Raw genomic sequence first — 57671 nt, forward strand, 5'->3', positions numbered from 1 at the left:
TAAGTTTAGTAGCACCAGTAGGCGCAACAAGTATCGTAACGGATGCTAATGGCGACATTACAAGTTTCGCAGTACCAAACGAAGGAACATGGAGTGTAGATGAAACCACAGGAGTAATCACTTTCACGCCATTATCAACATTTACAGAAGACCCAACAGTTATCAGTTATAATGTAGAAGATAATGATGGCAATCAATCTAATGATGCGACGGTTACAATTACTTATATTGTGGTAACAACAGATGCTATCAATGATGTAAATAATACATTTAAAGATGTTGCAGTAAATGGAAATGTGATTACAAATGATATCGATGCTGAAGGTGATATACAAACAGTGTCTGATTATAGTCCATTAAGTACAGAAGGCGGAACCATAGTTATGAGTCCAAATGGTGATTATGTTTACACACCAGCTGAAGGTTTCACCGGAACAGATACTTTTACATACACAATATGTGATGATGGTTTCCCGCAAGCTTGTGATACAGCTACGGTAACTATCAAAGTTTTAGCCGATCCAAATACAGGAGTGAATGAAGTTATAGCGAATAGTGATACAGCAACAACGGAAGCAGGAAGTTCAGTAGATGTTGTTGTTTTAGCAAATGACATCGATCCGGAAGGTGATGCGCTAAGTATTACTCCAGGATCAGTTACAGATCCGGTAAACGGAACGATAGTAGAAAATGCAGATGGAACTATTACTTATACACCAGATGCTGGTTTTGTAGGTGAAGATACATTCACATATGAGATTTGCGATACAGGTAGCCCACAAGCTTGTGATACAGCTACGGTAACTGTAACTGTAGATCCATCAAACGGAATGGATAATGATACCTATGCTAATGATGATGCTTATAACGGTAACCCAAATATGGATATCGCAGGTAGCGTATTAGATAATGATACCGATCCAGAAGGCGATACACCAACTGTAAATACAATACCAGTTACTGGTGTTGAGAACGGAACATTAGTGTTAAACCTTGATGGTACGTTTGTTTACACACCAAACCCAGACTTTAGCGGAACAGATAGTTTTGTATATGAAGTTTGTGATAATGGAGTACCACAAGCCTGTGATCAAGCAACGGTTTATATCACAGTAAACCCTAATGTTTACCCAATGATTGAGTTGTTAAAAACTGCAGTTGTAGATAGAGGAGTAGATGGCCGTGTGAATGAAGGTGATATTGTTACATATACATTTACTGTTGAAAACACAGGAGATGTTACAGTAAGTAATATTACAGTTTCAGATGTTATGCTAGGTGTATCTAATTTAGCGATAATATCAGGAACATTAGACCCTACGGAAACAGGAACAATTGAGTTCGATTATGCTATTACTGCTGCAGATATTTTAGCAGGAAGAATTGAAAATACAGCAACTGCAAATGGAACAGATCCTTATGGAGATTCAGTAAGCGATATATCAGATGATCCTAATGATACGAACACAACAGATATAGAAGGTGATGGTGAAGCAGATGGTCCAACAGTAACATTGTTAAGAAGTCCTTATTTAGAATTAACTAAAGATGGAGTTTATGCCGATGCCGATGGAGATAATGTTGTAGAAGTAGGAGAAATTATTACTTATACATTTACTGTTAGAAACACAGGAAATATTGATGTAACAGGATTAACTGTTGATGATGCAAAACTAGGGGTTACAGGTTTACCGGTTTCGCCAGCAGATTTAACACCTGGATCTACAGGAACGGTAACTTATGATTATTCACTTACTCAAGCAGATTTAGATGCAGGAGTTGTGTACAACGTAGCAACAGCTAATGGAACAACAAGTGAAGGTCCAGTTAGCGATGAGTCGGAAGATCCAACACCAGTTGGTCCGTCGCATCCAGCATACGATCCAACGTGTCCAGATTGTACAGTAACACCATTAACAAGTCCACAAATGGAATTGAGAAAAACTGCAACTATTGATATAGGGCGTGACGGTGTTGTTGAAGAAGGTGATACAATTACTTATACATTCACTGTAGTAAATACAGGAAATGCAGTTATCGAAGGCATTACAGTTACGGATACTATGTTAGGGGTTATAGATGCACCAATAGTGTCGCCATTATTATTCCCTGGTCAAGTAGGTGTATATACATTCGATTACAAAATTACAGATGCAGATATTGCTGCAGGTCGTATTGAAAATACAGCAACAGCAAACGGAATCGATCCTTATGGAAATCCAGTAACTGATATATCAGATGATCCTAATGATACGGATACAATAGATGTTGAAGGTGATGGAGAACCAGATGGTCCAACAGTAACAGTATTACCAATTCCAATGGCAGATATTGTAACTGTAAAAGATGATGGAGAAGCAACTTATATAGCAGGTACAGATGTAGTTTATACAATTACTGTAACCAACAACGGTCCAAGTGATGCGGCTAATGTAATAGTTAGCGATCCATTACCAGTAGGTATTATTGATGCCACATGGGTTGGAGATAACGGAACAAGTGGAACGGGAGCATTGACTGATACAATCGATTTATTCTTAGATGGAGATTCAATAACTTACACAGTTACGTTAAGTGTGCCATTTGAGTTTACAGGAGATTTAATCAATGCAGTAACTGTAACAAGTGATACTATGGATCCAGATCCAACTTGTGTAGATTGTATAGATTTAAATACACTAGAGCCAGCATCGGATATTGGAGTAACAAAAGAAGCAAGCGTAGAGTCTGCTCTTGTTAATGATGAAGTGACTTTTACAATCACTGCTCAAAACTTTGGACCTCAAAATGGAACTAACATTGTAATAGAAGATGTATTGCCAAGTGGATACGAATATATTTCTCACTTAACAACATCTGGAGTTTATGATGAAGCTTCTGGCTTATGGTCAATAGATGCCTTAGAGTACAACGGTGTAGAGTTATTAGAAATTACAGTTAAAGTATTAAACTCTACAGATTATACAAACGTAGCTACTGTATTAAGTGTAGATCAAGTAGATTTATATGATGCTAACGATTCTGATGAAGTTACTTTAGGAGTTGTACTTTCAACAACATGTATAGAGGTGTATAGTACATTCACGCCTCATAATGTAGATGGAATTAACGATTACTTTACTATTGATTGTATTGAGAATTATCCAAAAAATACCTTGAAAATTTATAACAGATGGGGGTATGAAGTTTATACTGCTAGCGGATATAATAATACTTGGGATGGTGTGTCAAACGGACCTAGAACAGTAAATGAAGAAGATAAAGTGCCAGTAGGAACTTACTACTACGTTTTAGATTTAGGACAAGGAGACGAGCCAAGAATAGGATGGTTATACATAAACTAATAAGAGTTGAATACGTAAATTATTAAAAAATTAAAAATGGAAATACAACATAATATATTAAAACTCTTAGTGCTGTTTTGCTTTTTCTCCTTTATTGTAGAAGAAGTAGAAGCACAACAAGACCCTCAGTATACGCAATACATGTACAATACCATGAGTGTAAATGCAGGTTATGCTGGTACGGGTGGAGATTTTACTGCCACAGGGTTGTATCGTACACAATGGGTAGGTGTCGATGGAGCTCCAAAAACAATAACATTTGGTTTGGAAACTCAGGCAGGAGAACGTGTTGGTTTAGGTCTAAATATTATTCAAGATGAATTAGGCCCATCTAACGAAGTTTATTTGGATGGGAATTTCTCATACACCATTCCTGTTGGCTTAGAAACTAATTTATCATTCGGTATTAAAGCCGGTGTTAGATTTTTAGATGTTGATTTTGCTAAAGGAACGGCTGAGCAAATGAATGATCCTAATTTAGAAAATATAGATTCTAAGTTTTTACCTTCTATAGGTGGTGGTATTTTTTATCATCATGATACCAAATGGTATTTAGGTCTTTCGGTTCCTAATATTATTAGTTCGCAGCATTATGATGAGTTTATCCAAAGTGTGGCAGAAGAGCGCTTGCATGTCTTTTTAATAGGTGGGTATGTGTTCGATTTAAGTGAAAATTTAAAGTTTAAACCAGCCTTTTTAGGAAAAGGTGTTTCTGGTGCCCCAATATCTGTAGATCTTTCTGCCAACTTTTTGTTTAATGAAAAGTTGACTTTAGGTTTAGCCTATAGATGGAATGGTTCTGTTAGTGGTTTGGCAGGTTTTCAAATATCTCCCGAATTATTTGTTGGGTATGCTTATGATTATGCAACAACACCAATAAATGAGTACACAAGCGGGTCGCACGAAATTATGTTAAGATTCAACATCTTAAGACAAGGAAAAATTAAATCTCCAAGATTCTTCTAAAAATTATATTATGAACAAAATTAAGATACTATTAATTATAGGTTTTTGCTTTACTTTTTCCGGTATGTCTGGTCAAAGTAAAATTGTAGCAGAGCGCTATTTTAATGAATTCGCCTATGTTAAATCTGCCCAATTATATGGTGATATAGTTAAAAAAGGTGACTCTTCGCAAGTTACCCTGCAACGCTTAGCAGATTCTTATTATAACAACGCAGATGTTACGGAAGCGCAATTTTGGTATGCGTTACTTTTCGATAAATATAAAGTACAGCTAGATAGCGAATATTATTATAAATACGGATTAACGCTAAATGCTTTGGGCGAAAAGGAGTTAGCGAAAGAGATGTTTTCTCAGTATGCACTTTTAGAGAAAGATGATGTTAGAGCAAAACAGGTGCTATTAGGTTTAGTAGAAGATGAAAATAATATAACCTATAATAACATCACAAACTTAGATATAAATACAAGCTATTCAGATTTTAATGGCTTTGTAAAAGATAGTTCGCTTTTTGTTTTTTCAACACAACCATTTTCTGGGAAAAGTAAAAAAATATATAAATGGAACCGTCAGCCTTTTTTAAATGTTTACAAAGGTAATATTGGAGAAGATACACAGCTAAGTGAATTAGATTATCTAAAAGGAGATGTAAATACAAAGTATCACGAGGCGACTTTAGTAATTAGTAAAGATGGAAAAACTATGTTTTTTACTAGAGATAATTATCATGGTAAAAAATTAAGAAAAGCCAAAGACAAGACTACAAATTTAAAATTATACAGAGCCGATTTAGAAGATGGAGAGTGGGTTAACGAAAGAGAATTGCCTTTTAATAGTGATGAGTATTCAGTTGGGCATCCTACTTTAAGTTTAGATGAAAAAGAACTTTACTTTGTGTCTGATATGCCAGGAGCGATAGGAGAGACCGATCTTTTTAAAGTAATCTTAGATATCGATAAAAATCAGTATGGAATTCCAAAAAACTTAGGCTCTGGAATTAATACAGAGGGTATGGAAATGTTCCCTTTTATAAGTGAAGATAATACCTTGTATTTTTCTTCTAACGGGCGTTTTGGTTTTGGTCTTTTAGATATTTATAAAACAGATTTAAATAATAAAGAAGAAAACAAAGTTTATAATTTAGGAGAGTCTATTAATAGTAATATGGACGATTTTGCCTTTACATTGAAAGATGAAAATTCTGGTTATTTCTCATCAAATAGAACAACCGGTAAGGGAGATGATGATGTTTATAGCTTTGGTTCTACATCTCCTTGCTTACAAAGTATAGTTGGTGTTGTAACCGACAGCTTAAGTAAATCAATTTTGCCGGAAGCAACAGTTAAATTAATTGATGCAAGTGGTAAAGTTTTGAAAGAGGTACTTAGTGATGTTGGCGGAAATTATACGTTTACTAAAGTTGCTTGCGATAGTGAGTACACTATTATAGGTTCTAAATTAGATTATGTCTCAGATCAAGAAACTGTTGTAACCAACTCTGAAAGAGGGAAGGTAAATCAGGCAGATTTAGTATTGAAAGCCTTAATAGTTGGAAATGAAATTGTGATTAACCCAATTTTCTTCGACTTTGATAAATACATCGTTAGAGACGATGCAGAATATGAATTGGAGAAGATTGTTACAGTAATGAACAACCATTCTGATATGGTTATTAAAATTGAATCTCATACCGATAGTCGCGGGTCTAAAGCTTACAACAGAGAGTTGTCTGATAAAAGAGCGAAGTTCACGCAATACTATTTATACACTAGGGGTATTGCAAAAGCACGTATAGAGAGCGCTATAGGTTATGGAGAAGATCAATTATTAAATAACTGTGATGATGCAAATACAAATAACTGTAGTGAAGAAAAGCATCAACGTAATCGTAGATCGAAATTCATTATTGTAAGTGGCGGAACCAATGTTACTGCACTAGATCCAAGTGTGGCACCGTTGCATAAAGTAGATAAAAAACCTGGTAAAAATTAAGTGTAATACCATAGTTTAATATAAAAAACGAGCTATTTTCATTCTGAAGATGGCTCGTTTTTTTTGTGTTGCTCGTATATCAAATAAAACGTTAAGTAAGTATAATCTAGGCTAAAGCATATTGCGTAAGTAAATTACGATATTAATTGATTAAATCTTTCCGTAATTGAAAAAAAACATTTAACTTTTCTCCTTGTATAAGTTAACGCGCAATTTATGGCTATTAGTTTTTCAAGACATAAACTATTTGAGAACATTTTTAATTATGCCATGGGCGGTCTCGCCATTGTTGGTATGCGCGGTGAGTGGATAAAGGTTAATGATAGTATCGTAAAATATTTGGGTTATTCTAAGGAAGAACTCTACACAAAAACCTTTCAAGATATTACACATAAAGAGGATATTAATAAAGATTTAGGAGCTATGCGCGCTTTACTTCGTGGCGATATTTCTAATTATACTATCGAGAAGCGCTATTTTCATAAAAATGGATCTATTGTCTGGGTAAGACTTTCGGTATCATTAGTAAGAGATGATAAAGATGAACCTGAGTATTTTATTTCTGAAATACATGATATCTCTCAGCAAAAATTGGACCAAGAGGAGCTGAAAATTTTACTAGATTTAAGTAAAGAACAAAATAATAGATTATCAAATTTTGCAGATATTGTTACACATAATTTAAGAACGCATTCTTCTAATTTGGAAACATTAGTTGGTTTTATATCTGTGGAAAAAGGAACCGTTGATGCCTGTAAAAGTGAGAATTTTGATTATTTAAAGAAATCTATTAAGAATTTAAATGATACGGTATCTCACTTAAGTGAAGTTGCCAAAATAAAATCAATGAACAAAGAGGAGGTTAAATCTTTAAACCTTCATGAATATTGTAATAAGGCTATTTATAATGTTAGTGGTTTAGCAAAAAACATAAAATGTAAAATTGAGAATAATGTAGATCCTAAACATGCGGTTTTAGCCATACCAGCTTTTTTAGATAGTATCATTTTGAATTTTTTAACCAATGCTTTAAAGTATAGCGCTAAAGATAGAATAGCAGAGGTGTTGCTGTTTAGTGAAATAAATAAAGATTTTATTGTAATCACTTTTAAGGATAATGGTTTGGGAATCGATATGGAGACTCATGGAGACCAACTTTTTAAAATGTATAAAACATTCCATAAACATAAAGATGCGCGAGGTGTTGGTTTATTTATAACCAAAAACCATATTGAATCGCTTGGAGGTAAAATTGATGTGAAAAGTGAATTAGGGAAAGGGACAGAGTTCTCAGTATCCCTTAAGAAAGCCGTTTAAAGGGTTTGTTTTAACTTAAAGATAATATTAAGAGTATTTTTATAGTATATAAAAAAAGCGAGCCGTTTGGCTCGCTTTTTTTAGTTTATGATCTTAATGGTTGATTTGTAATTAAATCTACATATAGATTTACTCTGTCTTTTAAATCTTTTCTTAGAGTAATGAAATCTAAGAAACCATGTTCTAGTAAAAATTCTGAAGTTTGAAAACCTTCTGGTAATTCTTTTCCAGTAGTATCTCTAACAATTCTAGGTCCTGCAAAACCAATTAACGCACCAGGCTCGGCTATGTTGATATCACCTAGCATAGCAAAAGATGCTGTTGTACCTCCCGTAGTTGGGTCTGTACATAAAGATATGTATGGTAAACCGGCATCGGCTAATTGTGCAAGCTTAACAGATGTTTTAGCTAATTGCATTAATGACAATGCAGCTTCCATCATTCTAGCACCTCCAGATTTAGAAATAACCATTAAAGGTAATTTGTTTTTTAAGGCGTAATCTGCAGCACGTGCAATTTTCTCTCCTACAACACTACCCATAGAACCTCCAATAAAAGCAAAATCCATACAAGCTACTACTAAATCTTTTCCTTTAGATTTACCAACAGCGCAACGTACGGCATCTTTTAGTTTTGTTTTTTCTTGAGCGGCTTTTAAGCGGTCTGGATATTTTTTAGTATCCTCGAATTTTAATGGATCTTTAGAGTCTAGGTTTTTATCTAGTTCTTTAAATTTATTATCATCAAAAAGGATTTCAAAATATTCTTTACTTCCTATTCTAACGTGATATCCATCTTCTGGACTTACGTAAAAGTTTTTTTCTAATTCTTCGGCATCTACAATTTTACCTGTTGGAGATTTGTACCACAGTCCTTTTGGAGTGTCTTTTTTCTCTTCCGTAGTTGTAGTAATACCTTTTGTTTTTCTTTTAAACCAAGACATAGTGATGTGTGTTTTAAAGTTTAAAGCTTTAATATTAAGCCGTTAACTGCGTTAAGGATTGATGCGGCATCCTTTTTGTTTTTAGTTAAAATGCAAAGCAATTTTAACTAAAAATAAAAAGATACAGCGGAAAGCCTGGCGGCAAAATTAAACCTTTTTTTAATTTTGTGGTAACGCCAAAGTGATTTTATTGACTTTTATCCTTTAATTTTTTGATTTAGAGTATAATATACAAAAAAAGGCTCTGCTATATGCAGAGCCTTAATATGTGTTATAAAACAATCTATAATATTATAGAGTGTTTACGTTGTTTAAATCTTCAAAAGCTTTCTTTAAACGTGCAATAAAGGTTTTTTCACCTTCACGTAACCAAACTCTTGGGTCGTAAAATTTCTTGTTTGGAGAATCAGAACCATCAGGGTTTCCAATTTGTGCTTTTAAATATTCAGATTTTCCACCCATGTAATCACGGATACCTTCCATGAATGCATATTGTAAATCTGTATCAATATTCATTTTAATTACACCGTAGCTAATACCTTCTCTAATTTCTTCTACTGTAGATCCAGATCCACCGTGGAATACAAAATCGATATGGTTTTCTTCAACACCATATTTTTTTGTAATAAACTCTTGAGAATTTTTTAATATTTTCGGAGTCAACTTAACGTTACCTGGCTTGTAAACACCGTGTACGTTTCCAAAAGCTGCTGCAATTGTAAATTGAGGACTTACTTTACTTAATTCTTCGTAAGCGTAAGCTACTTCTTCTGGCTGTGTGTATAATTTAGAATCGTCTACATCAGAGTTGTCTACACCATCTTCTTCACCACCTGTAATACCTAATTCAATTTCTAAAGTCATGCCCATTTTAGACATTCTTTCTAGGTATGTTTTACAGATTTCGATGTTTTCTTCGATTGGCTCTTCAGAAAGATCAATCATGTGAGAACTGAATAAAGATTTTCCAGTTTCTTTGAAGTGTATTTCACTAGCATCTAATAAACCGTCGATCCAAGGTAATAATTTCTTAGCACAGTGATCGGTATGTAAAATTACTGGAACACCATAAGCTTCTGCTAAAGTGTGTACATGTTTTGCACCTGCAACAGCACCTGCAATAGCTGCTTTTTGACCATCGTTGCTTAAACCTTTACCTGCGTTAAATTGCGCACCACCATTAGAAAATTGAATAATTACTGGAGCATTTAATTCTGCTGCAGTTTCTAAAACACCATTAATAGTGTCCGATCCAATAACGTTTACTGCTGGTAAAGCATAACCGTTTGCTTTTGCATGGTTAAAAATTGCTTGTACTTCTAGGCCTGTAGCTACACCTGGTTTTATATTGTGTCCCATTTTAATTTATTTATTATTAATTACTAAGTTACCAAAAGTAATCAATTTTTAAATAAAAAACTGAGATTTATACCGCTGAAAGTGCTAAAATAATACTAAAACGTTATAGTAAAAACGTGAAGAAAAAGGTGTTTAGAACGGGTAGTTTATACCGATATTATATACGGCATTGGTGAAATTATATTCGTTAAACCAACGGTCTTGCGTTTCGTTGGCAGGGTTGTAGGTTTTAAAACCAACATCGAACCTGAAAACAAAAAAGCTAAAGTCGTAACGTAAACCTAGACCAGAACCAATGGCAATATCTTTTAGGGAACTAAAATTATCGAAAGTGGCTCCTTCGGTTTCTACATCGTCAAATATGTTCCAAATATTACCAGCATCAACAAAAAATGCACCGTTTAGATTTCCGAATAAATTAAAACGATGTTCAAGATTTAAACCAAGTTTAAGGTTGGCTTCGTTAAACTCGTTTGTGGTTTGCGAACTTCCTGGGCCTAAACTATAGGCTGTCCAAGCTCGGTTATCATTTGGTCCGCCGGCAAAGAAACTTTTAGAAAAAGGAATACTTGTAGAGTTTCCGTAAGGTATTGCAATGCCTAAAAAGCTATGCATAGCTAATACGTTTTTATCTCCAAGATCCCAGTGTTTGGTGTAGTTAAATTCTGTTTTTACATACTGAGAAAAGGCAACATCTAAAAGCTCGTATCTGTCTTGAGAATCTTTTTGAAGGCCTATTAAACCAGCTGTACTCGCTAATATATTCCCTGCTAATTCTATTTTAAATTTAAAGATTGAAAAGTTTTCGTCAAAAATATTAGTTCTACCATCTTTAGTGAAACTGAAACTAGACGATAGTATTAAGTTGTTTTCTGTTAAACGTGTTTTACGCTCGTCTATAGCTTGTATGGTTGATACTTGATCTGTAGATAATTCTGTAGGTGTGGTGTCTCCCAAAGCATAGGCTATAAACTCATCGGCTTGGTTGTTTGGATTATCGGAATTAGGAATGTTTAATTCTTCATCTGGACCAACATAACCAACTTCTTGCGCAATATTGTTTAGCGTGGTAAACGATGTGGTATAAACTCTAAAGTAATTTTTAATGTTTAGGTTATTAATATATTGAATATTAAAAATATCTAATCGGTTAGTAACTTTCTTATTTGGCTGCCAATTAAAATTAAAAGCACCACTAAAAGTTTCCTTATCTAAACCAATGTTAGTTTGGCTGGTTAGCGATAAGCTAATATTGGTACTAGGCGACATGTATTTTGGAATAATACGCTCGGTATAAAACGGAGAAAACAGCCTAGGGATAGTTAGTTTTAAATCGAGACCATATTCGTTAATATCAAAAAACGGATCGTCTATATTGTTTTTATCTTTGGAAGAACCAATAGACGCAATACCCGATATTTGGAAGGTTTCTGCACCTCTAAATATATTTCTTATCTGTAAACTCGGGTTTAAAGAAAATCCAAAATTCTGAATATTACTTTGAGACACATCTGCACTAAAACCAAAATTAAATTTCTTTAAAGGCGTTAAGCGTATAGTATCTGTTAAGGTATTATCTTCATGCTCGTAATACTCAATGTTAGGGTATTTAAAGGTGCGCAGCTCGTTAAGGTGTCTATACGTTCTGGTTCTATCTAAATCTTTAAAAATAGTACCTGCATTAGTGAACATAGCATCGGTAAGTGCACGTGGTCTATATTTTATTTTATCGTAAGCATAAATATTATAACCATTGTATTTTATAGAATCTAGAAATGGTTTTCCTCTGTTTTCAAAAGAATAATCGGTGATAATATTTACATCTCTAATGGTGTATATTTTAAAAGGAACACGTGTTATAGAATCTTGGTTTCGAATAGCACGGTTTAAAATATTAATACCAACATTCATTTTTTTATTCGTACCAATGGTGTCAATATCCATGGTAATATAATCTTGCGAGAAATGGTAAACTCCAGAGTTTCTAATTATGGTAGCCAAGCGTTCGCGCTCTTGCTCAAAATTAACGGTTTTATATTGTTCGTTACTTTTTATTAATGCATCCTTTTTTATCTTTTGATAAATGGTGTCAATAATTGGCGATTTTATATTCTCGGTAATGGTATCTATTAAAAAAGGTTTTCCTGTTTCAACTTTATACTCAACCTTAGCGCGTTTATCTTCAGTTTTAGTAATCTCGTAATCGGTTTTCGCATCCAACCAACCATTATTAATATAATAACTATTTAGGCGGGCTATGGATTTTTGTGTTTTTAACTCGTTAACAAGTACAGGTGCTTCTCCTGTTTTTTTAAGCCATGCATTAAAATCTCTTTTAGATTCAAGAAATTTATTTAATTGTTTTTTTGAAAGAAAATTTTCTAGATGCTCTTTTTTCTTTGGTCGCTTATTTAAATCGGCATTTATAATAGAATCGATATTAGGTCGTGCTAAATTATAAATGTGTAAACGCAGCGGTACACCTAAAAACGGAATTTTAGTATTCGGTTTTTGGTAAAGTAAATTGTTTAAGGTTTCGTTACTTTCTTTCTCGCCATTAACAAGAATAGTGTTTTCTGAAAGTACGTGCTCATCATCGGAAACACGCTTTAAGCTATTACATGCAGTAATACATATAAAGCCGCCTAGTAAAATTAATATGGTTTTGAATTGAAGTTTCAAATGTACTAGTCCTTAATTTTGGTTAAATCTGTTTTCAGTATGTTTCAACTGAAAAAATAATTAAAATATGCGTTACGCGTTCAAAAATACATTTTTTTCAACTGAAAAATTAATGTCTAGGCTATTGTTACTAATATTTTCTTTTTCTTTATCAAAAAATAACAAAAAGGCATGCTTAGTAAAAGCCAGATAAAATTAATAACGAGTTTAAAGCAAAAAAAATATAGACAAGACCTTGGTTTTTTTGTTGTTGAAGGTGTTAAAACAATAAAAGAATTATTGGCGTCTAATTTAAAGCTTCATGCATTATATACGACGGAATCGTTCAATATTGATGCCAAAGATGAAGTTTTAATTTCTGAAACCGATTTAAAGCGTATTAGTTTTTTAAAAACGCCTAATACAGCGTTAGCAGTTTTTAAAATTCCTGAACAAACACCTGTTGAAGCCAAAGGACTTATTGTGGCTTTAGATGATGTTCGCGACCCGGGAAACTTAGGAACCATAATTAGACTTTGCGACTGGTTTGGTATAAAACAATTGGTGTGTAGTAAAGCTACCGTAGATTGTTTTAACCCAAAAGTGATACAAGCTACTATGGGCTCAATTACAAGAGTAAATGTTAGTTATGTGGATTTAGAAACCTTTTTAAAAGATATTGATATGCCTGTTTTTGGTGCTTTTATGGATGGCGAAAATGTTTATAAAAAGCAATTGCCACAACATGGCGTTTTAGTGATGGGTAATGAGGCTAATGGTGTCTCGAAAGCCGTAGAGGCTTTAATTACTGAAAAGATTAGTATACCAAGATTTGGCGATTTACAAGCTACAGAGAGTTTGAATGTAGCTACAGCAACCTCAATTTTGATAAGTGAGTTTAGGAGAGGTTAATGGTTGTTATAAATTGATATGATTGTGTTTTTGTAGTCTAAAATGCTGTTTTTGGAATATTAGTGAGTTTCGTTAAAGAGTCAATTTCTTTTTTGTATTCGGCTTTCCATCCAATTCCATTTAGTTTATCCAAGTAATTGTTTATTTGAGAATTGTAAATTTCAATTCCGTTTTGTTCTGATTGACTTATTATACAGCCAAAATTCACAATCTTAAATCCGTATTTTTTGCTAACCTTGTTTAAATCTGAAGTTGCTAGTATAGCTTCACCAAAAAAAACAATTTGAGGATTATTGTCTGCAATATGAGATTTTGCAGTTAAATAATTATAGCGATTAAAGAATCCGAAATTCCAAAGTGAAACTCCAATTCCGATTAGCATAATTGTAATAAAAAGTAGAGTTTTCTTTTTTCTCATTTATATAATAAATGGTTAAGGTTTTGATTTCGAGGGTTTTTTTAAGGAAAGTCAGATGTAGCAAACACGCAACGACCTTTGATTAAGCACTAAGCCGTAATTATTTTTATAAGGTGTTAGTAAACGTATTTTTCTTTTTTCAGATACTCATTCCATTCAACCTCCGTAAATCCGTGTTTTCCAAAACTTGTTCCTTTTCCAAATTCAGAGTCTTCCAAGTCAATTAGTTCCACGTAAAATAAATCAGATATATAAAACTCAACTACTAATCAAAAAGTAGTAGCTAAAGCAACTGCGCTTTTATCCGAATTCAGTCCGATATTTTGAATAAAATGATTGTCTTTGAAATTCTCATTTTCTTTAAAATTGATTTTATTCCGTTGTATTTCGTTTTCGTTCCGAGTGAGTTTTTTTTAAGCGTTACATTGTCAAGAGTTCGTCTTTCAATTTGATATTCTACCGAATCATTTTTTAATTCCGATTTTAGATCAAAGCATTTAGAATATGAAGTTGATGAATATCAAAATTGTATGTCATTTTGGTCATATGATTGCCAACAAAAGAATATCCTTAACCCTTCCTACTGAAAAGTAAAATTGATAAAAACACCACGACTTTTCATGCTATTGATATTGCTAGTCCATGGGCTGTTTGGATCTTCATCTCTAACCAACTCATCGTTTAAGCCAAATACACCACGAATGGATGGTGTGAATTTAAAGTTGTACAAATAGAAATCGATACCAAAACCTAATTCGTAGAATAGAGAGTTTTTAATAGTACGGAATTGTCCGTTTTTATTATCATTAGGGTTGTCTTGGTTACTCGAAAGGTTTAATGCAGTAGAGAAGCCGCCAACAACAAAAGGTTTAAAGTTATTAATACGTTTGGTAGAAACTTTAAGTAATAACGGAATGTGAATATAAGTCGATTTTACTTCGCGAGTTAAATCGCTAGTTCGAGGTTCTGCATCAACAAAATAAGTTGGGCTGTAATTTAATTCTCTAGTAGTAATTAGTAAACCTGGCTCTATACGGATGTCTAAAAACTTATTAATTCTTAAGTTTCCTATTAAACCAACATTAAAACCGGTAGTGCTTTTTACATAAACATCTTGTAAATCTTGATTGTAATCAAAGTTGAAATCGTAATTATTAAAACCTAGAAAATAACCCCAACGCAATAGTTTATATTCCGTAGAACCACGTCCTTGGTTGGCATCGTAGGTTATCTTTTCTTTTTTGAAAAGCTGTGCACTCGATGTTTGGATTACAAATAAAAATGCTAATAATGCAAAAACCTGCTTCATATTATTACTTACTCGATTTATAAATTGTGGCCACACCTAAAGTTTGTGGCAAATCTTCAACATCTATAAACCCGATTTTACGTAAAATATTGTTCAAAGCTTCTCCGTAAGGAAAAACAGATGCCGATTCGCATAAATATTTATACGCACTTCTATCTTTAGAAAACATTTTTCCGATAAGTGGTAAAATGTTTTTAGTGTAAAAATTATAACCTTGTTTATAAGGTGTTTTGTCTGGCATAGAGGTTTCTAAAATAACAAAAGTACCGTTAGGTTTTAAAACTCTATAGATTTCTTTTAAACCGTTTTCGAGCGATTCAAAATTACGAACACCAAAGGCTACCGTTATGGCATCAAAGCTATTATCTTCAAAAGGCATGTTTTCACTATCACCCAAAATCATTTCAATTTTAGAGTCTAAAGCCTTTTTAGTCACTTTTGTTTTTCCAATTTCAAGCATGCCGCTACTAATATCAAAACCAACAATTCTGCTAGCATTTGTTTCTGCTAAATTAATGGCTAAATCTCCAGTACCTGTAGCAACATCTAAAATACTATCAGGATTGGCATCCTTAACTATTTTAACAACTTTTTTGCGCCATTTAATATCAATTCCAAAAGAAATTACACGGTTTAAGCCGTCGTAATCTCCAGAAATGGTATCAAACATTTGGGTAACTTGTTCTTTTTTACCTAAATCGCTGTCTTTGTATGGTTTAATTTTCGACAAATCTTTATTTTTTTGGCAAACCTACATAATTTATTTCTACTTTATAATGTGTACTTAAAAGTGAAAAGAAGGTTATACTGTTTTACAGTGTCAAATTTATTAAATTTATAGGTATTAATAAGCTACATTTAGTTTTATAATGCAGATTTTAAATAGGTTCGTATTCTGTTATAAAGTTTCATTTTAAATAACTAATATTAATTTTGCACTATCTTTGCAGCACTTTATCATGAAGAATTACAAATGAAAATAATTATAGCAGGAGCTGGCGAAGTTGGATTTCATCTAGCAAAACTCCTATCATACGAGTCTCAAGAAATTACTTTAATAGATACCCAAAAGGATAGTTTAGCTTACGCAGACACACATTTGGATATTAGAGTTATTAAGGGAGATGCCACTTCTATTGCTATTTTAAAAGAAGCTAGGGTAGAGGCGAGCGATTTACTAATTGCAGTAACAGCAAGCGAAACCACCAATATTACTATTTGTGTATTGGCGAAACAATTAGGCTCGAAACGTACCATTGCTCGAATTTCAAATACAGAATTTATACACCATAAAGATGAGGTTGGTTTCACCAAATTTGGTATCGATGAGTTAATTTCTCCAGAAGCTTTGGCTGCAGCAGAAATTGAATTATCACTTAAACAATCGTCATTTAATGATACTTACGAGTTTGAAAATGGGGCTTTAACCATGATTGGTTTAACCTTAAGAAGCTCGGCATCCTTTGTTGGTAAAACAGTAAAAGAAGCAGCGAAAATATTCCCTGAACTTCACTTTGTACCTATTGCTATACAGCGTTTTGGTACGCAATTTACTATTATTCCGCGTGGCGATACCAAATTTAAACGTGGCGATCATGTGGTTTTTATAACCTCTAAAGGAGGAAATGAAGAGTTATGTAGACTTACCGGTAAACCAAATAGAGTTATTAAAAATGTGATGATTTTAGGCGGAAGTCAAATCGGGTTTAAAACGGCGAGATCTCTTTCTGATAAAGGTTTTAATGTGAAACTTTTAGAGGAAGATAAGGAACGTGCTTTTGATATTGCCGACGAGTTACCAAAGGTGTTAGTACTGCATAGTGATGGCAGAAAAGTAGATTTGCTCGAGGAGGAAAATATTGGAGGCATGGATGCGTTTATTGCGGTTGGAAAAAATTCCGAAACTAATATCATGACTTGTTTAGTGGCTAAATCTAAAGGCGTTAAAAAAACGGTAGCGCTAGTAGAGAATATGGATTATTTTGAATTATCTCATTCCATAGGTATCGAAACCTTAATTAATAAAAAATTACTAGCGGCAAATAATATTTTTAGATACATTAGAAAAGGTGAAGTGGTTGCCATGACGAAGCTTAGTAACATGAATGCAGAGCTTCTAGAATTTGAGGTAAAACCTACATCGGCCATTTGTAATAAAGTGATTAAAAATGTAGACTTTCCACGTTCTGCCATTATTGGTGGTGTTATTCGTGACGGATTGGGAGTTATTGCTTTAGGCGATTTTAAAATACAAGCAGGAGACCGTGTGGTAGTTTGTAGTTTATTACAATCTATAAAAGGTGTCGAAAAATTATTTCGCTAAAACGTATAGAGCCTGCTAAGTTGGGTTTTATATAATCAACAATAAATTTCCAAATGAAATTAAATTACAAAATCATTTTTCATTTCTTAGGTCTGTTACTCTTGTTTAACGGTGGCTTTATGTTACTGTCGGCATTAGTGAGTCTGCTTTATAAAGATGGTGTTACTTTTGATCTTTTTTTAGCAGGTATGGCTACCGTAATTATTGGTGTGGTTTCTATGGTTTTAACCAGAAACCATAATAAGGAAATGAACAAGCGAGAAGGTTATATTGTGGTAACTTTTGGTTGGATCATGATGTCGCTTTGTGGTGCTTTACCTTATGTTTTTACTGGAGCGATACCAAGTTTTACTGATGCGTTTTTTGAAACCATGTCTGGTTATACAACCACGGGAGCATCTATTTTAAACGATATTGAAGCCGTACCAAAGGGCGTGTTGTTTTGGAGAAGTCTAACACACTGGATTGGTGGTATGGGTATTATTGTACTCGCCATTGCTATTCTTCCATTGCTTGGTATTGGTGGTATGCAACTTTTTGCAGCCGAAGCTCCAGGGCCAAGTGCCGATAAATTACACCCAAGAATTACAGATACAGCAAAGCGCTTGTGGCTTATTTACTTTGGGTATACGGCCGCTGAAACTTTACTACTAAACTTAGCAGGAATGTCGTTTTTTGATGCTATTAACCATGCCATGTGTACGCTTTCTACAGGTGGGTTTTCAACTAAAAATGCTAGTGTCGCTTATTGGAATGATCAACCTATAATACAATACATTATAATTGTGTTTATGTTTTTAGCAGGTGTGAATTTTGTACTGAGTTACTTTGCTTTTAAAGGAAAAGTTCAAAAAATTATAGCCGATGAAGAGTTTAAGCTTTATAGTAAATTCATAATCATATTCACAGCCATAGCAGCTCTAATTATTTATTTTCAAGCCGATGCTTCTGTTTCTACAATAAATCATCCAATGGTTTGGGGAAAGGCCGAAAGTTCTTTTAGACATGCGCTTTTTCAGGTACTTTCAGTAATAACAACTACGGGGTTTGTTTCGGCAGATTATACACTTTGGTCACCATTTTTAGTGGTGTTCTTTTTTGGGCTTATGTTTCTTGGTGGTTCGGCCGGAAGTACATCTGGTGGAGTAAAAGTTGTGCGTCATTTAATATTAATTAAAAACGGGTTTTTAGAGTTTAAACGCACCTTGCATCCTAATGCTATTTTACCGGTTCGTTATAATAAACGTGCGGTTTCTGGAGATATCGTATTTAATGTTTTAGGCTTCTTTATTCTCTATATGTTATCTTTTATTATTGGAGCTTTGGTGTTTTCTATGTTCGGAATTCAGTTTGATGCTGCAATTGGTTTGGCGGCATCTAGTCTCGGGAATGTAGGGCCTGCATTAGGCGATTTTGGACCTGTAAATAACTATTCAGCTTTACCGCCATTAGCAAAATGGTGGTCGGCATTTTTAATGCTTATTGGGCGTTTAGAACTTTTTACAGTACTAATTTTATTTACACCATTTTTCTGGAGAAATAGGTAGGTTTAATTTTCAGAGTTGTGTTTGTTATACTGTAAATCAACATTAATAATGGTTTTTTTATCTTCGGAAGAATGATTTTATAGCTTTCAGATGAAGGCTGAAAGCAAGTTATATTCTCAATAAACTGATTTAATTTGAAGCTCATTTTTATATGAAACGTTTCATATAAAAAATCAAACAATTTTCCGAAGCAACGTTTCAGCAATTCATCTCAAAAAAGTATCTTTGAAACATTCAAAATCAGCACATGAACGTACATTTTATAGCCATTGGCGGCTCGGCCATGCACAATTTAGCCTTAGCGCTTCATAATAAAGGATATCAAGTAACGGGTAGCGACGATACTATTTTCGAACCTTCAAAATCTAGATTAGATGCCAAAGGTTTACTTCCAGAAACATTTGGTTGGTTTCCTGAGAAAATATCCGAACAGTTAGATGCTATTGTATTAGGGATGCACGCTAAAGCTGATAACCCAGAGTTGCTAAAAGCACAAGCGTTAGGCTTAAAAATTTATAGTTATCCAGAGTTTTTGTATGAGCAATCTAAACATAAAACTCGTGTAGTTATTGGTGGTAGCCATGGTAAAACTACAATTACGTCTATGATTTTACACGTAATGCATTATCATGATCGTGATGTAGATTATATGGTTGGCGCACAACTGGAAGGTTTTGATGTGATGGTGAAACTTACGGAAGACAATGATTTTATAGTTTTAGAAGGCGATGAGTATTTAAGTTCTCCAATAGATAGACGACCAAAATTTCATTTATATAAACCAAATATCGCATTGTTAAGCGGTATTGCTTGGGACCATATTAATGTGTTTCCTACCTATGAGAACTATGTAGAGCAATTCAGCATATTTGTAGATTCTATTGTTAATGGAGGAAGTATTAATTATAATGAAGAAGATCCTGAAGTAAAACGTGTGGTGGAAGCAAGCAATAATACCATTAGAAAAATAGCTTACCAAACACCAGAATATAAAGTAGAAAATGGTGAGACTTTTTTAGAAACACCAGAAGGACCATTGCCAATTGAAGTTTTTGGTAAACACAACCTTAATAATTTGGCTGGAGCAAAATGGATATGCCAACACATGGGTATTGATGAAGATGATTTCTATGAGGCCATTGCTACTTTTAAAGGAGCGAGTAAACGTCTAGAAAAAATAGCAGAAAGCAAAAACAGTGTTGCTTTTAAAGATTTTGCACATTCGCCAAGTAAAGTAGAGGCTACTACAAATGCGGTAAAAGAGCAATATGCTAACCGTACTGTGGTTGCTTGTTTGGAGTTACATACTTATAGTAGTTTAAACGCTGAGTTTTTAAAGGAATATAAAGGCGCTCTAGATGCTGCCGATGTTGCTGTAGTGTTTTACTCACCGCATGCCGTAGAGATTAAAAAACTTGCAGCAGTAACGCACGAGCAAATAGCTACAGCTTTTGAACGCGACGATTTAATTATTTACACAAACCCAGACGATTTTAAAGACTTTTTATTCAAACAAAATTTAGAGAATAAAGCTTTGTTGCTAATGAGTTCTGGTAATTATGGAGGCTTAGATTTTGAAGATGTAAAAGCTTTAATAAAGTAAGTTGTAATTATAATATAGATTTCAATACAGAGAAAACACTGCCCATTTTACTTATAAATGGGCAGTGTTTTTTTATATACTAATACTTAGTAATCGGTTTTTGTAAAGAGTAATTGGATGGCATAAATCTCTAACGGATAGTTATGGTTTTTCTTTTTTTTAGAAAATCTCGATTAAATAATCATTTTTGTACTTTTTAAGTATTTCGGTAAATAATTGTATTGAAAAAGTTTCGTATTAAAAAAAATCGCTTTAATTTAATGCCTATCTTTTCTCAAAACAAGAAGGCTTTTGTTTTTTTTATACACGAGCTATAATATTTTATATGAAGGTTAATCAAATTTCTTTAAACGAAAAAAACTGGAATCAAGGCTTGGCTTCAATAGCTATTGAACCCACTTTAATTATGCTTTTTGTTTCGCCAAATTTCGAAATTATAGATGAGGTTTTATCGGCAATACATTTAAAATATCCTGATGCTTTAGTATTTGGTTGCTCTACAGCTGGAGAAATTTCAAATGTTACTGTTAGAGATAAATCTATTTCGTTAACAGTTATTCAGTTCGATAAAACAAGCTTAAAACTAGTTTCTGTAAAATTAGATTCAGAAGTTGATAGTGGTAAAGCAGGAGAGCGTATAGGTCGCATGTTACAAAAAGAAGATTTAAAACATGTTATGGTTTTAAGCGATGGCTTAAATATTAACGGAGCCGATTTAGTTTCGGGTTTAAAATCTACTTTACCACATATTAGTGTTACTGGCGGTTTAGCGGCAGATGGCGAAGATTTTGAAAAAACCTTTGTAATTAAAAATAACCAAGTGCTAGAAAAAACAGTTTTAGGCTTAGGTTTTTATGGCGATTACTTGAGTGTTAATTATAGTTCTAAAGGAGGTTGGGATGGTTTTGGTATTGAGCGATTGGTTACAAAGTCTAAAAAAAATATATTATACGAGCTCGATGGGAAACCGGTATTAAAACTATATAAAGAGTTATTAGGTAAAGATGCCGAAAAGCTACCAAGTTCAGGGCTTTTGTTTCCTGTAAGTATTAGAACGAGTAAAAAAGCGAAAGCTGTGGTTCGAGGACTTTCGGGTATAAATGAAGCCGACCAAAGCTTAATTTTTGGCGCTAATATTCCGGAGGGAAGTTATTTGCGCTTGATGAAAGGTAATGTGGATAAATTGATTACAGGTGCGGAAGAATCTGCAATTTCTGTAACTCAAGGATTAAAAGAAACAATAGAATTAGTGGTTTTAATTAGTTGTGTTGGGCGCCGTTTGGTTTTAAAACAGTTAGCAGAAGAAGAGATTGATGCCGTGCGTAACGTCATTGGAGATACTTCAAAAATAACAGGGTTTTATTCTTATGGAGAAATAGCACCTTTAAACGAGTCTTTATGTGAGTTACATCACCAAACAATGACCATTACAACACTTTCAGAATGTTGAAAAACGACTATCATAGATTATTAAAAAGACAGCTTTTAAAAGCCGGTTTAAGTGAAACAGATAGCCCTGAGCTAGCTAGTTTTATAAAAACGGTAAACGAAGCCTACAATAGTTTTGATAAAGATGTTTATCATTTAGAAAATGTTCTTGAGTTAAGTTCTAAGGAGCTTTTTGCTCTAAACGAAGAGTTAACAAAAGATCATAATAAAACAAAATCGAAATTAGAACATATAGTTAGCCATATTGGCGATATTATTTTTGAAACCGATCTCGAAGGGAATTTTACCTATCTAAATCGGGCTTGGGAAAAATATATGGGGTGTTCTGTAAAAAAGACTTTAGGACGGAATTATAAAGAGTTTATTCCGAAGAAAAATGTAGAAGAAAACAAAAAACGCTACAATTTTTTTAATAAGAAGAAAACCGTATTTGTATTTAAGTTAATAAAGAATGATAAGGTAATGTGGTTCGAGTTGAAAGCTCAACTTTTTAAAAATACAGATAATGAAGCCTATGGTTTTATTGGTACCATAACCGATATTACCAACTTTAAGGAAATAGAAATAGCATTACATAAGGCAAGCATTTCTAAAGATGAATTTCTATCTACGATGTCTCACGAAATTAGAACGCCATTAAACGCCGTTACTGGTTTGTCTAATATTCTACTCATGGAAGATTATTTGCCAGAACAGGTAGATACACTAAAGGCTTTAAAATATTCTAGCGAGCATTTGCTTGGGTTAATAAACGATTTGTTAGATTTTAATAAAATTAAATCGGGCAAGGTCGATGTTATTGAAAAGGAATTTAGTTTAGTTTCTTTTTTAGATCATATAAGAGATCAATTTTCTATGCAGGCCGTTAAAAAAGATGTTCGATTTAAATTAGTTGAAGAGAATGACTTGCCCGAGGATATCATTGGAGATAAATTGGTGCTGAGTCAAATAGTACAAAATCTACTAAGTAACTCGTTTAAGTTTACCGAAAAAGGGAGCATTACACTTAGCGTGAAAAATCGAGGAATACTTAACGATAAAGTAACGCTTGGGTTTAAAGTAATCGATACGGGTATAGGCATAACGGAAAGTAGACAAGAAACTATTTTTGAAAGTTTTGTACAAGCAAGCTCGGAAACAGCAATAAAATATGGAGGCACTGGTTTGGGACTTTCTATTTGTAGAAGGTTGCTAAGGTTTAAAAATAGTGATTTAGAAGTTAGTAGTAAATTAGGTGAAGGATCTACGTTTTTCTTCAATATAGATTTCAAAATAAACCCTATTAAACACGTATTAAATAGTAAAACATCAAATTTAAAATCAATTTATAAACCATTAGATATTAATGTTTTGGTTGCAGAAGATAATAAAATGAATGTTCTTATTTTAAAGAAGTTTTTTGCTAATTGGGATGTTACTTACACTGTTGTTGAAAATGGTGCTGAGGTTTTAAAAGAGTTTGAAAAAGAAACCTGTGAATTCGATTTGGTTTTAATGGATCTTCAAATGCCTATTGTTAATGGTTATGAGGCAACAAAAGGTATTAGAAAGTTAGCCGATCCAAAAAAAGCAAATATTCCTATTGTGGCTCTAACGGCATTGGCACAAACCGATGTAAAAGAAAAAACAGAATTACATAAAATGAATGGTTTTATGGGGAAGCCCTTTGAACCAAACAAATTATATGCGCTTTTAGAAGTCTATAGTCATTCGTAGTAAATCTTTAATCGTTTGATTATCATCGTTTTTTTGAAATTCCAAAAAGAAAATATTAAAAAAATATGTAGATTTATCGAATGGCGGATAAACAAGGAGCATTTTCTATTAAAAATTGGAGTCAGGACGATCAACCTCGTGAGAAATTATTATACAAAGGTAAAGCCGCTTTAAGCGATGCTGAACTTGTTGCTATTTTAATTGGTTCTGGTAATCGAGAAGAAAGTGCCGTTGCTTTATGTAAACGAATTTTATCGAGTACAGAGAATAATTTGAGTGCTTTAGGTAAAATGTCTATCAAACAACTTACGGAATTTAAAGGTATAGGTGAAGCTAAAGCCATAAGTATAATCGCTGCTTTAGAGTTAGGTCGGCGCCGTCGTGGAGAAGAGGCGCTTCAAAAAAAGAAAATAACTTCAAGTAAATCGGTATTCGAACTTATGCAACCTATAATTGGTGAGCTCGAACATGAAGAGTTTTGGATTATATATTTAAATAATTCTAATAAAGTAATCCATAAAAATCAATTAAGCAAAGGCGGCATTACAGGAACATTAGTAGATGTTAGGTTAGTTCTAAAAAACGCGTTAGAAGTTGGAGCTCTTGGGCTTATCTTGGCTCACAATCATCCATCCGGAACTTTGAAACCTAGTGAAGCCGATAAAAATATCACTCAAAAATTAAAAACGGCCGCACAAAGTTTAGATATAAAAGTGCTAGACCACCTAATTATTACTGAAAAAGCATACTTTAGTTTTGCAGACGAAAACGTGTTGTAAGGTTTCATATTTAAAACACTATGAAACACCAAAAATTAGAACCGATTTTAAATATATAGGACTCAAAAAAAGTTATGTTATTAGTATATACTCATAAAATATCACCACGATTAAATTATGTTTTTAAGCATATTTGCACGCGTGTATTAGGCATAGATGTTACATTTACTACAAAGGTTGAAAAATTTATTGCCCACGATAGTATAAAAATGTCGTATACCAAACAAGCGTTAGGAAATGAGTTTTTTGTAAAAAGTAACGAGTTACTATTCGAACAAGGTTTAAATGATATTGAAATTAATGTCATGGATTGGGGCCATAGCAAATGCTTTTTTTTTAACGGAGACAAAAGCTTTATTCCTTTTGATATTTTTGCTGCATCTTTTTATTTATTGTCGCGATACGAGGAGTATTTACCTCATGTAAAAGATGAGTTTGGTAGGTTCACTGCATCAGAAAGTATTGCTTATAAGCATAAATTTTTAAACCAACCCGTAGTAGATATTTGGGCTTATAAATTTAAGGAAGCTTTACAAAAACAATTTCCCGATTTTGAGTTTCCAACAAAGACATACAGTATAAAACCTATTATAGATGTGCCAAATCCGTATCGTTACAAATTAAGTGGTATTATTCGCACCATTGGTGGTACATTAAAAGATGTTTTTAAGTTTAAATTTAAAAGTCTCTATACACGATTTATGGTACTCATGCACTTTAGTCACGATCCTCACGATACTTTTAAGTATGTTATCAATAAGCAAAAACAATCTAAATTTAGATTCAGTTTTTTCTTTTTATTAGGTGAATATTCTACTTACGATAAAGGAGCGAATGTGAATAATAAATCGTTTATATCGCTTATAAAACATGTTGGCGATTATAGTAATGTGGGCTTAAAAATATCATATTTTGCTATTGATGATGCTGATATTTTAAAGAAAGAAAAAACAAAAATTGAAGACATTATTAATAAGCCCTTGAGAGCTTCTCGCCAATCGTTTTCAAAATTGAACTTACCAGAAACTTACAGAAATTTAATAGAGTTAAACATAAAGGAAGATTATACAATGGGTTATGTAAACGAAATTGGTTTTAGAGCCGGTTCGTGCACACCATTTTTGTTTTACGATTTAGATTACGAAATACAAACACCACTTAAAATTTGTCCGTATCATGTTATGGACTTCGCTTTACTAAAGCATAAATCGCTATTAGATAAAAAGCGTGTTTTAAACAATATTATAAATGAAGTAAAACAAGTTAACGGCCAGTTTGTCTCCGTTTTTCATAACTATACATTAAGTTATAGCGATAGGTGGTCAGGCTTTAAAGACTTGTTTAATATTATCTTAGAATCAGGAAATAATGAAAATTAAAAATATAACCGATGTCTTTTTCGATTTAGACCATACACTTTGGGATTTCGATAAAAACTCGGCATTAACGTTCGAAAAAATATTCGAAATAAATAAAATAGAAGTTGAAATAAATAAATTCTTAGACATATACCTTCCTATAAATTTAAATTATTGGAAGTTGTATCGAGAAGATAAAGTATCTAAAGAAACCTTGCGTTTTGGTAGATTAAATGATGCTTTTTTAGCCTTAGAAGTTGAGGTTGGCCGTGAGGTGATTGATAAGCTGTCCGATGATTATATTGAACATCTATCTAGCTTTAACCATTTGTTTGATAATACTTTCGAAATTCTTGATTACTTAAATGAAAACTATAGTTTACATATAATAACCAATGGTTTTGATGAAGTTCAGCATAAAAAAATGGCAAAATCGAATATTTTACATTATTTTAATACCGTTACAAATTCGGAAATGGTTGGTGTTAAAAAACCAAACCCTAAAATTTTTAACTACGCCTTAGATTTGGCCAACACAAAAGCTGAAACAAGTATCATGATTGGTGATAGCTTTGAAGCTGATATTCTTGGAGCAAAAAACATAGGTATGGATGTTATTTTCTTCGATGTAAATAATATAACTTTAAATGATGACACAAAGCAAATAGATAATCTGTTAAGCTTAAGGCATTATTTATAAGAACACTATATACTAACTAGTGTTTTAAATTCGTTTGTAAACTGATATGATAAAAAGTATAAAATTTAAAATAAGTTTACTATTCAGCATTGGGTTTATGGCAATATCTTGCACAGAAGCTATAGATTTTGATCAGGCAGACGATATTGTATTAACACCTGATTTGGAAGCCAGTCTTGTTTATTTTGATGAACCTGCAAGTCGTTTTGTTGATAATGGTAGTACAATTTTAAGTATTCAAGATTTTATTTCTGTTGCTTTTTTTAACGATGAATTTGTTGTCGATAATGTTGAAAAAGCTGAGTTTGTTTTCGAAACTCAAAACACAATCAATAGAACTTTTGAGCTGCAAGTAGATTTTTTAGATCAAGCTGGTAATTTACAACACAGCCTTACTGTAAGGGAAGATGCAGCTCCTGATAATACCGATACTACAACAACTTATACCGAAGTTTTTGAGGGGAATTCACTTTCCGCATTAAAACGCACAGTAACTATAGTTTTTACAATGCGTCTTTTACCTGGTGCTCCTCTAGATGAGGATACGGTAGGTAGAATTCAATACAAATCGTATGCTGCATTTTACATCAATTTAAATAAATAGAGGTATGCGGAAACTATTTTTAGTGTTTACATTACAATTGTGTTTGTTTTCGTTTTCTCAAAACAAGCAATTGCTTTACGGGTTTTCTGAGATTCCGCAATCATTAATGCAAAATCCGGGTGGCAAAGTAAAAAACGATTGGTATGTAGGTATTCCGTTGTTATCGCATTTTCATGTTAATGTTGGTGTTTCTGGAAGTACAGTTTACGATGTTTTTGCTGATAATGATGTCGATTTTAATATTAAGCTTAGAAATGCTGTAGATAGTATGGAACCTACCGATTTTTATGGTTTTAATCAGCAATTAGAAATTTTTTCTGGGGGTTTCGCTTTCGGTAGTAGTTTTAATAAAAATGAATACATCAGTTTTGGAATGTATCAAGAATTAGATTTTCTGCTGTACTTTCCAAAAGATTTCGCTGTTTTAGCATTAGAAGGAAATCAAAGTAATATTAATAGAGTGTTTGATGCTAGTGATTTAAGTGTGGCTGCAGATGTGGTTTCAGTACTTCATGTTGGATATAATAAAAAGGTTGATGATAAATTTACCTATGGTGTTAGAGGAAAAATTTATTCGAGTATAGCCAACGTAAGTTCAACTAAAAACAAAGGAAGCTTTGTTACAGTCCCTGGAGAAAATAATGTTTACGACCATATTTTTGATTTAGATTTAGCGCTTCAAACTTCTGGTATTGCTAGTTTAATTGATGATGAAAATTCAGATGTATCGAACGATGTAGATGTCTTAAAGAAACGCGTTCTATTTGGAGGTAATTTAGGTCTGGGAGTCGATTTTGGTTTTACTTATCAATTAACCGACCAATGGAGTTTCGATGCTAGTTTGCTAGATGTTGGTTTTATTAGCCATACAAAAGATGTGGAAAATTATGCTATTAATGGTCAGTATACATACAACGGCGTAAATCCGCTTTTTTCTCCTGCCGATGACGGGCAAACTGCTGATGATTATTGGAGTGAGATTGAAGAAGATTTTGAAGATATTTTTACCGTAGATACTACAGCTACAAAATATACCAAATGGAGACCTGCAAAGTTTAACGCGTCGCTTAATTATGCCTTTGGAAAAAAACAAAGTCAAGATTGTAATTGCGCCGTAGACGATAGCGACTACCTAAATGCAGTTGGGTTACAGTTATATGGTGTTAGTAGGCCAAAACGACCTCAAATGGCGTTAACGGCTTATTATTACAGGCGTGTGTTTAATGGTTTGCGTTTAAAAGCGGCATATACCATAGATTCATATTCTTTTAATAATTTAGGACTTGGTATGTCTGCTCATATTTGGGGTGCCAACTTTTATGTTATGGCCGATAATTTATTGCAATATAAAAATGTATATGATGCGCAAAGTGTATCTTTACAATTAGGATTTAATTATATATTTAATAAGAAATGAAAACTAGATTTTTAACTACAATTTTTGCTTGTTTATTTATGGCAAGTGCATTCTCTCAAACTGAATTAAACAATTACAAATACGTTATCGTTTCCAAAAAGTTCGATTTTTTAAAATCGGCTAATCAATATCAATTGAATGATTTATCAAAATTTTTACTGAATAAATATGGGTTTATCGCCTTAATTGAAGGTGAATCATACCCAGAAGATTTATCGAGAAATAGATGCTTAGCTCTAGATGCCGATGTTCTAAAAGAACCAGGCATGTTTAAAACCAAGCTAAAAGTAGAACTTACAGATTGTAATGATAGATTAATTTACACATCTGGAATTGGCGAGAGTCGTGAAAAAGAATATCAAAAATCTTACGTGGAAGCTACGCGTGCTGCTTTTGCTTCTTTTGAGAATTTAGGGTATAAGTACGAGCCTAAAGCTGGCAGTGTAGTAGCTTCGGCTCCAGAGGTTGCAGCAACATCAAATACATCTAGTGAAATAGAGAAATTAAAGGAAGAAATTAAATCGCTTAAAGAAGAAAAAGCTGTTGAGGTTGTAGAAGAGCGTATTGCTCCTGTAAATAATTCAGTAACTATAACAGAACAAGCGGTTATAACGGAACCGGTTAATACAGGTGTATTATATGCGCAAGCTATTAAAAATGGATTTCAGTTAGTAGATAGTTCTCCAAAAGTACTTTACCGTATGCATAATACACAATTAAGCGATGTTTTTTTAGTTGAAAACAAATCGGCTATCATATTCAAGAAAGATAATAAATGGTTTATTGAGCACCATGAAAATGGCACTTTAAAACTAGAAGTTTTAAATATTAAGTTTTAAAAATCTAGTGTATTTATTTTTAAGACCTGTTAAGTATTAACCGGTGAAATAAAAAAGAGCAATAATATTTTATAAAATATTATTGCTCTTTTTTTATTTAGTAATATCTTTTAATTTTAAAATTAGAATCAAATTTTGGTAACAAGGAAATTACTAAAACATCAAAAAAATATTCAAAAAATCCCCAACCATGATACCTTATAAAGTTAGAGGTAGACCAGTATCTACTAGGTTAATTCTTCCTATAATCTTTATGGGGTATCTTGAGGTTTCAGCAAAACTCCAAGATTAAAAGCCTTGTTTTTGTAATGTTAAATTTCATACAGAAACTTAAATTTTTCTTAAATATAAGTTCTTAAACGTCTAAACTTTTGTTTGTAGCGTAAATCCGATATTACTTCAATCTAATATCAAATTATTATATGGAATTTAAAACAGACACAAATACTTTAATTAATACACCAAATAAATCACTTACCAGTAAGTTAAATAACCTTTTCCATAGTAACGGAAAAACAGGAAGCCCTCAAAACCGAATTGTATTAGCAAGTACGTTTTTAACGTTACTTTTAGGCGTTTGGTTTTTTTCTGTTTTTCATAGCGATTTCGAAGAGTTTAACTTAGTAAATATGGGTTCTACGTTAGGTGTTACTTTTGTTTTTACGGCAACGGCATTATTTTTTTATAGAGCTTTATTTTTTATCTATACCGGTTATAATTATTTAAAATATAAACCAGTTGAATCTGTTGTAGATTATGAACTGCCTACGGTTACAGTAATTGTACCAGCTTATAATGAAGGTAAACAAGTTTGGGATACGTTAATGAGTTTGGCTAAAAGTGATTATCCAGAAGGGAAAATGCAGCTTTTAGCTATAGATGATGGCAGCTTAGACGATACTTGGAGTTGGATGCAGGAAGCTAAGAAGAAACTTGGCGATCGTTTAGAAATCTGTAAACAACCAAAAAATAAAGGGAAACGTCATGCATTATACCGTGGTTTCCATTTAGGAACAGGAGAAATATTTGTAACCGTTGATAGTGACTCTATTGTAACAGAAAATACACTTAGAAACTTAGTTAGTCCATTTTTAGAAGATGAAAACTGTGGTGCAGTTGCTGGTAATATTAGGGTTTTAAATAACAAAAAAGCCATATTACCAAAAATGCTAGATGTAAGCTTCGTGTTAAGTTTCGAATTTGTTCGTTCTGCGGAAAGTAATTTAAAATCTGTATTATGCACGCCAGGCGCATTAGCGGCTTACAGAGCTACAGCAGTTTTTAAATGTTTACCAGAATGGATTAACCAACAGTTTATGGGGCAACCATCGGATATTGGTGAAGATCGCGCCATGACTAACATGATTTTAAAACAAGGCAAACACGTATTGTTTCAAAAATATGCAGTGGCTTACACCAATGTACCAGAAGAGTATTTAGGATTATATAAAATGTTTATTCGTTGGGGACGTAGTAACGTGCGCGAAAATTTAGCGATGGCTAAATATGTGTTTACGGATTTTAGAGAAGGGCCAAAATTTGGTACAAGATTATTATTTATTAGTCAGTTCTCGAAACTGTTAATGAGTTACCCGTTATTAATCTTTATGCTGTTTTTTGTACTAGTACACCCTTTATTATTTTTAGGATCTACACTAGTTAGTATTTTAATTCTATCAACGTTTTCATTATTGTTTTTCACTAAACAATATAAAACCTCTCAAGGTTTTTGGGCTTACACATACAGTATTTTGTATACGTTTGGTTTGTTCTGGATTACACCATATGCAATAGCAACAGCTAATAGACGTGGTTGGTTAACACGCGGCTTAGCCGAAAAGAAATAAGTAAACTTTACTAATAATATACAATCCTGTTGGGCTTTTATAGTCTGGCAGGATTTTTTTGTTTAAAGCCGTTTTTTAATAACCGTATTTATCCTTCCAGCGCTGTTTCAAAAAGTCGCGATGTGCATTTTCTCGAGCATTATTTCCAGGCTCATAAAGCTTTGTGTTTTCAATTTCCTTAGGAAGAAACTCTTGCTCAGCAAAATTGTTTTTGTAGTTGTGTGCATATTTGTAGTTGTCACCATAACCCAGCTCTTTCATAAGTTTGGTCGGTGCATTTCTAAGCTCTATCGGTACGCCTAAATCACCAGTTTGCTTTACCAATTGCTGCGCATTTCCAATAGCCATATAAGCAGCATTACTTTTTGGAGAGCACGCTAAATAAGTAGCGCATTGGCTAAGTATAATTCTAGATTCCGGATGTCCAATAGTACTCACTGCCTGAAAGGTGTTGTTTGCAATAACTAATGCTGTAGGGTTTGCATTTCCAATATCTTCAGATGCCGAAATTAACAAACGTCTAGCAATAAATTTAACATCCTCACCGCCTTCAATCATGCGTGCTAACCAATATACCGCACCATTTGGGTCACTACCTCTAATAGATTTTATAAAAGCCGAAATAATATCGTAATGCTGTTCGCCTGTTTTATCATAACGAGCCGTATTGTTTTGTACACGTTCCAAAACGGTCTCGTCGGTTATTATAATTTTATCCTCACCAAAGCTATTTACCAGTAACTCAAAAACGTTTAATAATTTACGTCCATCACCACCCGAAATTCTTAATAAAGCATTCGTTTCCTTTAAAGTGATTTTTTTTTGAGATAGAAATTCGTCATTTTCAATAGCACGTTTCAGCAACGTTTCTAAATCTACTTTATCAAAAGCATTTAAAATATAAACTTGGCAACGGGATAAAAGTGCAGGTATTACCTCAAAACTTGGGTTTTCTGTAGTCGCACCAATTAGTGTAATCCAACCTTTTTCAACGGCTTGTAACAGCGAATCCTGTTGCGATTTGCTAAACCTATGTATTTCATCAATAAATAAAATAGGATTTTTGGTGGTAAATAATCCGCCGCTTTGTTTGGCTTTATCAATAACATCACGAATATCTTTAACTCCAGAATTTATAGCACTAAGCGTGTAAAAAGGTCGGCCAGATTCCGATGCAATAATATTTGCCAATGTGGTTTTTCCGGTGCCTGGAGGCCCCCAAAATAACATCGACGGGATTAATCCTTGTTTTATATGCTGTGTAAGTGCGCCATTTTTGCCCACTAAATGCGTCTGACTCACGTAATCTTCTAAAGTTCTTGGGCGTAATCGTTCTGCTAAAGGTGCGTTCATAAATGTAAAATTAAAGTAAATTCTTGTCAAATTAGAATACTTCAACATCCAATTTTTAGTTATTTTGGGCGTGCCCCAAAAAGGGTCGGGCTTTCACTACTCGCTCCTCCTAAGGTCGGGAGCTCAAACAAGCCGTTCAATCCCTCACGCAGGCCAATCTGCCAATTTAGCACATTTTATAAAGTTGGATAACTATTTGTTATATTCATCACAATGAAACAGCACGAACATTTTAAATTCTCACCAGGAGTCATTGCATATCCGGTGTTCTTCGTGCTTACCATTTGGCTCGTATTTTGGTTCGAAGTACGTTTTGGATACAATTTAAGTAAGTATGGTGTTTATCCACAAACCTTAAAAGGACTAAGAGGTGTTGTTTTTAGTCCGTTTTTGCACGGTAATATCGAGCATATCTATCACAACACCATTCCGTTATTTGTACTCTCCACGGCGCTGTTTTATTTTTATAGACCAATAGCTTGGCGCGTTATTTTATTTGGGATTTTAATTTCGGGATTTTTAACTTGGTGTATTGGTAGACCATCTTACCATATTGGGGCAAGCGGACTCATTTATGTTTTAGTAAGTTTTACTTTTTTTAAAGGTGTTTTCGCAAAACATTACAGACTTATTGCATTATCGCTTTTAGTTATTTTTCTATACGGAAGCATGATTTGGTATACATTTCCGATAGAAGAAGGTATATCTTGGGAAGGGCATCTGTCTGGTTTAATTACGGGCTTGGTCTTTGCGCTTTTCTTTAGAAAAGAAATAGCTAAGCCTAAAAAATATGCTTGGGAACAAGAAAATTACAACGAAGAAAACGATTTGTTTTTACAACATTTCGATGAAAATGGAAACTTTATAGAGACCAAAGAAGAACCCGAAATAGAGGAGGAGCTAGAGCCCCTCTCTATAAGGTATATATTTAAAGAAAATAAGGATTAGTAGTATAAAATAAACTAATAATTACTTTACCATTCTTTGTCTAACGGCTTCATATAAAAAAGCACCACAAGCTACGGAAACATTTAAAGATTCAATTTCACCTAATAAAGGTAATTTAGCTTTAGAATCTACAACCTTTAAAGTCGATGGATTAATTCCTCTACCTTCCGATCCCATAATAATGGCACAAGGCTCAACAAAAGAAACATCGTAAATAGTATCGTTTGTTTTTTCGGTAGCAGCAATTACTTTAATATCCGATGCTTGCATGTAAAATACAGCATCTTTAATATGGTCTACTTTACAAATAGGGATTTTAAAAACAGCGCCAGCACTGGTTTTTATGGTGTCGCCATTTACAGGTGCACCACCTTTTTTCTGAATAATAATACCATTAACACCTGTACATTCTGCAGTACGGATAATAGCTCCAAAATTACGAACATCACTAATTTGATCTAGCAATAAGAATAATGGCGTTTTGCCAGATTCTATAACCTCTGTAATTAAAGCTTCCATATCATGAAACTCTATTGGAGATATTTGCGCTACTGCTCCTTGGTGATTTCCTTTGGTTAATCTATTCAGTTTTTCTACAGGAACATAAGATTTGTTAACCGATTTTTTACTCAATAAAGATTCTAACTCATTGAATAATTCGCCATCCAATCCTTTTTGAAGGAATACTTTATCAATAGTTTCGCCAGCATTTATAGCTTCTATAATGGCTCTAATACCAAAAATTTGTGTTTGTTCTTGCATGCTGCAAAGGTATAAAAAAAGCCGTCTTAAATAGTAGGAGTTTTATAAATCATTCTTTTAAAATATAAAAAAGTGAATGTAAATGTTAAAGAAAATGAAAATAGTAATTTCAACTTTAGTTTTTTGTAGTTTTGCACCGTGATAAAAACAGTTTTACATAAAGGCTTTGCTGTACTAATGACTTGTTTAGTATTGTTTTCAACAGTATATTTTACTATTGAAAAGCATTTTTGTGGCGATGTTTTAATAGATGTTTCTGTGTTTTCTGAAGCTCAAAATTGCGGCATGAAAACAGGAACAGTAATGCATAAAGAAAGTTGTTGTAAAGATGAGGTTAACGTTGTAACAGGCCAACGCGAACTTAAATTTTCATCTTTTGACGATTTAGATTTTGTTCAACAACAATTTGTCACAGCATTTTCATATGCATTTATTAATCTTTTTGAAGGTTTAGAACAGCAAATTGTTCCTCATAAAGATTATTCTCCACCCAATTTGGTCGCCGATATTTTGGTGCTAGACCAAGTGTTTATTATTTGATAAAATAGATAATTGTTTTTTCCGCGAAAGCGTAAATCTCATCATGTTCTAATTTTACTCAAATATATTTCAAAAAATGATACATACTTATAAGGTTGCAGGCATGACGTGCAACGGCTGCCGCTCATCGGTAGAAAATAAGCTTAATGCTATGCCATTGGTTAAAACGGCTATGGTTTCTCTAGAAGATTCGGAAGCTGTAATCGAAATGACTAAGCATATTCCTTTAGAAGATTTTCAGGCAGTATTAGCTAATAAATACACGATAACCAAAAGCCAACCGAATAAACCTGATGTAATGGCTCCAGAAAAATCTGAGTTACAGCAGTTATTTCCATTGTTTTTAATTTTTGGTTACATTTCTATTGCTGCTGTATTATTAAACGTAGCACCATGGAGTGCAACGGGTTTTATGCTCGATTTTATGGGCTTGTTTTATGTGGTGTTTAGCTTTTTTAAATTGCTTGATTTAAAAGGGTTTCCGGAGAGTTTTAAAATGTACGATCCGTTAGCTAAAGCAATACCTCTTTACGGTTGGGTGTATCCATTTATTGAAGTTGTTTTGGGAATTATGTTTTTAATGCGAATAGAAATTTCTATAGCGTTAGTAGTAACCTTGGTAATTTTAGGCATTACTACAATTGGTGTTGTAAAAACACTGTTAGATAAAAAATCTATTCAATGTGCGTGTTTGGGGACGGCTTTAAAATTGCCCATGACCAAAGCCACTTTTATTGAAAACACTATCATGATTATTATGGCTATTACCATGTTAATTATGATGGCTTAAAGCTTTGTTGTTTTCGAAATTCTTATAAAAATAAATATGAAAAATATAATATATATCATGTTATGCTTTCCGGTATTGCTGTTTTCTCAAGAGAAATTAACGGGCACTATTTTGGAAGCTAACGATAATAATACACCAATAGGTTTAGCAGGTGCTAACGTCTATTGGCTTAATACTTCTATTGGTGCGGTTACCGATATTGATGGTGAATTTAGTTTGCCGTACGAAACGAGTTATAAAAAACTGGTGATAAGCTATGTTGGTTTTAAAACCGATACGCTTACTGTTAATTCTCTAAAGCCGATTAAACATTGGTTAAACCCGACTAGCGATTTAGATGAGGTAACATTAACCTCAAGAAAACAGGCGACATCAAAATCTTATATGCAGGCACAAAATGTATTTACTGTAAGTAGTGATGAACTTTTAAAGGCAGCTTGCTGTAATTTATCTGAAAGTTTTGAAACCAACCCATCTATAGATGTTAATTTCGCCGATGCTGTTTCTGGAACTCGACAAATAAAAATGCTGGGACTTACAAGTCCGTATATTTTAATAGCTACCGAAAATATACCTTCTATTCGTGGAGCATCTCAGGCTTTCGGGCTTAGTTTTATTCCTGGTACTTGGGTAGAGAGTATTCAAATTACTAAAGGCGCAGGTTCTGTAGTTAATGGTTACGAGAGTATTGCTGGGCAAATTAATGCAGAATTGGTTAAGCCCACAACCGATAATAAGTTGTTTGTAAATCTATTTGGTAACATTGCTGGACGTTTTGAACTCAATACACATATAAACACAAAAGTGAACGATAAATGGAGTACTGGGCTTTACTTACACGGTAATGTGCATAATCAAAAGCACGACGTGAATAACGATAACTTTTTGGATATGCCAATTTATAACCAGATTAATGTTATGAACCGTTGGCAGTATACCGATGCCGAAAATGGCTTTATGAGTTTTATAAATTTGAAGGTTTTAAATGATGAAAAGCAAATGGGGGAATTGGATTTTAATCCACAAACCGACAAATTAACAACTAATGCTTGGGGTAGTGAAATAAACACGAAACGTTATGAGGTTTCGAGTAAATTGGGATATGTAAATCCAGAAATTCCTTACCAAAGTATTGGTGTACAAACGGCTTTTAGTCATCACGTTCAGGAATCTTATTTTGGGTTAAATCAATATGATATTACACATAATAGCCTATATGCTAATGCCATTTATAATACTATAATTAGTGATTCTCGACATAAAGTAAAAACAGGTGTGAGTTACACTTACGATGATTATGATGAGATGGTAAACTTAACAGACTACGGGCGCGCAGAGCATTCTGTTGGTGCTTTTTTTGAATATAATTTCGATAATTTAGATAAGCTTAATGTAACTGCTGGCTTACGTGTAGATCACCATAACTTATTAGGCAATTTTGTAACGCCACGAGTGCATGCGCGTTATACACCATGGGAGAAATCTGCTATTCGAGCCTCTTTTGGTCGCGGAAAACGAAGTGCTAATATTTTTACTGAAAATCAGCAAATGTTTGCGACGTCTAGAAGTATAAATATTTTAAATTCCGGAGGAAATATTTATGGTTTAGATCCAGAAATTGCATGGAATTACGGACTATCATACCTTCAAGGGTTTAACTTGTTTGGTCGAAAAGCCGATGTAACTTTAGATTATTATAAAACAGATTTCAAAAACCAAGTAGTGGTAGATTATGAAAACCCTCAGGAAATTAATTTTTATAATTTAGAAGGAAAAAGTTTTGCTAATAGCTTTCAGGCAGAGTTAAATTATAATGTGTTTGAACATTTTGATTTACGTTTAGCATATAAGTATTATGATGTGAAGACCGATTATAAATCTGGAGAATTAGAGAAAGCTTTAGTTCCTAAAAATAGATTTTTTGCAAATGCATCATACGAAACAGCTAAACAAGGTGTGAATAATTCACATTGGAGATTCGATACTACGTTTAATTGGGTAAGTGAACAACGTTTTTCTTCTACAGTAGCAAACCCTTTACAATATCAATTACCAGAATACTCACCAACCGTTGGAACTTTAAATGCGCAAATTACACATGTGTTTTCTCCTAAATTTGAAGTATATTTAGGTGGGGAAAATATAACGAATGTTAGGCAAAACAATCCTATTTTGGGAGCAGATGATCCATTTGGACCTAATTTTGATTCTACTTTTGTTTATGGTCCAATTTTTGGTTCTAATTACTATATGGGATTACGATTTAAAATTATTTAATGCTAACAACTTAAAAATATATATTATGAAAAAACTATTAATTATTACCTTGTTACTTGCGGTAACAACATCATTTTCACAGAGTAAAAACGAAAGAGCATCTATAGAAGTAGATGGCGTTTGTATGATGTGTAAAGCTAGAATAGAAAAGGCGGCCATTAGAACAAAGGGTGTTAAATCGGCAGTATGGAGTGTGAAAACACATGAATTGAAATTAATTTATGATGGAAGAAAAACAAATTTAGATTCTATTAAATCTAGTGTTTTAAATGTTGGCCACGACACGATGGATCTTAAAGCAACAGAGGAAGCTTATAATACAGTACATCCATGTTGCCGATACAGAGATAATGAGGTTATAGATGATCACAAAGATGAAAAAGAAGAGAATGATCATGATGAACATGCTCATTAAATATTTAAAATTATAATAATTGTTTAAAAGTTCACCTTAAATTTAGGGTGGACTTTTTTAGTTTTTATAGTTGAGTGAAATTTAAGCGGATATTACTAACAAGTAAATCTTATTACGATGCCTTATAGAATTTATGTTATCGAATTATCAAAACGTGTTTATACAGAAAACGCGAAATTTAGAGCGGCTAATCCGCAATTTAACGGCGTGCTGCAATGTGTGTATGTGGGCATGACGAGTAAAACTCCAAAAGAGCGATTTATACAACATAAAACAGGTTACAGAAACAAGAAGGGGCATAAGCTATCTGCTAATATTGTAGAGAAATACGGTGCTTATTTACGTCCTAGTTTATACAATCACATCGATCCGATAGTGAGTAGGGCAGATGCCTTAAAGATGGAGCGTGTTTTATCTTTGGAATTACGACGCCAAGGTTATGCCGTTTGGTTTAATTAGAAAGTAGTCTTAGAAAATAACCTATAGTTTAAAACAAAAAAAAACCTGTGAATTAAATTTCACAGGTTTTTTAGTATGATTTTAAAAAGAAATTAGATACCTAAATCTTTCTTTACATCGTTTAATAAATCTTTACCATCAGCAAGAATAGTTACACCAACTCCTGAATCTAAAACGTAATCAAAACCTTGAGCTCTTGATACTTTTAAGATAGCTGCTTTAGCTTTTTCTGTAATAGGTTGTAACAATGCAATTTCTTTTGCTTGCAAATCTTTTTGTGCATCTGCTTGAAATTGTTGTAAACGTTGTTGTTTTTCTTGTAATTCTAAAATACGCTTTTGGTTCTCTTCATCAGTTTTATTCTTAGCTTCAGCTTCGTATTGTTTTTGAAGATTTTGAAATTCTGTAACAGAACCTTGCATATCCGTTTGGTATGTTTTGCTTAAAGATTCTAATTCTGCTTGTGCCGTTTTCATTTCTGGCATAGCTTTAATTAATTCTTGTGTATTTATATGTGCAACTTTAGTTTGAGCTTGAGTGAAACTAATTGTTCCAATACATAATGCAGTTGCTAATAAAAGTGTTTTAAAGTGTTTCATTTTGTAAATAGTATTTGTGTGTTATAAATTATTAATTTTTGTTTAAGCTGTCTTTTGCTTTTTGGCGATCTTCTAATATTTTTTGTCTTTTCGCTTCCAAGGCTTTTTTACGTTCTTCGCGTTCTTTTAATTTTTTTAATCTGTTTTCTTCAATAAGTTCAGCTCTTGTTTTTGTTTCTCCTTCTGTTTTAGTAGCTGTACTTTTTGAAGCCGTTTCAGTTTCTTCTTTTGTAGCGTCAGTTTCTGTTTCAGCTCCCGATCGTTCTTGTTTTGCTTTTTCACGATCGTCTAATATTTTTTGTCTTTTATCTGCGGCAGCTTTTACTTTAGCTTCTCGAGCAGCTAACTTCTTTTGCCTTGCAGTTTCAATCGCACTTTCTCTTTCAGCCTTTTTTTCTTCTAATATTTTTTGTCTGGCTTCTAGCTCTAAGTTTACCTCAGGAACAATATCTTCTTTTTCGGCAGCTTTACGTTCTGCTTTAGATTGTACTTGTGTACGTTTTGATGTTCTAGTAATGCTTCTTAAAACTTGGTCGCTAATATCTAAAGAATTTGCGACATACAACATACCTCCATTAGCTTTATCTAGTACTAATTGATATTTTCTTGCGGCAACAATAGTTTGAACAGCTGCAAATATTTGATCTTGAACAGGCTGCATTAATTGTCTTTTCTGTATAAACAAATCGCCATTAGGTCCAAATCGTTTTTGTTGGTAGTCTAATATTTCATTTTCTTCAAACGTAATATCTTCTTCGCGTTCTTTAATTAATTCTGCTGTTAGAAGTGCCTTCTCGTTACTTAAGTCTTTTCTTTTTTGTTCAACAGTTAATAATTGCGCTTGAATTTCGTTTTTCCACTTATCAGCCTTTTCATTTAATTGGGCTGTAGCTTCTTGATATTCTGGTACGTTTTCTAAAATATATTCACTATCAATGTAGGCTAGGCTTACACCACGTTGCGCATGCACCGATAGGGTTAACATAAAAACTAGGGTCAATAAAAAAAGAACGTTGTTTTTCATCTGCTTAAATATTTTTATCATTTATGTTTTATAAATTCTAAAAACGACAGACGAATAGTTTTGTTGCTGTCAGTTCTATGAATTGTTTTTTATCCGATTGAATTCCTTAATTTTTAATGGTTCCTGTTGGAACTTGCAAAATAAACATTTTCGTTGTTATGGAAAATTTTTAATTGCTCATTTCAAAATTAACGAAATTTAATCTTAAAAATTTCAATTCATATTCAAATCATCATGGTGTTAATAGAAAATATCGTGCCAAAAATAATTTACAGGTTAAAATTGTTGACCAATAATGAAGTGTGTTTCCCATCCGTTTTTAACACCGCTGTTATCAATTGAATCAAATCCATGACCAAAATCGATACCTAATAAACCAAATGCTGGCATAAAAATACGGATACCTAATCCTGCAGAACGTTTTAAATCGAAAGGGTTGTAATCTCTAAAGTTATCAAATGATGCTCCACCTTCTACAAAACCTAAAGCATAAATTTTAGCAGATGCCGCTAGGGTAATTGGGTAACGTAATTCTAAAGAGAATTTATTGTAGATAGAACCACCATCTTCACTAGAAAGGGATTGGTTAGGGTAACCACGTAGTTGTACAACCTCACGGCCGTCTAAACTATAATTAGCTAAACCATCACCACCTACAAAGTATCTTTCGAAAGGAATTACACCACGATCTTGGTTGTAGGCTCCTAAGAATCCGAATTCAACATTAGGTCTTAATACTAAATCTTTAGCAACTTGGGTATACCAAGTTCCTTTAAAGTTTACTTTATAAAATTCTAACCAGTTGTAACGTTGTTGATCTATTTCTCCTGCTCTTTCAAAATCATCCGCATCTGTAAGATCTAAAGCGTCGTAATCTTCTTTTAATTGAGCGTAATCCGTTCCGTTAAATAAGGAGTAAGGTAAAGATGCTTTTGCCGTTACAGAGAAGCTAGAACCTTCTATAGGGTAAACAGGATCTACACTTGTATTATTTCTACTTAAACCAATAGAGTAGGATAGGTTATTTGAAAAACCATCTCCAAAAGTAAATAAACCTGTATTGTAATTATTTAAATCGTAACGTTGATAAGATACAGATTGAGATAATACGAAGAAATCATCTGGCACAGTTAAACGTTTAGCTAAACCAAAAGTAATACCTGTAATATTGAAACTTCTGCTTTTATCTGCTCTAAAGGTAGAGTTATCGTATAAAAATTGTTTAGTATGCGATAAAGATGTCGAGAATTGTACCGGGCGTTTACCTCCTAACCATGGCTCAGAGAATGAGAAACTATACGTTTGGTAAAATTGACTGGCTTGTAAACGTAATGCTAGTTTTTGACCATCACCCATTGGTATTGGTTTGTAGGCATCTTTCTTGAAAATATCTTTAATAGAAAAGTTATTGAATGATAAACCTAAAGTACCAATAAAGCCACCACCACCGTAACCACCTTGTAATTCAATTTGGCTAGATCCAGTTTCTTTAACCACGTATTCCATATCGATAGTACCTTCGTTTGGATTAGGATTGTTAAAGTTTGGAGTAATTTCTTGAGCATCAAAGAAACCTAGTTGCCCAAGCTCTCTAACAGTACGTACTACATTGGCTTTACTATACAGTTGGCCTGGACGAGTACGGATTTCACGGTATACAACGTGATCGTTTGTTTTATCATTTCCAACTACAGATACACTATTAAAATAAGCAGGTTTTCCTTCTGTTATTCTAATTTCCATGTCGATAACATTGTTATCAGCACTAACTTCTACGGCATTAATATTTGAGAATAAATACCCGTTGTTTTGGTATAAGTTGGTAATATCGTTAGCATCTGGTTTTGTATCATCTGCGATACGCTTTGCTAATGTAACACCATCGTAAGTATCACCTTTATCAATACGCAATAAACGACTTAATTGTTGGTTAGTGTAAACAGTGTTTCCAATAAAAGTAATATCTCCAAAAGTGTATTTTTCACCTTCTTCTAAATTAATTTTAAGTGCAATAGTTTTATCGCTATTAACAATAATACTATCTGATAATACACGGGCATCTCTATAACCGTTTTCTTTATAGGTATCAATTAAAGTAACTAAATCTTCTTTGTAATCGGCTTCAATAAATTTAGAACGCTTAAGTAAACGAATTGGGTTTTTCTTCTTCGTGTTCTTCATGCTTTTTCTAAGCTGTTTTTCGCTTAAAACAGAATCGCCAGTAAATATAATATCGTCGATTTTAACTTTTTCACCTTTATCAATATTAAGCACCATGTTTACTCTACTTGTTTGAATAGAATCTTTTACATCAATGGTGTTAATGTGTACTTTGGTGTTTAAAAAACCATCCTTTTTGTATTTGCTTGTTAGGTAGTTTTTTGTTGTGGTTAAAAGGTTTTCGGTAACTTTTACACCTCTCTTAAGTTTGTTATCATCTATAATTCCTTCTTTTTTACCATTTTTAACGCCATTAATTTTCAGGTCGTTAAGTTGTGGTAAATCCGATAAGTGGATTTCTAGAGTAGCAACATCCCCTTCAATATTGGTTACAAACACTTCAATATCACTAAAAAGATTGGATTTCCAAAGCTTTTTAATGGCATCTCTAATGTCTTCACCAGGGATTTTTATTTCTTTTCCTTTGCTTAAACCGGAGTAAGCAACAATAGTTTGCTCACTAAAGCTAGTGTTTCCGGAAACGGTAATTTGTCCTAAAGTATAAGTTTTACCGTTTTTGTAATCTAAATCTTGAGCCTGAATATTAAAACAACTTACAAAAAGTAAAAATGCTAAATAGCACTTTGAGTATGTTTTAAAAGCTAGTAAATTAACTAAGTTGTTCACTTGTTTTCCCAAATCGTCGTTCTCTTTTTTGATATTCAATAATAGCTTCATACAAATGTTGCTTTGTAAAATCGGGCCAAAGTATACTTGTAAAATATAGTTCGGCATAAGCAATTTGCCAAAGCAAGAAATTACTTATACGCTGCTCCCCACTGGTTCTTATTAGCAAATCTACGTCGGGTAAATTTTGCGTGTAAAGATGCTCATTAATAATTGATTCTTCAATATTTTCGGGCGAAATTATATTATTTTTAACTTTAATACTAATCTCCTTAACAGTATTTATGATTTCTTCGCGAGAACCGTAGCTAAGTGCCAAGGTTAACGTCATGCGCGAGTTGCCCTTGGTTTTGTCTATAACCTCATGCAGTTCTTTGTATGCTTTTTTAGGTAATGTGCTTAAGTTTCCAATAGCCATTAACCTAATATCGTTGTCTTGTAGTGTCTTTATTTCTTTCCTTAAAGCTGAAACTAATAGCTTCATTAAAGTTTGCACCTCAAGTTTCGGGCGGTTCCAGTTTTCTGTAGAAAAGGCATATAATGTTAAGTTCTCTATACCAAGTTCTGCAGAAGCCTCTACGGTTGTTCTTACAGATTTGGTGCCATTTTCGTGTCCAAAAGCACGAAGCATACCTTGTTGTTTAGCCCAGCGCCCGTTGCCATCCATAATTATGGCAATGTGTTTGGGTAATTTTTCGAGTTGTATGTTTTCTTTTAAGTCCATTTTAGTCGTAACAATAACAGGGTTTAATTCCGAAGGTGTAAGTTAATGTAATTCCTGTAAAGGTGTACCAATCGTTATTATTAATATTTCCAAATTGGTATTGTTGGTTTTCACTACTTTCCGGAAAGTTGCCGTCTATATTATCGGTAAAGGTGTAGCGTGCTCCAACTTCAAACCCAAGTATAAAATTGCCTAAAATGTTTGTTTTGTATCCAATAGCCATAGGTATACCAACCGTCCAATCTTTTCCGCCTTCTGAAATTTGCAGGCTGTTTTCAAAATGATTATTGCTAAATTGAGATGCAGTTATACCACTATATAAGTATGGTGTCCCAATTGTTTTTCCAGAATGTAGATTGAAGTCGACAAAAGTAAGTTCCATACCAGCAGCTATTTCTAGTACGTTAGAGTCTAAAGAATAGTCGCGTTGTATACGGCGTGGGTCTTTAGAATCGCTGTCTTCTGCTTTTAGATCGGCGTATATTAAGGATATTCTATAGGAGTGCCTAGTGCTTCTATTCCATTTGTATAGTAGTCCAATGGCTGGACTGTTAGGGGCGATAAACTTAGTTTCGCCAACATCGCCAATTAAATTACTGCCACCGACATATACACCAATTTCGTTTATTTGAGCATGGTTTATTTGGGTGCTTAATAGGCTTAATGCCAATATGATTAAATATCTCATAGATGTTTAAAAGTTTGCAAATATAATAAATAAGAATGGACTGTTGCAATTTGAGGTTAACAGTATGAGTTTAAAACTGTTTTTATTTGAAATTATTGTTTTGTGAATAATTAGAATTATGCTTTAGATAGTATGTTTTAGTTGAAGGTGTACAATTTTAATATTTATATAAAAGGAAGTCTTAATTGCTCTGAAAAGATAAAGGGTTAGTCGATTTTTGAAATGTATTAACTTGAAGTTGTAAATGTTTTAATTAATTAAAGCCCTTTTTTAAATTACAATGAATAAAGAAAGTAGCGTTATATATTGGTTAATATCCATAGTTCGACCTCTTCGGAGCTGCGCCAATGTTGATCCCTTTTTGTTTTAGATGAAGCGTTTTTAACCGATTTTTTATAACATTTTTCTAATTGAAACCTATTACCTTCAGCTAATTCTATTTCTATAGGATGCTCTTTAGATGCATTTGTAATCTGTGCTAAGTTTGAAAATATAAGGACGAGCTTTCCTTGAGGTGCTAATCTTTTTTTTGCGGCTTCGAAAAAATCTGGAAATAAGGTTTTATTGTAATAAATAGCATTATCAATGCTGTTTAAATTATGCGTTTCTGGTAACCAGGGTGGGTTGAAAATAATAAGTTCGGTTTGGTTTTTCCATTTGCCAAATAAGTTCCCGAAGTCTAATTCTATTTTTCGAGAGAGTTTGGTGCTGCCCATAAACTCGCTTAGGCCAAAAATGGCATTGGGGTTTACATCGGTTGCAAATACTTTTTGAAAACCGTGTTGTACCATCAATAAGGATAGCACACCACAACCTACGCCAATATCTATTGCCGATTTTTTAGCTCCGCTGTAGTGTTTTAGCCAATTATCGAAAAGTGATAAATGCTCAAAACGTGTTGGGAAATAAGTACCATAATAAGGATGCATTTTATTACGAAGTACCGGTATGGAAACACCGTTTTTATACCATTGCCAAGCACTATTTAAACCTTGTATTTGTGGAAACGTTAAAAAGAAGTGGTTGTTTTCGGGATAAAATTTTTCTAACCAGCCAATACTAGGCGATTTTTTTGCCGATAGTTTTTGGTCTGTAACCTCTAGTAAAATAAGGTTTGACAGTTTAAAGTATTCCGAGCGATACGCTTGCTGTTCTATAAACGATTTGTTTGGTAGTTTTAAGTTTAGATGGGTGTGAAGGTCTTTTAGTAGCGCCATGCCATCGCTATAAAAATCTTTTATAAGTATGGATTTTCCTTTTACAAGATTTTCAATAGTAAGTGCTACGTCGGTATCTCGCTTAAAGGATTTTAATGTTTTGCTAAAAGCAATAGGTGTGGGTTTATTTACTTTTAGATCAGTAAGCATAGACGGATTTGGTTTTTCGATAAGGTAGGTAAACCATAATGCCTATTACTGCTATTTGAAATTAATTGAGTTCTTTCTTTTTTTGAAGGTATTGTGTAGGTGGTTGTAAATATTCTGAAAATCTAAAAACATAGCAAGTACCCGCGTTAGGGATTGATGCGGCATCCTTTTTTGTGCGCGCCTTATGTTTGCAAATGAAGACGCGCCTTATGGTTTAAGACTGTTTTATAGTTTTTGGCTAGGTGTATTGTGCACAAGAAAAGATATAGCGGAAAGCCCGACCCTTGTGGTAATGCCCAAAAAGGGAATTATTGATTACGTTTATCTTCGCCCCAAAGTAGTTTTTTTCTAAGAGTTACTAGGAAGCTTTCGCTAGGTAAATCGATCATTTTTATTCTGAAATCGGCCTTTTTTATGGTGATTAATGTGCCATTATCTAAGGTTGCAATTCTAGAATCTAGAGAGACTAGGTGTTGTTCTTCGCGACCATTTACTTTAAGTTGTATTTCGGTAGAATCTGGTATTATTAATGGGCGTGCACTTAAATTGTGCGGTGCTATTGGTGTTAATGCAAAACTGTTAGCGCCTGGTGTTATTACTGGTCCGCCGCAACTTAATGAGTAACCTGTTGAGCCGGTTGGTGTCGATACAATGAGGCCGTCGCTCCAATAGGAGGTTAGGAGTTCGCCGTCTAAATAGGTTTCTACGGTTATCATTGAGGTGGTGTTTTTTCTGCTTACTGCAATTTCGTTTAAAGCGAAATTCATAGATAATATATCGTCGTTTTCTGGCGATGTTTCTACAGAAAGTAAAGTGCGTTCGGATATTTTATAATTGCCATCTATAATGTTTTGCATGGCATTTTCTATCTGGTTTACTTGTATGGTTGCTAAAAAACCAAGGCGACCTGTATTGATACCAATTATTGGAATGTCTAGGTTTTTTACATAGGTTATGGCACGTAAAATTGTACCATCGCCACCAATGCTTACTAGTAAATCGAAGGAGTTATCGAGTTTGTCGAAGGTTTTAAATGATGAATAGTCGCTTTCGTTTTGCGATTCACTTTTTATAAGATTCGAGAATTCGGTTTCAATATAGGCATCGAATTCTTTTTTGAGTAAATAGTTTAGAAGCGTTTCTACAGAGGTGGTAGTTGTTTTGTTGTAAAAACGTCCAAAAATTGCAACTTTCATAAAATTATATATCTAAGTACTTGTTTAAATAATCCGATCGTTCTTTTAGGCTTTCAATATAGCTGTCCTCTTCGTGACCAGAAATAATATTATAACTGTAACGCCTGAAGGTTTGTATAATTTCGTTTAGGCCCGTATTTCCTATTTTAAGCGTAACTTGTACTAAGTCGCTATTCATTTTAGATATAAATGCGCCAAGTAGTTTACCATCGTTAGATTCTACAATTTGGCTAATTTCGCTAAAAGAATAATCGTTAACTCCTTTTTCAATAACTAAAACGCCTCCAACTTCGGAGAAAAAAGGCGATTCGTTAAAAAGGCTAATCACGTCGTTAAGTTCGTAATACCCAAGATATTTATTTTGCTCACTTAAAACGGGCATAATGTTGGTTGAGTTTTTAGCAAAAGCTTCTAAAACATCGAGCCAAAGCGTATCGTGACGTACAAAGAAATCTTCGAAGGCGTATGGGTATTCCGATAGTGGTTTAGTACTATCAAAGCAATGTGCATCGGTTTCTGATAAACTCCCTAAATATGTTCCGTTTTCATCAGACACTGGAATATGTGAAAACGTTAACTGATTGAACAGTAATTGTAGTTCACTAATTTTACTAGTGTTCTGTAGTGGTTTTATATCGTTTATAATGTATTCCGAAAGTTTCATAACGCCCTTTTAATAGGTATGCAAATTAATCAAAAAAATAGCAATTATGCCTGTTCTACTTTGTATTTTTGTGTTTTAAAATGTATTTATGACAAAGTTAAGTGTTAATATAAATAAGATTGCCACGTTAAGAAACTCTAGAGGTGGTGATGTGCCTAATGTTGTTGGGTTTGCAAAAGATGTACAACGTTTTGGAGCAGAAGGTGTTACTATACATCCCAGGCCAGATGAACGCCATATTAGATATCAAGATGCACGCGATTTAAAACCAGAAGTTTACACTGAATATAATATTGAAGGTAACCCTGTAGAATCGTTTTTAAAACTAGTTTTAGAGGTGAAACCAACACAGGTTACTTTGGTTCCAGATGCTGAAGATGCTATTACAAGTAATGCCGGTTGGGATACTATAAAACACAAAGATTTTTTAGTTGATGTTATTAAGGAATTCCAAAATAATGGTATTAGAACATCTATTTTTGTGGATCCTGTTCTAAAACAAATTGAAGGCGCTAAAGCTACCGGAGCAGACCGAATTGAACTATATACCGAGGCCTTTGCGCATCAATATGGTTTGGGTAACGAGGCTGCAATAAAACCTTATATAGAAAGTGCCGAATTGGCAAATAGTTTAGGTTTGGGTATAAACGCAGGTCACGATTTATCTTTAGATAATACAGCATTCTTTAAACAAAATATACCGGGATTATTAGAGGTTTCTATAGGTCATGCTTTAATTGCCGAAAGTTTATATTTAGGCGTAGAGAATGTAATACAAATGTATTTACGTAAATTGAAGTAAATTATAGAGTTTAGATTTAGAAAATAGAAAATAGAATATATAGAAATAGAAGTGAGGTGCTGTTTGTACTTTAGAAGGATTTAAGACGTATATGGAAGATAAAAGAGTGTTACATTCAAATATTTTAGGTGAAGGAAAACCATTTGTAATTCTTCATGGATTTTTAGGAATGAGTGATAACTGGAAAACGCACGGAAAACATCTTTCTGAACAAAGGTTTGAGGTACATTTAGTAGATCAAAGAAATCACGGTAGAAGTTTTTGGGATGCTAATTTTAGTTATGAAGTGCTTGCTGAAGATTTAAAAACATATTGTGAAGCGCATAACTTAAAAGATATTACATTACTTGGCCATTCTATGGGTGGTAAAACCGCAATGCTTTTTGCTTGCGAATATCCCGAATTGGTCTCTAAATTAATAGTAGCCGATATATCTCCACGTTTTTACCCAGTACATCACGATGGGATTTTAGCAGGGTTAAGTGCTTTAAATTTTGATGTTATAAAAACAAGAGGAGAAGCTGATACTGCTTTAAGTGGTTATGTTGATGATATTGGCACCCGACAGTTTTTACTGAAAAATTTGTATTGGATTGAAAAAGGAAGATTAGCATTGAGAATTAATCTTGATGTTTTAAAAGAAGAAGTATCAGAAGTTGGTGAGGCTTTACCAAGTTATTCTAATTTCGATAAGCCTACGTTGTTTATGCGAGGGGATCGTTCGGAATATATAGGTGTTGGTGATGAAGCTATTATTAAAAATCATTTTTCTGATTTTGAAATCGTTACTATTGCAAACGCAGGGCATTGGTTGCATGCAGAAAACCCAAAGGACTTTTTTGCGGCTCTACTTAATTTTATTTAACCTTAAAATAAAAACATTATGAACACAATAATTAAACTTTTAGTAAACGCTATAGCTGTATTTGTATTAGCAAATGTGCTTTCCGGCGTTCAGGTAGATGGTTATCTTTCTGCAATAATAGTAGCATTGGTGTTATCTATTTTAAACTTATTAATTAAACCTATTTTGGTTATATTTACCCTGCCAGTTACAGTTATTACATTAGGCTTGTTTTTATTGGTAATTAATGGGTTAATTATTCTTTTAGCCGATGAGTTTATTAGTGGTTTTGCTGTAGATAATATTTGGTGGGCTATATTATTTAGTGTGCTTTTATCAATACTTCAATCTATATTACAATCCTTTTTTACTACAGATAAAAAGAGTTCATAAATAAAGAAGAATTATTCCATTTGAAGTTAATAAAACCTCAAGTGAATAAAAATGCTTGTGTTGGCGTGGTGTTCGTAAAGGAATCCGCATAAAATCAGCAAATTAAAAACTTTGTTAGGATGTAAAAATATTGTACTTTTGCATCCCGATTTTAGTTGCTAAAAAATCTAATAATCATACAGATTAATTTTTTTGCTAGAATTTGGTTTTCCTATTAACTTAGGGGAATTCAAAGAAATATAAGGTTTTAAACCTAATTGTTAAATGCCTTTTCAGGCTTATATCATTAAAAATGAATATTACAAGAGAAAACGTTGATGCATTAAATGCTGTGGTAAAAGTAGATATCGTTAAAGAAGATTATAACGATAAAGTTGAAAAAATCTTATTAGATTACCGCAAAACAGCAAATATTCCTGGATTTAGAAAAGGGCATGTGCCAATGGGAATGGTTAAAAAACAATACGGAAAAGCAGTTTTAGTAGATGAAGTAAACAAGCTTTTACAAGATGCTTTAAACAAGTATTTAACTGAAGAGAAATTAGATGTTCTTGGACAGCCGTTACCTAAAACACAAGATGAAATTAATTGGGATGCCGATAAATTTTCATTTGAATTCGAATTAGGTTTAGCGCCACAATTTGATGTTGAATTAAAGGGTGAAAAAGCCATCACGCAATATAATATTGTTGCTGATGATAAAATGATTGATGAACAAATTGAGCGTATTCAAAAGCAATACGGGAAATTAATTCCTCAAGATGTTGTAGAAGCAGATAGTGAAATTACTGGTGCTTACACAAACGAAGAAAAAGAAATTGATAACACAGTAACTTTAACTTTAGATAAATTTAAAGGAAAAGCAACAGCAAAACAATTTGTTGGAGCTAAAGCTGGAGATGTTATTGTTTTAAAAACAAAAGGTCTTTTTGAAGATGATCACGATTTAATGCATGCATTAAAATTAGGTCACGATGAAATACATGATTTAGATATTGAAGTATCTTTCACTATTACTGAAGTTAATAAAAGAGAATTAGCTGATTTAGACCAAGAGTTATTTGATAAGCTTTTTGGTGAAGGTGGAGTTAAATCTGTATCTGAAGTAAGAGCAAAAATTAAAGAAGATGCTGAAAAGCAATTCGTGCAACAAGCAGATCAAAAGTTATTAAATGATGTAACAGAGCATTTAGTTGAAAATACTAAATTCGATTTACCAGCTGAGTTTTTAACGAAGTGGATGCAAACTGCAGGTGAAAAAGAAATGGATGCTGACCAGGCTAAAGAAGAGTATGAGAAGTCTGAAAAAAGCTTACGTTACCAATTAATTGAAGGTAAGTTAATCGAAGCTAATAACGTGCAAGTAACTATGGACGATATTAAAAATCATGCAAGAGAAATGATTAAAGGGCAAATGGCTCAATTTGGTCAAATGAATCCTTCTGATAAAGAGTTAGATGATATCGCTGCACGTGTGTTATCAAACCAAGAAGAGGCACGTCGTATTTCAGAACAATTAGTAAGTCAAAAATTATTATCTGTTTATAAAGAAAAGGCAAACCTTAAGGTTAAAGAATTAAGTTACGAAAACTTTGTTAAAGAAGTTTACGGTGACAAATAAATAAATAATAAATGATTATCTTTAGGCGCTTAAATCTATTAGATTTAAGCGCTTTTTTATTCAAAAACAAATTATATAAATAGTTTTATTTAGCACAAACGCTTTTGAGTCAATGTGTTAAATTGAATTTAATATCAAAATAATATATGGATTACGCAAAAGAATTTGAAAAATTCGCGATAAAAGATCAAGGTATTAGCAGCACATACTACAATAAAATTATTAGTAGCATGTACCCAACTAATTTAACGCCAAACATTATTGAAGAACGCCAAATGAATATTGCCGTTTTTGATGTGTTTTCTCGTTTAATGATGGATCGTATTATTTTTCTAGGAACAGGAATTAATGATCAAGTTGCAAACATTGTACAAGCACAACTTTTATTTTTAGAAAGCACAGATGCTAATAAAGATATTCAAATTTACATCAACTCTCCAGGAGGAAGTGTATATGCTGGTTTAGGTATCTATGATACTATGCAATTTATTAAGCCAGATGTAGCAACTATTTGTACAGGTATGGCTGCTTCTATGGGCGCTGTTTTATTATGTGCAGGGGCAAAAGGAAAACGTAGTGGTTTAACACATTCACGTGTTATGATTCACCAACCTTTAGGTGGAGCACAAGGACAAGCTAGTGATATTGAAATTACAGCTAGAGAGATTTTAATCTTGAAAGAAGAACTTTACAATATAATTAGTAAGCATTCTGGTCAAGATTACGACAAAGTATATGAAGATAGTGATAGAGATTACTGGATGAAAGCTGATAAAGCTAAGGAATACGGTATGATCGATGAGATTTTAGCTCGTAATTAATAAAAAAAACACTAACTTTAAAGTGTTGGTATAAAGGGGATTGAAATTTATATGCCTCAAAACAAGGAAGATTAATGGCAAAAGAAGAATTAGAATGTTCGTTTTGTGGTCGTAAAAAACCGGAAACAAATTTGTTAATAGCAGGATTAGATGCACACATCTGTGATAGATGTATAGAGCAAGCTCATGGTATTGTTATAGAAGAATCTAAACAAAACGATAGCAGCGATCTATCTGCGGAATTAAAATTACGTAAGCCTTTACAGATTAAAGAGTTTTTGGATGAATATATCATTGGTCAAGACATGACTAAAAAAGTAATGTCTGTAGCCGTGTATAATCACTACAAACGTTTATTACAGCCACCAACAAATGATGATATTGAAATTCAAAAATCAAACATCATTATGGTTGGGCAAACCGGTACAGGTAAAACCTTAATGGCGAAAACCATTGCGAAAATGCTTAATGTACCTTTAGCTATTGTAGATGCAACTGTATTAACAGAGGCTGGTTATGTAGGTGAAGATGTAGAAAGTATTTTAACACGTTTATTACAAGCGGCCGATTATAATTTAGAAAAAGCTGAAAAGGGGATTGTTTTTATTGATGAAATTGATAAAATAGCACGTAAAAGTGACAACCCTTCAATTACTAGAGATGTCTCTGGTGAAGGTGTACAACAAGCTTTATTGAAGTTATTAGAAGGTACTGTTGTAAATGTGCCACCAAAGGGCGGGCGTAAACATCCAGATCAAAAATTCATTGAAGTAAATACTGAAAATATTTTATTTATTGCAGGTGGAGCTTTCGATGGTATTGAAAGGCATATTTCAAAGCGACTAAATATGCAGGCAGTAGGGTATAGTGCTTCTATGTCTGACGAGAACGTGGATCAAAGTAATTTGTTACAATATATAATTCCGAAGGATTTGAAAGATTTCGGTTTAATTCCTGAAATTATTGGAAGGCTTCCTGTGTTAACGTATATGGATCCTTTAGATTCTAAAACATTAAGAGCCATTTTAACAGAGCCTAAAAATGCTATTATTAAGCAGTATAAAAAACTGTTTAATATGGATGAAGTAGAATTTTCTATTAGTGATGGCGCTCTAGACTTTATTGTTGGTAAAGCTATTGAGTATAAATTAGGGGCAAGGGGATTACGTTCTTTATGTGAAGAAATTTTAACCGATGCTATGTTTGAATTGCCAAGTAGCGAGGATAAAAAGTTAGATGTAACTCAGGCTTACGCCGAAGAAAAACTTACAAAAACAACCATTAAAAAACTGAAAGCAGTTTCTTAAAGTTAAATTGTATTATAATTTAAAAAGCCATTTGTAAATATATTTACAAATGGCTTTTTTGTGTTATATAAATATCAAAAAAAAGCCGACACTAACACATGGTTAGGGTCGGCCTTAAAATCAACTAGTTTTAGGGAATAAGTTAACTTTAGTTATTAATCATTACTTTGTTAATAGCATGTATTACACCATTTCCGGCTTGTACATCTACAGCTATAATCCCAATATCTGTAGCTCCAAATCCATCGGTAATATTAGCAATATTATTTCCTGTTCCAGGTAGTGTAATGGTAATATCATCGCCTTCAATTGTAGTTGCTGTTGTATCACCAGGATTGTTTAACATGCTAGATGTTACGTTTGCTTCTTTTATTACGTGGTGCAATAGTATTTGCGTTAACGGTCCTTCTTCTGGAACTGCGGCTAAAGCAGCAAAGGCATCATTTGTTGGTGCGAAAACCGTGAAGTTTGGATTTAAGTTATCAGAGTTTCCTGTTTCTGTTCTTGAAAGTATAGCTGCAAAATCTGTAGCAGGTGTTAAAGTGGTTAAAGCTTCAACTAAAGTAGAGAACGTTGGGTCTGCAAGTGCAAAGGTTACCACAGTTGGTATATCGATAACAGTATCTACTGCATGAATGATACCATTAGTTCCAATAACATCTGCTTGTATTACACTAGATATTCCGTTAAACATAACACCATTAGTTGTGTTGTAGTATAAACTTAATGCATTTTCTCCAGGTCCAGTTGCTCCTGTGTTTGTATATCCAGCCCCTAAATCTACTAAAGCCGTCGAAGTTATAGACGAGCCAATAATAACATGATTCAATAATATTTGAGATAAGGCTGCAGTATCAAAATCTCCTAGCGCTGTACCACCTAAAAAGGTATTAAAAGCGGCATTAGTAGGTGCTAAAACTGTAAATGGTCCATCGCCACTAAGTACGTTAACTAAATCACCATCAGCACTACCTAAAGCTGCTACTAAATTTGAGAAGTCTGAGTTTGCTACAGCAAGATCTACAATGCTTGGTAATCCTAAAACAGCATCTATAATATGTACTGTTCCGTTAGATGCGCTAACGTCTGCTGCTGTAACTGTTGCAACGTTGTTGAAAGTAACTCCATTGGTTGCATCAAAATAAATACTAATATTCTCATCTCCTGCTCCAGTAGCACTTCCTGAAGTATATCCAGATCCTAAAGAAACTAAATCACTAGCAGATACATCGGCCATGATTACATGGTTAAGCAGAACTTGAGATAATACATCTGTTGGTACCTCTTCTAAAGAAGCAAATCCGTTATCAGATAAGAAAGTTGCAAAGGCATCATTAGTAGGTGCTAAAACTGTAAATGGTCCGTTTCCACTTAATACGGTTGCTAAATCTCCATCAGCTCTAAGTAAGGCAGCTACTAATGAGCTTAAACTCGGAGTTTCTTGTGCCAATTCTACAATGTTTGGTGTTGCGGCTGGTGTTTTAGTGCCATCGTCATCACTACTACATGATGTTGCTATTAATGATAGACTAAAAAGTGCGATAAAAAAGTGTTTCGTTTTCATAATGTCTAATTTATTTTGTTTTTTGTTAGACAAATATATGTAAAAATTTAATATTGTCAAACAATTTTGATAAAACGTTAGACAAAACAGGTTTTTAATCGAAGTGTAATTATTATTTTTTGTTTAAGTTTGTGTAGTAAATATTTAGACATGAGCAAGTATACAATGGCACAAATAGTGGCTTTAACTGGTATTAAAGCACATACTTTGCGTAAGTGGGAGACTAGATATAATTTCTTGGACCCGGAACGTACAGATACTAATATTCGTTATTATTCTGATAATCAATTGAAGAAATTATTGAATATTGCTGTCCTGACCCGGAATGGTTACCGCATTTCTAAGATTGATAAAATGACGGATGATGAAATTCATAAAACCATTTCTGATGGAATTACTGAAGGAAATTATGAAGATGAAATTAGTGCGCTCGTTATTAGTATGCTCGATATGGACGAGGTTTCTTTTAATGACGTGCTAAGAACTCAAATAGTTAAAAAGGGTTTATTGGCAACAGTAACAGAATTAGTATATCCCTTTCTTAATCAAGTAGGAGTGCTTTGGGGTATTAATAAAGTAATGCCAGCTCAAGAACATTTTATTTCGAATTTAATTAAGCGGAAAATGTTCGCTTCAATTGATGTTCTTGCTTATCCTCCAAAAGGTGCGCCAAGTATATTGATGTTTTTAACTGAAGATGAATATCATGAAATAGCACTTTTACTTGCGTATTATATAGCCCGAGAAATGGGATGGAGTGTATACTACTTAGGTCAAGATGTGCCTACGGAAAATATTAAACAAGTTATAAAAGAAGTAAAGCCAAACTTAATGTTGTCTATGTTTGTAACACCAACAGAGCAACCCGCTAAAGTAAAAGTTGAAGCGATACTAGAGCAAGGAGATGTGCCTTTACTTATTTCTGGTAATCCAACAAATTTAGAAGGTATTATGGATGATAAAAGAATTATCTACTTATCACATCCAAATGATTTAATTAAGAATTTAAAGGCAATAAAACCTGCTTAAGTTTATAAGCAGGAAGTAGGGTTTCTTGTTTTCTTAAAATAAATTTAAACATAAGAAACATTTAATTCCAGAAGTTCATTGATGTAATCTCTAGTATTTGAAAGTCGTGGAACTTTATGTTGACCACCAAGTTTGTTATTTTGTTTAAGCCAATCGTGAAATAAATTTTTTCTGGCTATGGTGATTTTTGGTTTATTTAAAGTAATACTATTATAACGCTTTGCTTCATAATCTGAATTTAAAGCTTTCAACGCATTGTCAAAAAGTTCATTAAAGTAATCGATATCTGTAGGCGGGGTTTTAAATTCTATAAGCCATTGGTGCGCACCTTTTTCTTTTCCTACCATAAAAATAGGGGCAGCGGTATAATCTACTATTTCGGCTTCAGTTTTAGCACACACATTTTTTAGAGCTTCTTCTGCATTTTCTATAATAAGCTCTTCACCAAAAACATTAATATGGTGTTTTGTGCGGCCAGAAACCTTTATCCTGTAAGGACTTAAAGAAGTAAACCTGATGGTGTCGCCAATTTTGTATCGCCACAATCCGGCATTGGTTGTTATTATAACGGCGTAATTTTTATGTAACTCAACTTCGCTTAACGGAATTGCTTTTTCTTCGGATGTGGCATAAATGTTCATAGGGATAAATTCATAAAAAATCCCATAGTCTAGCATTAGTAACAATTCATTCGAATCATTTCTATCCTGAATAGCGAAAAAACCTTCCGAAGCATTATAAATTTCATAATACTTAAAATCCTTTTGAGGTAATATTTTTTGGTACTGATCTTTATATGGCGTAAAACTCACTCCTCCGTGAAAATAGACTTCTAGGTTTGGCCAAACCTCGTGTAAACTTTGTTTTCCGGTAGTTTCTAGAACGTTATTTAAAAGTACAAGCATCCAGGACGGGACACCAGCTAAACTTGTTACTTTTTCATTTATAGTTTCGTTTACAATGGCTTGCATTTTGTGTTCCCAATCGCTCATTAAAGAGACTTTGTTGCTGGGAGTACTGCTATATTCTGCCCAAAATGGCATGTTGTCAATTAAAATAGCCGATAAATCTCCGAATACGGTGCCGTTTTGCCTAGAGAGTTCTTTACTTCCTCCTAAGCGTAAACTTTTGCCTGTAAATAATTGTGAATCTTCGTTGTTATTTAAGTACATACAAAGCAAATCTTTACTCGCCGCATAGTGGCAATTTTCTAGAGATTGCTCGCTTACAGGTATA

General features: G+C 33.3%; 48 protein-coding genes (1 of these 48 running past the window's edge). 30 read left to right on the forward strand and 18 right to left on the reverse strand.

Features of this window, described 5'->3' with window-relative positions; translation table 11 throughout:
- The 4 genes from V6246_RS15770 to V6246_RS15785 form a co-directional block, all read left to right on the forward strand.
- A partial coding sequence (locus V6246_RS15770) for a DUF7507 domain-containing protein (RefSeq protein ID WP_341561419.1) occupies positions 1-3344 on the forward strand: 3344 nt, incomplete at its 5' end.
- Between the two features lie 36 nt (positions 3345-3380).
- Positions 3381-4310 carry a PorP/SprF family type IX secretion system membrane protein gene (locus V6246_RS15775; protein ID WP_341561421.1) on the forward strand — a complete coding sequence of 310 codons (930 nt, stop codon included), beginning with the start codon at positions 3381-3383 and terminating at the stop codon, positions 4308-4310.
- Positions 4311-4320: 10 nt separating this feature from the next.
- Positions 4321-6300, forward strand: coding sequence for an OmpA family protein (locus V6246_RS15780; protein ID WP_341561422.1), 1980 nt, complete (start codon positions 4321-4323; stop codon positions 6298-6300).
- Positions 6301-6516: 216 nt separating this feature from the next.
- Positions 6517-7617: a sensor histidine kinase gene (locus tag V6246_RS15785; RefSeq protein ID WP_341561423.1), complete on the forward strand. Its 1101-nt coding sequence runs from the start codon at positions 6517-6519 to the stop codon at positions 7615-7617.
- 85 nt (positions 7618-7702) lie between these two features.
- Here V6246_RS15785 and accD read toward each other — a convergent pair whose 3' ends face one another.
- The 3 genes from accD to tamL all read right to left on the reverse strand — a co-directional run bounded on the left by accD (position 7703) and on the right by tamL (position 12601).
- The gene (accD, locus tag V6246_RS15790; protein ID WP_159019272.1) at positions 7703-8560 is read right to left on the reverse strand and encodes an acetyl-CoA carboxylase, carboxyltransferase subunit beta; all 858 of its coding nucleotides are present in this window, start codon (positions 8558-8560) and stop codon (positions 7703-7705) included.
- Positions 8561-8851: 291 nt separating this feature from the next.
- The gene (gene fbaA, locus V6246_RS15795; protein WP_159019273.1) at positions 8852-9919 is read right to left on the reverse strand and encodes a class II fructose-bisphosphate aldolase; all 1068 of its coding nucleotides are present in this window, start codon (positions 9917-9919) and stop codon (positions 8852-8854) included.
- Between the two features lie 132 nt (positions 9920-10051).
- Positions 10052-12601 (reverse strand): translocation and assembly module lipoprotein TamL, encoded by a 2550-nt coding sequence (gene tamL, locus V6246_RS15800; protein WP_341561426.1) that lies wholly within the window; start codon positions 12599-12601, stop codon positions 10052-10054.
- Between the two features lie 171 nt (positions 12602-12772).
- Here tamL and V6246_RS15805 point away from each other — a divergent pair, with 171 nt between their 5' ends.
- Positions 12773-13492: a TrmH family RNA methyltransferase gene (locus V6246_RS15805; RefSeq protein WP_341561427.1), complete on the forward strand. Its 720-nt coding sequence runs from the start codon at positions 12773-12775 to the stop codon at positions 13490-13492.
- A 37-nt stretch (positions 13493-13529) separates the two neighbouring features.
- Here V6246_RS15805 and V6246_RS15810 read toward each other — a convergent pair whose 3' ends face one another.
- The 3 genes from V6246_RS15810 to ubiE all read right to left on the reverse strand — a co-directional run bounded on the left by V6246_RS15810 (position 13530) and on the right by ubiE (position 15949).
- Complete coding sequence (locus V6246_RS15810) at positions 13530-13910, reverse strand: FEKKY domain-containing protein (protein ID WP_341561429.1); 381 nt, start codon at positions 13908-13910, stop codon at positions 13530-13532.
- Positions 13911-14490: 580 nt separating this feature from the next.
- Positions 14491-15219 (reverse strand): type IX secretion/gliding motility protein PorT/SprT, encoded by a 729-nt coding sequence (gene porT / locus V6246_RS15815; RefSeq protein ID WP_074938942.1) that lies wholly within the window; start codon positions 15217-15219, stop codon positions 14491-14493.
- A 4-nt stretch (positions 15220-15223) separates the two neighbouring features.
- Positions 15224-15949, reverse strand: a complete 726-nt coding sequence (ubiE, locus tag V6246_RS15820; protein WP_159019278.1) for a bifunctional demethylmenaquinone methyltransferase/2-methoxy-6-polyprenyl-1,4-benzoquinol methylase UbiE — start codon at positions 15947-15949, stop codon at positions 15224-15226.
- Between the two features lie 243 nt (positions 15950-16192).
- Here ubiE and trkA point away from each other — a divergent pair, with 243 nt between their 5' ends.
- The 12 genes from trkA to V6246_RS15880 all read left to right on the forward strand — a co-directional run bounded on the left by trkA (position 16193) and on the right by V6246_RS15880 (position 31401).
- Positions 16193-17542, forward strand: a complete 1350-nt coding sequence (gene trkA / locus V6246_RS15825) for a Trk system potassium transporter TrkA (RefSeq protein WP_341561432.1) — start codon at positions 16193-16195, stop codon at positions 17540-17542.
- Positions 17543-17595: 53 nt separating this feature from the next.
- A complete protein-coding gene (locus tag V6246_RS15830) occupies positions 17596-19089 on the forward strand; it encodes a TrkH family potassium uptake protein (RefSeq protein ID WP_341561433.1) in 1494 nt (497 codons plus the stop codon).
- A gap of 247 nt (positions 19090-19336) precedes the next feature.
- Complete coding sequence (locus V6246_RS15835; RefSeq protein ID WP_341561434.1) at positions 19337-20692, forward strand: UDP-N-acetylmuramate--L-alanine ligase; 1356 nt, start codon at positions 19337-19339, stop codon at positions 20690-20692.
- A gap of 325 nt (positions 20693-21017) precedes the next feature.
- A complete protein-coding gene (locus V6246_RS15840) occupies positions 21018-22142 on the forward strand; it encodes an FIST signal transduction protein (protein WP_341561435.1) in 1125 nt (374 codons plus the stop codon).
- On the forward strand, positions 22136-23857 hold the full coding sequence (locus tag V6246_RS15845) for an ATP-binding protein (protein ID WP_341561436.1): 1722 nt from the start codon (positions 22136-22138) through the stop codon (positions 23855-23857). Before V6246_RS15840 ends, V6246_RS15845 begins: the two co-directional genes overlap by 7 nt.
- A gap of 80 nt (positions 23858-23937) precedes the next feature.
- A complete protein-coding gene (gene radC / locus V6246_RS15850) occupies positions 23938-24636 on the forward strand; it encodes a RadC family protein (protein WP_341561437.1) in 699 nt (232 codons plus the stop codon).
- Between the two features lie 74 nt (positions 24637-24710).
- Positions 24711-26015, forward strand: coding sequence for a polysaccharide deacetylase family protein (locus V6246_RS15855; RefSeq protein WP_341561439.1), 1305 nt, complete (start codon positions 24711-24713; stop codon positions 26013-26015).
- Positions 26005-26694 carry a YjjG family noncanonical pyrimidine nucleotidase gene (locus V6246_RS15860; protein ID WP_341561440.1) on the forward strand — a complete coding sequence of 230 codons (690 nt, stop codon included), beginning with the start codon at positions 26005-26007 and terminating at the stop codon, positions 26692-26694. Before V6246_RS15855 ends, V6246_RS15860 begins: the two co-directional genes overlap by 11 nt.
- A 46-nt stretch (positions 26695-26740) precedes the next feature.
- Positions 26741-27298, forward strand: a complete 558-nt coding sequence (locus tag V6246_RS15865) for a hypothetical protein (protein ID WP_341561441.1) — start codon at positions 26741-26743, stop codon at positions 27296-27298.
- Positions 27299-27302: 4 nt separating this feature from the next.
- Positions 27303-28715, forward strand: a complete 1413-nt coding sequence (locus tag V6246_RS15870; protein ID WP_341561443.1) for a DUF5723 family protein — start codon at positions 27303-27305, stop codon at positions 28713-28715.
- Entirely contained in the window at positions 28712-29554 is an 843-nt protein-coding gene (locus tag V6246_RS15875) for a hypothetical protein (protein WP_341561445.1), read from the forward strand. Before V6246_RS15870 ends, V6246_RS15875 begins: the two co-directional genes overlap by 4 nt.
- Positions 29555-29976: 422 nt before the next feature.
- Entirely contained in the window at positions 29977-31401 is a 1425-nt protein-coding gene (locus V6246_RS15880) for a glycosyltransferase (protein WP_341561447.1), read from the forward strand.
- 75 nt (positions 31402-31476) lie between these two features.
- Here the strand turns inward: V6246_RS15880 and V6246_RS15885 are convergent, their stop codons facing one another.
- The gene (locus tag V6246_RS15885) at positions 31477-32754 is read right to left on the reverse strand and encodes a replication-associated recombination protein A (RefSeq protein WP_341561448.1); all 1278 of its coding nucleotides are present in this window, start codon (positions 32752-32754) and stop codon (positions 31477-31479) included.
- Between the two features lie 213 nt (positions 32755-32967).
- Here V6246_RS15885 and V6246_RS15890 point away from each other — a divergent pair, with 213 nt between their 5' ends.
- The gene (locus tag V6246_RS15890) at positions 32968-33702 is read left to right on the forward strand and encodes a rhomboid family intramembrane serine protease (protein WP_074938956.1); all 735 of its coding nucleotides are present in this window, start codon (positions 32968-32970) and stop codon (positions 33700-33702) included.
- Between the two features lie 21 nt (positions 33703-33723).
- Here the strand turns inward: V6246_RS15890 and rlmB are convergent, their stop codons facing one another.
- Positions 33724-34464 (reverse strand): 23S rRNA (guanosine(2251)-2'-O)-methyltransferase RlmB, encoded by a 741-nt coding sequence (gene rlmB / locus V6246_RS15895; RefSeq protein WP_042505242.1) that lies wholly within the window; start codon positions 34462-34464, stop codon positions 33724-33726.
- Positions 34465-34602: 138 nt separating this feature from the next.
- On the opposite strand from rlmB, the gene V6246_RS15900 reads away from it, so the two are divergent.
- The 5 genes from V6246_RS15900 (at position 34603) to V6246_RS15920 (ending at position 38945) form a co-directional block, all read left to right on the forward strand.
- Positions 34603-35004, forward strand: coding sequence for an HYC_CC_PP family protein (locus tag V6246_RS15900; protein ID WP_445819003.1), 402 nt, complete (start codon positions 34603-34605; stop codon positions 35002-35004).
- A gap of 76 nt (positions 35005-35080) precedes the next feature.
- Positions 35081-35794, forward strand: a complete 714-nt coding sequence (locus V6246_RS15905) for a heavy-metal-associated domain-containing protein (RefSeq protein ID WP_341561453.1) — start codon at positions 35081-35083, stop codon at positions 35792-35794.
- Positions 35795-35830: 36 nt separating this feature from the next.
- Positions 35831-38071 carry a TonB-dependent receptor gene (locus V6246_RS15910; protein ID WP_341561455.1) on the forward strand — a complete coding sequence of 747 codons (2241 nt, stop codon included), beginning with the start codon at positions 35831-35833 and terminating at the stop codon, positions 38069-38071.
- A gap of 25 nt (positions 38072-38096) precedes the next feature.
- On the forward strand, positions 38097-38486 hold the full coding sequence (locus V6246_RS15915) for a heavy-metal-associated domain-containing protein (protein ID WP_042505277.1): 390 nt from the start codon (positions 38097-38099) through the stop codon (positions 38484-38486).
- A 117-nt stretch (positions 38487-38603) separates the two neighbouring features.
- Positions 38604-38945: a ribose-5-phosphate isomerase gene (locus V6246_RS15920; RefSeq protein WP_341561457.1), complete on the forward strand. Its 342-nt coding sequence runs from the start codon at positions 38604-38606 to the stop codon at positions 38943-38945.
- Between the two features lie 92 nt (positions 38946-39037).
- Here the strand turns inward: V6246_RS15920 and V6246_RS15925 are convergent, their stop codons facing one another.
- From V6246_RS15925 to V6246_RS15960, 8 genes are all read right to left on the reverse strand, one after another.
- Positions 39038-39544, reverse strand: a complete 507-nt coding sequence (locus tag V6246_RS15925) for an OmpH family outer membrane protein (protein WP_042499074.1) — start codon at positions 39542-39544, stop codon at positions 39038-39040.
- 31 nt (positions 39545-39575) lie between these two features.
- A complete protein-coding gene (locus V6246_RS15930) occupies positions 39576-40529 on the reverse strand; it encodes an OmpH family outer membrane protein (RefSeq protein WP_341561460.1) in 954 nt (317 codons plus the stop codon).
- A 315-nt stretch (positions 40530-40844) separates the two neighbouring features.
- The gene (bamA, locus tag V6246_RS15935) at positions 40845-43466 is read right to left on the reverse strand and encodes an outer membrane protein assembly factor BamA (RefSeq protein WP_341561461.1); all 2622 of its coding nucleotides are present in this window, start codon (positions 43464-43466) and stop codon (positions 40845-40847) included.
- A complete protein-coding gene (locus tag V6246_RS15940) occupies positions 43399-44139 on the reverse strand; it encodes an isoprenyl transferase (protein ID WP_341561462.1) in 741 nt (246 codons plus the stop codon). Before V6246_RS15940 ends, bamA begins: the two co-directional genes overlap by 68 nt.
- A gap of 1 nt (position 44140) precedes the next feature.
- Positions 44141-44827, reverse strand: a complete 687-nt coding sequence (porG, locus tag V6246_RS15945) for a type IX secretion system protein PorG (RefSeq protein WP_341561464.1) — start codon at positions 44825-44827, stop codon at positions 44141-44143.
- 299 nt (positions 44828-45126) lie between these two features.
- On the reverse strand, positions 45127-46194 hold the full coding sequence (locus tag V6246_RS15950; protein ID WP_341561466.1) for a Rossmann-like fold-containing protein: 1068 nt from the start codon (positions 46192-46194) through the stop codon (positions 45127-45129).
- Between the two features lie 308 nt (positions 46195-46502).
- A complete protein-coding gene (locus V6246_RS15955; RefSeq protein WP_074938972.1) occupies positions 46503-47390 on the reverse strand; it encodes an NAD kinase in 888 nt (295 codons plus the stop codon).
- 4 nt (positions 47391-47394) lie between these two features.
- Positions 47395-48054 (reverse strand): CBS domain-containing protein, encoded by a 660-nt coding sequence (locus V6246_RS15960; protein ID WP_159019301.1) that lies wholly within the window; start codon positions 48052-48054, stop codon positions 47395-47397.
- Positions 48055-48142: 88 nt separating this feature from the next.
- On the opposite strand from V6246_RS15960, the gene V6246_RS15965 reads away from it, so the two are divergent.
- The 6 genes from V6246_RS15965 to clpX all read left to right on the forward strand — a co-directional run bounded on the left by V6246_RS15965 (position 48143) and on the right by clpX (position 53842).
- A complete protein-coding gene (locus tag V6246_RS15965; protein WP_341561469.1) occupies positions 48143-48856 on the forward strand; it encodes a pyridoxine 5'-phosphate synthase in 714 nt (237 codons plus the stop codon).
- Positions 48857-48947: 91 nt separating this feature from the next.
- On the forward strand, positions 48948-49721 hold the full coding sequence (locus V6246_RS15970; RefSeq protein WP_341561471.1) for an alpha/beta fold hydrolase: 774 nt from the start codon (positions 48948-48950) through the stop codon (positions 49719-49721).
- Positions 49722-49739: 18 nt separating this feature from the next.
- Positions 49740-50093, forward strand: coding sequence for a phage holin family protein (locus V6246_RS15975; RefSeq protein WP_341561473.1), 354 nt, complete (start codon positions 49740-49742; stop codon positions 50091-50093).
- 292 nt (positions 50094-50385) lie between these two features.
- Entirely contained in the window at positions 50386-51714 is a 1329-nt protein-coding gene (gene tig, locus V6246_RS15980) for a trigger factor (protein WP_341561475.1), read from the forward strand.
- Between the two features lie 146 nt (positions 51715-51860).
- Positions 51861-52535 carry an ATP-dependent Clp endopeptidase proteolytic subunit ClpP gene (gene clpP / locus V6246_RS15985; protein WP_042499093.1) on the forward strand — a complete coding sequence of 225 codons (675 nt, stop codon included), beginning with the start codon at positions 51861-51863 and terminating at the stop codon, positions 52533-52535.
- Positions 52536-52609: 74 nt separating this feature from the next.
- Positions 52610-53842 (forward strand): ATP-dependent Clp protease ATP-binding subunit ClpX, encoded by a 1233-nt coding sequence (gene clpX / locus V6246_RS15990; RefSeq protein WP_341561477.1) that lies wholly within the window; start codon positions 52610-52612, stop codon positions 53840-53842.
- Positions 53843-53990: 148 nt separating this feature from the next.
- Here clpX and V6246_RS15995 read toward each other — a convergent pair whose 3' ends face one another.
- Complete coding sequence (locus V6246_RS15995) at positions 53991-55406, reverse strand: fasciclin domain-containing protein (protein ID WP_341561479.1); 1416 nt, start codon at positions 55404-55406, stop codon at positions 53991-53993.
- 150 nt (positions 55407-55556) lie between these two features.
- Here V6246_RS15995 and V6246_RS16000 point away from each other — a divergent pair, with 150 nt between their 5' ends.
- Positions 55557-56435 carry a MerR family transcriptional regulator gene (locus V6246_RS16000; protein WP_341561480.1) on the forward strand — a complete coding sequence of 293 codons (879 nt, stop codon included), beginning with the start codon at positions 55557-55559 and terminating at the stop codon, positions 56433-56435.
- Between the two features lie 44 nt (positions 56436-56479).
- Here V6246_RS16000 and V6246_RS16005 read toward each other — a convergent pair whose 3' ends face one another.
- Positions 56480-57671 carry the 3' portion of a GH3 auxin-responsive promoter family protein gene (locus V6246_RS16005; protein ID WP_341561482.1) on the reverse strand. The gene runs 332 nt beyond the window's last position, so 1192 of the gene's 1524 nt are visible here — the last part of the coding sequence; its start codon lies off the right edge, out of view; its stop codon occupies positions 56480-56482.

Source organism: Algibacter sp. TI.3.09, from assembly GCF_038154905.1.
GTDB lineage: Bacteria > Bacteroidota > Bacteroidia > Flavobacteriales > Flavobacteriaceae > Algibacter.

Bases quoted from the DNA above. Each gene is read 5' to 3' on its own strand.
- accD (WP_159019272.1), bottom strand. From the start codon at position 8,560: ATGTCTTGGTTTAAAAGAAAAACAAAAGGTATTACTACAACTACGGAA.
- V6246_RS15925 (WP_042499074.1), bottom strand. From the start codon at position 39,544: ATGAAACACTTTAAAACACTTTTATTAGCAACTGCATTATGTATTGGA.
- V6246_RS15835 (WP_341561434.1), top strand. From the start codon at position 19,337: ATGAACGTACATTTTATAGCCATTGGCGGCTCGGCCATGCACAATTTA.
- trkA (WP_341561432.1), top strand. From the start codon at position 16,193: ATGAAAATAATTATAGCAGGAGCTGGCGAAGTTGGATTTCATCTAGCA.
- V6246_RS15865 (WP_341561441.1), top strand. From the start codon at position 26,741: ATGATAAAAAGTATAAAATTTAAAATAAGTTTACTATTCAGCATTGGG.
- V6246_RS15885 (WP_341561448.1), bottom strand. From the start codon at position 32,754: ATGAACGCACCTTTAGCAGAACGATTACGCCCAAGAACTTTAGAAGAT.
- V6246_RS15810 (WP_341561429.1), bottom strand. From the start codon at position 13,910: ATGAGAAAAAAGAAAACTCTACTTTTTATTACAATTATGCTAATCGGA.
- V6246_RS15920 (WP_341561457.1), top strand. From the start codon at position 38,604: ATGCCTTATAGAATTTATGTTATCGAATTATCAAAACGTGTTTATACA.
- V6246_RS15970 (WP_341561471.1), top strand. From the start codon at position 48,948: ATGGAAGATAAAAGAGTGTTACATTCAAATATTTTAGGTGAAGGAAAA.
- V6246_RS15880 (WP_341561447.1), top strand. From the start codon at position 29,977: ATGGAATTTAAAACAGACACAAATACTTTAATTAATACACCAAATAAA.
- V6246_RS15830 (WP_341561433.1), top strand. From the start codon at position 17,596: ATGAAATTAAATTACAAAATCATTTTTCATTTCTTAGGTCTGTTACTC.
- V6246_RS15960 (WP_159019301.1), bottom strand. From the start codon at position 48,054: ATGAAACTTTCGGAATACATTATAAACGATATAAAACCACTACAGAAC.
- rlmB (WP_042505242.1), bottom strand. From the start codon at position 34,464: ATGCAAGAACAAACACAAATTTTTGGTATTAGAGCCATTATAGAAGCT.
- porG (WP_341561464.1), bottom strand. From the start codon at position 44,827: ATGAGATATTTAATCATATTGGCATTAAGCCTATTAAGCACCCAAATA.
- V6246_RS15785 (WP_341561423.1), top strand. From the start codon at position 6,517: ATGGCTATTAGTTTTTCAAGACATAAACTATTTGAGAACATTTTTAAT.
- V6246_RS15910 (WP_341561455.1), top strand. From the start codon at position 35,831: ATGAAAAATATAATATATATCATGTTATGCTTTCCGGTATTGCTGTTT.
- fbaA (WP_159019273.1), bottom strand. From the start codon at position 9,919: ATGGGACACAATATAAAACCAGGTGTAGCTACAGGCCTAGAAGTACAA.
- V6246_RS15930 (WP_341561460.1), bottom strand. From the start codon at position 40,529: ATGTTAACCCTATCGGTGCATGCGCAACGTGGTGTAAGCCTAGCCTAC.
- V6246_RS15955 (WP_074938972.1), bottom strand. From the start codon at position 47,390: ATGAAAGTTGCAATTTTTGGACGTTTTTACAACAAAACAACTACCACC.
- V6246_RS15905 (WP_341561453.1), top strand. From the start codon at position 35,081: ATGATACATACTTATAAGGTTGCAGGCATGACGTGCAACGGCTGCCGC.
- V6246_RS15890 (WP_074938956.1), top strand. From the start codon at position 32,968: ATGAAACAGCACGAACATTTTAAATTCTCACCAGGAGTCATTGCATAT.
- V6246_RS15940 (WP_341561462.1), bottom strand. From the start codon at position 44,139: ATGGACTTAAAAGAAAACATACAACTCGAAAAATTACCCAAACACATT.
- clpP (WP_042499093.1), top strand. From the start codon at position 51,861: ATGGATTACGCAAAAGAATTTGAAAAATTCGCGATAAAAGATCAAGGT.
- V6246_RS15975 (WP_341561473.1), top strand. From the start codon at position 49,740: ATGAACACAATAATTAAACTTTTAGTAAACGCTATAGCTGTATTTGTA.
- bamA (WP_341561461.1), bottom strand. From the start codon at position 43,466: ATGAAGCTATTATTGAATATCAAAAAAGAGAACGACGATTTGGGAAAA.
- V6246_RS15855 (WP_341561439.1), top strand. From the start codon at position 24,711: ATGTTATTAGTATATACTCATAAAATATCACCACGATTAAATTATGTT.
- V6246_RS15950 (WP_341561466.1), bottom strand. From the start codon at position 46,194: ATGCTTACTGATCTAAAAGTAAATAAACCCACACCTATTGCTTTTAGC.
- tig (WP_341561475.1), top strand. From the start codon at position 50,386: ATGAATATTACAAGAGAAAACGTTGATGCATTAAATGCTGTGGTAAAA.
- V6246_RS16000 (WP_341561480.1), top strand. From the start codon at position 55,557: ATGAGCAAGTATACAATGGCACAAATAGTGGCTTTAACTGGTATTAAA.
- radC (WP_341561437.1), top strand. From the start codon at position 23,938: ATGGCGGATAAACAAGGAGCATTTTCTATTAAAAATTGGAGTCAGGAC.
- V6246_RS15875 (WP_341561445.1), top strand. From the start codon at position 28,712: ATGAAAACTAGATTTTTAACTACAATTTTTGCTTGTTTATTTATGGCA.
- V6246_RS15840 (WP_341561435.1), top strand. From the start codon at position 21,018: ATGAAGGTTAATCAAATTTCTTTAAACGAAAAAAACTGGAATCAAGGC.
- V6246_RS15860 (WP_341561440.1), top strand. From the start codon at position 26,005: ATGAAAATTAAAAATATAACCGATGTCTTTTTCGATTTAGACCATACA.
- V6246_RS15805 (WP_341561427.1), top strand. From the start codon at position 12,773: ATGCTTAGTAAAAGCCAGATAAAATTAATAACGAGTTTAAAGCAAAAA.
- V6246_RS15780 (WP_341561422.1), top strand. From the start codon at position 4,321: ATGAACAAAATTAAGATACTATTAATTATAGGTTTTTGCTTTACTTTT.
- V6246_RS15870 (WP_341561443.1), top strand. From the start codon at position 27,303: ATGCGGAAACTATTTTTAGTGTTTACATTACAATTGTGTTTGTTTTCG.
- V6246_RS15915 (WP_042505277.1), top strand. From the start codon at position 38,097: ATGAAAAAACTATTAATTATTACCTTGTTACTTGCGGTAACAACATCA.
- V6246_RS15775 (WP_341561421.1), top strand. From the start codon at position 3,381: ATGGAAATACAACATAATATATTAAAACTCTTAGTGCTGTTTTGCTTT.
- V6246_RS15995 (WP_341561479.1), bottom strand. From the start codon at position 55,406: ATGAAAACGAAACACTTTTTTATCGCACTTTTTAGTCTATCATTAATA.
- porT (WP_074938942.1), bottom strand. From the start codon at position 15,219: ATGAAGCAGGTTTTTGCATTATTAGCATTTTTATTTGTAATCCAAACA.
- V6246_RS15845 (WP_341561436.1), top strand. From the start codon at position 22,136: ATGTTGAAAAACGACTATCATAGATTATTAAAAAGACAGCTTTTAAAA.
- V6246_RS15965 (WP_341561469.1), top strand. From the start codon at position 48,143: ATGACAAAGTTAAGTGTTAATATAAATAAGATTGCCACGTTAAGAAAC.
- clpX (WP_341561477.1), top strand. From the start codon at position 52,610: ATGGCAAAAGAAGAATTAGAATGTTCGTTTTGTGGTCGTAAAAAACCG.